The organism is Mesorhizobium sp. ESP7-2 (assembly GCF_020164715.1).
In the GTDB taxonomy this organism is placed as follows: domain Bacteria; phylum Pseudomonadota; class Alphaproteobacteria; order Rhizobiales; family Rhizobiaceae; genus Mesorhizobium.
The window spans coordinates 57,672-115,342 of sequence record NZ_JAIUGQ010000009.1 but is presented as its reverse complement, the minus strand read 5'-3'; the positions used below and the strand labels follow the sequence as shown (position 1 = coordinate 115,342).

Annotated in this window: 49 protein-coding genes (2 of these 49 cut by a window edge); 33 read left to right on the top strand and 16 right to left on the bottom strand. The window is 63.3% G+C overall.

All coding sequences use genetic code 11. The annotated features are described in order from the left end of the window. The 8 genes from LB543_RS11590 to LB543_RS11555 all read left to right on the top strand — a co-directional run. Positions 1-1,195: the 3' portion of an efflux RND transporter permease subunit gene (locus tag LB543_RS11590; RefSeq protein WP_224590065.1), read on the top strand. Its footprint begins 1,982 nt before the window's first position; the window shows 1,195 of its 3,177 coding nt (coding positions 1,983-3,177); its start codon lies beyond the left edge, outside the window; it ends in the stop codon at positions 1,193-1,195. Positions 1,196-1,210: 15 nt separating this feature from the next. Continuing rightward, complete coding sequence (locus LB543_RS11585) at positions 1,211-2,362, top strand: efflux RND transporter periplasmic adaptor subunit (RefSeq protein ID WP_140811734.1); 1,152 nt, start codon at positions 1,211-1,213, stop codon at positions 2,360-2,362. 197 nt (positions 2,363-2,559) lie between these two features. After that, entirely contained in the window at positions 2,560-3,249 is a 690-nt protein-coding gene (locus tag LB543_RS11580; protein ID WP_224614185.1) for a GntR family transcriptional regulator, read from the top strand. Between the two features lie 26 nt (positions 3,250-3,275). Beyond that, positions 3,276-4,382, top strand: coding sequence for a mandelate racemase/muconate lactonizing enzyme family protein (locus LB543_RS11575; RefSeq protein ID WP_224614184.1), 1,107 nt, complete (start codon positions 3,276-3,278; stop codon positions 4,380-4,382). Between the two features lie 269 nt (positions 4,383-4,651). Continuing rightward, positions 4,652-5,416, top strand: coding sequence for an SDR family oxidoreductase (locus LB543_RS11570; RefSeq protein ID WP_224614183.1), 765 nt, complete (start codon positions 4,652-4,654; stop codon positions 5,414-5,416). Positions 5,417-5,882: 466 nt separating this feature from the next. Next, on the top strand, positions 5,883-6,857 hold the full coding sequence (locus LB543_RS11565; protein ID WP_224589681.1) for an ABC transporter substrate-binding protein: 975 nt from the start codon (positions 5,883-5,885) through the stop codon (positions 6,855-6,857). Between the two features lie 76 nt (positions 6,858-6,933). Then, a complete protein-coding gene (locus tag LB543_RS11560; protein ID WP_140757629.1) occupies positions 6,934-8,007 on the top strand; it encodes a glycine betaine/L-proline ABC transporter ATP-binding protein in 1,074 nt (357 codons plus the stop codon). After that, positions 8,004-9,983: an ABC transporter permease gene (locus LB543_RS11555; protein ID WP_224614182.1), complete on the top strand. Its 1,980-nt coding sequence runs from the start codon at positions 8,004-8,006 to the stop codon at positions 9,981-9,983. Before LB543_RS11560 ends, LB543_RS11555 begins: the two co-directional genes overlap by 4 nt. Positions 9,984-10,002: 19 nt before the next feature. Here LB543_RS11555 and LB543_RS11550 read toward each other — a convergent pair whose 3' ends face one another. Then, positions 10,003-11,361 carry an NAD(P)-binding domain-containing protein gene (locus LB543_RS11550; protein ID WP_224614181.1) on the bottom strand — a complete coding sequence of 453 codons (1,359 nt, stop codon included), beginning with the start codon at positions 11,359-11,361 and terminating at the stop codon, positions 10,003-10,005. 260 nt (positions 11,362-11,621) lie between these two features. On the opposite strand from LB543_RS11550, the gene LB543_RS11545 reads away from it, so the two are divergent. Beyond that, entirely contained in the window at positions 11,622-12,338 is a 717-nt protein-coding gene (locus LB543_RS11545; RefSeq protein WP_140507935.1) for a helix-turn-helix domain-containing protein, read from the top strand. 163 nt (positions 12,339-12,501) lie between these two features. Here LB543_RS11545 and LB543_RS11540 read toward each other — a convergent pair whose 3' ends face one another. Genes LB543_RS11540 through LB543_RS11525 form a run of 4 tightly spaced genes read right to left on the bottom strand, consistent with a single transcriptional unit; the run spans position 12,502 to position 16,285 of the window. Further along, positions 12,502-13,542, bottom strand: coding sequence for a heme-dependent oxidative N-demethylase family protein (locus tag LB543_RS11540; RefSeq protein ID WP_224614180.1), 1,041 nt, complete (start codon positions 13,540-13,542; stop codon positions 12,502-12,504). A 9-nt stretch (positions 13,543-13,551) separates the two neighbouring features. After that, on the bottom strand, positions 13,552-14,517 hold the full coding sequence (locus LB543_RS11535) for a PDR/VanB family oxidoreductase (RefSeq protein ID WP_224614179.1): 966 nt from the start codon (positions 14,515-14,517) through the stop codon (positions 13,552-13,554). Next, positions 14,514-15,110 carry a dimethylamine monooxygenase subunit DmmA family protein gene (locus LB543_RS11530; RefSeq protein WP_140811743.1) on the bottom strand — a complete coding sequence of 199 codons (597 nt, stop codon included), beginning with the start codon at positions 15,108-15,110 and terminating at the stop codon, positions 14,514-14,516. The genes LB543_RS11535 and LB543_RS11530 overlap by 4 nt, the downstream gene beginning before the upstream one ends. A gap of 41 nt (positions 15,111-15,151) precedes the next feature. Next, the gene (locus LB543_RS11525) at positions 15,152-16,285 is read right to left on the bottom strand and encodes an aminomethyltransferase family protein (protein WP_224614178.1); all 1,134 of its coding nucleotides are present in this window, start codon (positions 16,283-16,285) and stop codon (positions 15,152-15,154) included. 286 nt (positions 16,286-16,571) lie between these two features. Here LB543_RS11525 and LB543_RS11520 point away from each other — a divergent pair, with 286 nt between their 5' ends. The 16 genes from LB543_RS11520 to LB543_RS11445 all read left to right on the top strand — a co-directional run bounded on the left by LB543_RS11520 (position 16,572) and on the right by LB543_RS11445 (position 34,154). Beyond that, positions 16,572-16,859 (top strand): hypothetical protein, encoded by a 288-nt coding sequence (locus tag LB543_RS11520; RefSeq protein ID WP_224614177.1) that lies wholly within the window; start codon positions 16,572-16,574, stop codon positions 16,857-16,859. Between the two features lie 11 nt (positions 16,860-16,870). Continuing rightward, a complete protein-coding gene (locus LB543_RS11515; protein ID WP_023771056.1) occupies positions 16,871-17,248 on the top strand; it encodes a hypothetical protein in 378 nt (125 codons plus the stop codon). A gap of 32 nt (positions 17,249-17,280) precedes the next feature. After that, the gene (locus tag LB543_RS11510; protein ID WP_027142261.1) at positions 17,281-17,442 is read left to right on the top strand and encodes a hypothetical protein; all 162 of its coding nucleotides are present in this window, start codon (positions 17,281-17,283) and stop codon (positions 17,440-17,442) included. Positions 17,443-17,456: 14 nt separating this feature from the next. After that, the gene (locus tag LB543_RS11505; RefSeq protein WP_140507951.1) at positions 17,457-18,863 is read left to right on the top strand and encodes an APC family permease; all 1,407 of its coding nucleotides are present in this window, start codon (positions 17,457-17,459) and stop codon (positions 18,861-18,863) included. 45 nt (positions 18,864-18,908) lie between these two features. Then, positions 18,909-19,598 (top strand): hypothetical protein, encoded by a 690-nt coding sequence (locus LB543_RS11500; protein ID WP_224614176.1) that lies wholly within the window; start codon positions 18,909-18,911, stop codon positions 19,596-19,598. Beyond that, a complete protein-coding gene (locus LB543_RS11495; protein WP_140813094.1) occupies positions 19,595-19,924 on the top strand; it encodes a hypothetical protein in 330 nt (109 codons plus the stop codon). The genes LB543_RS11500 and LB543_RS11495 overlap by 4 nt, the downstream gene beginning before the upstream one ends. Before the next feature lie 84 nt (positions 19,925-20,008). Next, the gene (locus tag LB543_RS11490) at positions 20,009-20,905 is read left to right on the top strand and encodes a class II glutamine amidotransferase (protein WP_140813093.1); all 897 of its coding nucleotides are present in this window, start codon (positions 20,009-20,011) and stop codon (positions 20,903-20,905) included. Positions 20,906-20,909: 4 nt separating this feature from the next. Beyond that, complete coding sequence (locus tag LB543_RS11485) at positions 20,910-21,632, top strand: GXGXG domain-containing protein (protein ID WP_140813092.1); 723 nt, start codon at positions 20,910-20,912, stop codon at positions 21,630-21,632. A 6-nt stretch (positions 21,633-21,638) separates the two neighbouring features. After that, positions 21,639-22,967: an FMN-binding glutamate synthase family protein gene (locus LB543_RS11480; protein ID WP_140757640.1), complete on the top strand. Its 1,329-nt coding sequence runs from the start codon at positions 21,639-21,641 to the stop codon at positions 22,965-22,967. A gap of 31 nt (positions 22,968-22,998) precedes the next feature. Then, on the top strand, positions 22,999-24,306 hold the full coding sequence (glnT, locus tag LB543_RS11475; RefSeq protein ID WP_140813091.1) for a type III glutamate--ammonia ligase: 1,308 nt from the start codon (positions 22,999-23,001) through the stop codon (positions 24,304-24,306). Between the two features lie 38 nt (positions 24,307-24,344). Beyond that, the gene (locus LB543_RS11470) at positions 24,345-25,598 is read left to right on the top strand and encodes a sarcosine oxidase subunit beta family protein (RefSeq protein ID WP_140813090.1); all 1,254 of its coding nucleotides are present in this window, start codon (positions 24,345-24,347) and stop codon (positions 25,596-25,598) included. Between the two features lie 14 nt (positions 25,599-25,612). Then, positions 25,613-25,888 (top strand): sarcosine oxidase subunit delta, encoded by a 276-nt coding sequence (locus tag LB543_RS11465; protein ID WP_140813089.1) that lies wholly within the window; start codon positions 25,613-25,615, stop codon positions 25,886-25,888. Positions 25,889-26,114: 226 nt separating this feature from the next. Then, positions 26,115-29,096: a sarcosine oxidase subunit alpha gene (locus LB543_RS11460; protein WP_224614175.1), complete on the top strand. Its 2,982-nt coding sequence runs from the start codon at positions 26,115-26,117 to the stop codon at positions 29,094-29,096. After that, positions 29,089-29,715 carry a sarcosine oxidase subunit gamma gene (locus LB543_RS11455; RefSeq protein ID WP_224614174.1) on the top strand — a complete coding sequence of 209 codons (627 nt, stop codon included), beginning with the start codon at positions 29,089-29,091 and terminating at the stop codon, positions 29,713-29,715. The genes LB543_RS11460 and LB543_RS11455 overlap by 8 nt, the downstream gene beginning before the upstream one ends. 106 nt (positions 29,716-29,821) lie before the next feature. Next, positions 29,822-32,191: a DUF1989 domain-containing protein gene (locus tag LB543_RS11450; RefSeq protein WP_224614173.1), complete on the top strand. Its 2,370-nt coding sequence runs from the start codon at positions 29,822-29,824 to the stop codon at positions 32,189-32,191. A gap of 253 nt (positions 32,192-32,444) precedes the next feature. Further along, complete coding sequence (locus LB543_RS11445; protein ID WP_224614172.1) at positions 32,445-34,154, top strand: APC family permease; 1,710 nt, start codon at positions 32,445-32,447, stop codon at positions 34,152-34,154. Positions 34,155-34,232: 78 nt separating this feature from the next. Here the strand turns inward: LB543_RS11445 and LB543_RS11440 are convergent, their stop codons facing one another. From LB543_RS11440 to LB543_RS11425, 4 genes are all read right to left on the bottom strand, one after another. Then, a complete protein-coding gene (locus LB543_RS11440; protein ID WP_224614171.1) occupies positions 34,233-37,379 on the bottom strand; it encodes an efflux RND transporter permease subunit in 3,147 nt (1,048 codons plus the stop codon). Between the two features lie 258 nt (positions 37,380-37,637). Continuing rightward, positions 37,638-38,780 (bottom strand): efflux RND transporter periplasmic adaptor subunit, encoded by a 1,143-nt coding sequence (locus LB543_RS11435; RefSeq protein WP_140757649.1) that lies wholly within the window; start codon positions 38,778-38,780, stop codon positions 37,638-37,640. Between the two features lie 54 nt (positions 38,781-38,834). Then, positions 38,835-39,440: a TetR family transcriptional regulator gene (locus LB543_RS11430; protein WP_140757650.1), complete on the bottom strand. Its 606-nt coding sequence runs from the start codon at positions 39,438-39,440 to the stop codon at positions 38,835-38,837. Between the two features lie 189 nt (positions 39,441-39,629). After that, positions 39,630-41,270 carry an acyl-CoA synthetase gene (locus tag LB543_RS11425; protein ID WP_224614170.1) on the bottom strand — a complete coding sequence of 547 codons (1,641 nt, stop codon included), beginning with the start codon at positions 41,268-41,270 and terminating at the stop codon, positions 39,630-39,632. Positions 41,271-41,472: 202 nt separating this feature from the next. On the opposite strand from LB543_RS11425, the gene LB543_RS11420 reads away from it, so the two are divergent. The 4 genes from LB543_RS11420 to LB543_RS11405 all read left to right on the top strand — a co-directional run bounded on the left by LB543_RS11420 (position 41,473) and on the right by LB543_RS11405 (position 45,198). After that, the gene (locus LB543_RS11420) at positions 41,473-42,438 is read left to right on the top strand and encodes a sugar-binding transcriptional regulator (RefSeq protein ID WP_224614169.1); all 966 of its coding nucleotides are present in this window, start codon (positions 41,473-41,475) and stop codon (positions 42,436-42,438) included. A gap of 86 nt (positions 42,439-42,524) precedes the next feature. Next, positions 42,525-44,579: a bifunctional aldolase/short-chain dehydrogenase gene (locus tag LB543_RS11415; RefSeq protein WP_224614168.1), complete on the top strand. Its 2,055-nt coding sequence runs from the start codon at positions 42,525-42,527 to the stop codon at positions 44,577-44,579. Between the two features lie 86 nt (positions 44,580-44,665). Beyond that, positions 44,666-44,923 (top strand): type II toxin-antitoxin system RelB/DinJ family antitoxin, encoded by a 258-nt coding sequence (locus LB543_RS11410; RefSeq protein ID WP_140757654.1) that lies wholly within the window; start codon positions 44,666-44,668, stop codon positions 44,921-44,923. A 2-nt stretch (positions 44,924-44,925) separates the two neighbouring features. After that, entirely contained in the window at positions 44,926-45,198 is a 273-nt protein-coding gene (locus LB543_RS11405; protein ID WP_224614167.1) for a type II toxin-antitoxin system YafQ family toxin, read from the top strand. Positions 45,199-45,290: 92 nt separating this feature from the next. Here LB543_RS11405 and LB543_RS11400 read toward each other — a convergent pair whose 3' ends face one another. The 3 genes from LB543_RS11400 to LB543_RS11390 form a co-directional block, all read right to left on the bottom strand. Next, positions 45,291-46,343 (bottom strand): substrate-binding domain-containing protein, encoded by a 1,053-nt coding sequence (locus tag LB543_RS11400; RefSeq protein ID WP_140757655.1) that lies wholly within the window; start codon positions 46,341-46,343, stop codon positions 45,291-45,293. Between the two features lie 49 nt (positions 46,344-46,392). Further along, a complete protein-coding gene (locus LB543_RS11395) occupies positions 46,393-47,388 on the bottom strand; it encodes an ABC transporter permease (RefSeq protein ID WP_224614166.1) in 996 nt (331 codons plus the stop codon). Between the two features lie 81 nt (positions 47,389-47,469). After that, on the bottom strand, positions 47,470-48,981 hold the full coding sequence (locus LB543_RS11390; protein WP_224614165.1) for a sugar ABC transporter ATP-binding protein: 1,512 nt from the start codon (positions 48,979-48,981) through the stop codon (positions 47,470-47,472). Between the two features lie 137 nt (positions 48,982-49,118). Here LB543_RS11390 and mtnK point away from each other — a divergent pair, with 137 nt between their 5' ends. Then, entirely contained in the window at positions 49,119-50,393 is a 1,275-nt protein-coding gene (gene mtnK / locus LB543_RS11385; protein ID WP_224614164.1) for an S-methyl-5-thioribose kinase, read from the top strand. Then, positions 50,390-51,484, top strand: coding sequence for an S-methyl-5-thioribose-1-phosphate isomerase (gene mtnA / locus LB543_RS11380; protein ID WP_224614163.1), 1,095 nt, complete (start codon positions 50,390-50,392; stop codon positions 51,482-51,484). The genes mtnK and mtnA overlap by 4 nt, the downstream gene beginning before the upstream one ends. Positions 51,485-51,495: 11 nt before the next feature. Here the strand turns inward: mtnA and LB543_RS11375 are convergent, their stop codons facing one another. From LB543_RS11375 to nanR, 4 genes are all read right to left on the bottom strand, one after another. Beyond that, on the bottom strand, positions 51,496-52,293 hold the full coding sequence (locus LB543_RS11375) for a sugar phosphate isomerase/epimerase family protein (protein ID WP_224614162.1): 798 nt from the start codon (positions 52,291-52,293) through the stop codon (positions 51,496-51,498). A gap of 54 nt (positions 52,294-52,347) precedes the next feature. Then, positions 52,348-53,193, bottom strand: a complete 846-nt coding sequence (locus LB543_RS11370; protein WP_224614161.1) for a phosphogluconate dehydrogenase C-terminal domain-containing protein — start codon at positions 53,191-53,193, stop codon at positions 52,348-52,350. A gap of 44 nt (positions 53,194-53,237) precedes the next feature. After that, positions 53,238-54,503: a ribulose-bisphosphate carboxylase large subunit family protein gene (locus LB543_RS11365; RefSeq protein ID WP_224614160.1), complete on the bottom strand. Its 1,266-nt coding sequence runs from the start codon at positions 54,501-54,503 to the stop codon at positions 53,238-53,240. Positions 54,504-54,607: 104 nt separating this feature from the next. Next, on the bottom strand, positions 54,608-55,321 hold the full coding sequence (nanR, locus tag LB543_RS11360) for a transcriptional regulator NanR (RefSeq protein WP_140757662.1): 714 nt from the start codon (positions 55,319-55,321) through the stop codon (positions 54,608-54,610). Positions 55,322-55,674: 353 nt separating this feature from the next. Between nanR and LB543_RS11355 the strand changes: the two genes are divergently transcribed. Together LB543_RS11355 and LB543_RS11350 are read left to right on the top strand one after the other, a co-directional pair. Further along, positions 55,675-56,697, top strand: coding sequence for an ABC transporter substrate-binding protein (locus tag LB543_RS11355; RefSeq protein WP_224614159.1), 1,023 nt, complete (start codon positions 55,675-55,677; stop codon positions 56,695-56,697). Between the two features lie 73 nt (positions 56,698-56,770). Further along, positions 56,771-57,671, top strand: partial view of an ATP-binding cassette domain-containing protein gene (locus LB543_RS11350; RefSeq protein ID WP_224614158.1) — the 5' end (the start) only. Its footprint extends 1,574 nt past the window's final position; the window shows 901 of its 2,475 coding nt (coding positions 1-901); the start codon lies at positions 56,771-56,773; the stop codon falls past the right edge of the window.

Below are 57,671 nucleotides of genomic sequence, written 5' to 3'. Positions count from 1 at the left end.
CGATCCGCCCTCCATCCCTGGCATCGGCACCACGGGCGGCTTCGAATTCGTCGTCGAGGACCTCACCGGCCGCGGCAGCACGGCCCTCAACGATGCCACGCAAGCGGTGATCGCCGAGGCGCGCAAGCAGCCGGAAATCAATCCGCAGCAGCTGTTCTCGCCTTTCTCGACCTCGACGCCGCAGTTCAACTACGATCTCGACCGCGCCAAGGCGAAGCTGCTCGGCCTCAACCTGCCCGACGTCTTCAACACGCTGCAGATCTATCTCGGCTCGCTCTACGTGAACGACTTCAACCTGTTCGGCCGCACCTTCCGGGTGACCATCCAGGCCGACAAGGATTCACGTGCGGGTGCGGCTGATATTTCACGGCTTTATGTGCGCAATGCTTCCGGTGGCATGGTGCCGCTCAGCACGCTGGGCAAGCTGGTGCCGTTCGTCGGCCCGGAAACCGTGCCGCATTACAACAACAACGCCTCGGCCACCATCAATGGCGGCGCTGCTCCCGGTTATTCGTCGGGCCAGGCAGTCGCCGCCATGGAACGGGCCGCGGCGACAGCACTGCCCAGGGATTTCGGCTTCGAATGGACCGGCATCACCTTCCAGGAGCTCAAGGCAGGATCGATCGCGTCGGTGGTCTTTGCGCTGGCCATCGTCTTCGTCTTCCTGATCCTGGCAGCGCAGTACGAGAGCTGGGCGATGCCGTTCATGGTGCTGCTGGCGGTGCCGCTCGCCCTGTTCGGCGCGTTCGCCGCACTTTGGGCGCGCGGCATGCAGATCGACGTCTATTCGCAGATCGGCTTCGTCATGCTGATCGGCCTGGCGGCCAAGAACGCGATCCTGATCGTCGAGTTCGCAAGACGGCGGCGCGAGGAAGGCCTCAGCATCATCGAGGCGTCGATGGAGGCCGCGCGGCTGAGACTACGGCCGATCCTGATGACCGCGTTTGCCTTCATCCTCGGCGTGGTGCCACTGATGATCGCCACCGGCGCGGGTGCCGCAAGCCGTCAATCGATCGGCACCACCGTGTTCGGCGGCATGGTCGCGGCGACCATCCTGTCGCTGGTGTTCGTGCCGGTCTTCTACGCGGTCATCGAGCAGCTGCGCGAACGGCGCGGCGGCGACGAGCCCGCCTCTCAACACACTGAACCAACGGCCAAACCCGCCTTCCCTCCCCTGGCGGAAGCGGCTGAATAAGATTGGAGACTCACTATGCGTAAATGGAAAATCGCGTTGGGAACGGCAGTCGCGCTGGGTGCGATCTCGGTGGCCAGCGTCCACCTGCTGGACATGGGCAATCTCAGCCTGAATGCCGGCACGGCCGGGGCGGCGCCCGCTCCAGCGGCGTTCGTCATGCCGGTGCCGGTGGCGAGCGTGGTCAAGAAGACGATCCCGATCTATCTCGACTATGCCGCGCGGACCGAGCCGATCCGCAGCATCACGCTGCAGGCGCGCGTCCCCGGCTACCTGCAGGAACAGACGGCGCAAGACGGCGCCGATGTGCGGCAGGGCGACCTGCTCTACAAGATTTCGCCTGATGATTTTCGGGCCGCGCTCGACCAGGCGAAGGCACAGGTTCAACGCGATACGGCGACCCTCGATTATGCGCGTTCCAATCTCGGCCGCGGCACCGAGCTCGCCAAGAGCGGTTACCTGGACAAGGACAGCTTCGACCAGCGCACCAGCACCTTGCGCGAGGCGCAGGCGTCGCTGGCGCTCAACCAGGCTGCCGTGCGCACTGCCGAGCTCAATCTGAGCTATGCTGAAATCCACGCGCCGTTCGCCGGACGCCTGGGCCGCAACCAGGCTTCCGTGGGAACGCTGGTCAGCGTTGCCGGCACCGTGCTCAACACGCTGGTGCAGCTCGATCCGATCTACGTCACCTTCAATCCGAGCGAGACGGATCTGGCGCAGATCGAGGAAGCGCGCGCTGCCGGCCCGATCGAGGTCGAGGTCCTGCTTCCGGGCGAGACCGAAGCCCACCAGAAGGGCGAGCTCACCTTTATCGACAACACGATCGATCACTCGACCGGCACGATTACCGCACGCGCCACCATCGGCAACGCCAAGTTCACACTCTTGCCTGGCCAGTATGTTCGCGTGCGGCTGCACGTCAAACAACAGCCCGATGCGCTGATGGTACCGCAGGTCGCACTGGGATCAAGCCAGCTCGGCAAATATCTCTACGTTGTCGGCAAGGGCAATACGGTCGACCAGCGTCTGGTTTCGCTGGGGCCGACCAGCGGCGACATGGTCGCCATCCTCAGCGGCGTCGCCGAAGGCGACCAGGTGATCACAGGCAATCTGCAGAAGATCGGCCCCGGAATGCCGATTTCGCCTCTCCCACAGAAACCGGCTACCTGACTCCCCCGCAGGCCCGGTTTCCGCGCGGCGCCCTCGACCTTTTCTCAGGCCGAGGGCGCCGTTTTCACGAGCAAGCCGACCGGAGCGGCGACGTCTGCGCGGCCGGCCGTCGGAAACTGAGAAATCAGACCACGACCTCTTGTTAGATTGTCGACAATCTGATTGTCTTGCCATCTGTTCTCGCTGGAGTGGGCCGGATGGTGAAGACGGAGTTCGGTCCGATTGCCGACACGACACGCCGTGCCGAAATCGTGGCACTGCTGCGGCGCGCGATCCTGACCGGTCAGCTTGAGCCCGGCCAGAAGCTCAACGAGCTCAGGATTTCCGAACAGATGCGGGTCAGCCGCGCGCCGCTGCGCGAAGCGATGCGCGAGTTGGCGCAGGAAGGCATCCTGACGAGCGTCCCCTATGCTGGCACCTTCGTCATCAATGTCACCGCCAAGGACATCGACGACGCCTATTCGCTCAACAAGGTGCTGGACGAGTTCGCCATCGAGCGGATGTGGAAGCAGCGCGACCAGCGTTTCTTCGACGAACTCGACCGGCGCCACGAGGCGGTGAAGCAGGCGACGCGCGACCGCGACACCACAAGGCAGATCGAAACCGCGCTGCAACTGCATGGTCTGATCCATGAATGGGCCGACAATTCGGTGCTCCTGGAAACCTGGCAAAGGCTGACGAGCCGGCTGCAGATGTATTTCGCCCTGCATCAGCGCGCCCGCAACGAGCCGGTGCCTGCAGAGGACCTGCACGAGACCTATGTGGCGCTGCTCAAGGGCTCGGACATTCGCGCCGCCCAGCGCCATGCGCGCGAGCATATCGACCTCGATTTCGAAGAGCTTCTCGCCTATGCGCGCAGCCTTGAAAAGCGCGCGTCGAAGAACTGACACCCTTGCGGACAACGGACAGCAAAGTGAAGATCGAAACCATCAAAGCCTATCGCGTCGTGCAGCCCTTCGTGGACGGCCCCTACCGCATGTCCAAGGGGCGGGTCGCCGACTGCTTCGACGCGGTGATCGTCGCCATCACCTCGGACAGCGGCGTGACCGGCTGGGGCGAGATGGCGCCGCTCGGCAATTTCTACTCGGCCGCGTTCCCGGCCGGCACAAGGGCCGGCGTGCCGGAGATCGCACCGCATCTCATCGGCCAGGACCCGTGTGGGCTGGCCAGCATCGGCCGGCTGATGGACACCGTGTTCAAGGGCCACCCCTACATCAAGTCCGCGCTGGACATGGCGTGCTGGGATCTCGCCGCCCGCGCGGCCGGCGTGCCGCTGGTGACGCTGCTCGGCGGCAAGGAAAGCGACACGGCCGAACTCTATAAGGTCGTCACCCATGGCACGGTCGATCAAATGGCCGCACTTGCCGGGCGCATCGTCAAGGACGGCTTTCACCGGCTGCAGGTCAAGGTCGGCGGCAATGTCCATGACGATATCGAACGCGTCACCGCGGTCGCCGCCTCGGTGCCGAAAGGCACTGTCATTTTCTGCGACGCCAATGCCGGCTGGACGCCGTACCAGGCGCGCCGGTTCGCCGATGCGACGCGGGCGATCGACTATACGTTCGAGCAGCCCTGCACGACGATCGACGAGAACATGTCGGTGCGCCGCATGCTCGACAAGCCGATGGTGCTCGACGAATCCGTCACCTCGCTCGAGGCGATGCTGGAAATCCACCGCAGGGGCGCGGCCGACGGGCTGACGCTGAAGATCTCGCGGCTGGGCGGCGTGACGCAGACGCGGCTGATCCGCGACGTCGCCGTCGATCTCGGCTTCATGATCACGGTGGAAGACACCGGCGGCGCCGAGATCGACACATCAGCCATGGCGCATCTGTCGCTGTCGACGCCAGAGGAGCGCCGGCTGCACGCCATCGCCTTCCATGAATGGGTCACGGTGCGCACCGCGTCGAATGCGCCGCCGGTCACCGGCAGCCGCATGGGCATTCCAGACGGCCCGGGCCTCGGCATCGATGTGGATCCAGGCATGCTGGGCAAGCCCTTCTTCGAGATCGGCCGCTGACGATCCGCAGCACCAAGGCAACGCCGCCGACGCCGGCGGCCGCCGCCATCATCAATGATGTTCTCGCCCAACGGCTGGTCGGCCGCGACGCCTTCGACATTGCCGGCGCCGAACATATGTGCCTGCCCTTCTGGACCGGCGTGCAGTCGATCAATGACCGCACCCGCTCAAGGCCTGGTCCGGTGACCGGCGCCCAAAGGCTTGCGACTTCTGAGATTGATCAAAGTACGGCAACGCGCATAACCTCTCTCAACAAGGGAGGGCTATCAATGGATCTTTTCAAACTGGAGGGCGATGTCGCGCTGGTCACCGGTGCCGGCAGCGGCATTGGCCAGGCAATCGCGATCGGGCTGGCCGAGGCAGGCGCCGATGTCGCCTGTTTCGGCCATAAGTCGAAGGGCGGGCTGGACGAAACCGCTCACAGGATCACGGCGCTCGGCCGCCGGGCGCTGGTGCTGACCGGCACCGTGACCTCGGACAGCGATCTCGCGGCGGCCATCGATCGCATAGAAGCCGAACTCGGTGCGTTGACGGTCGCCGTCAACAATGCCGGCATTGCCGGCTCCGAACCAGCCGAGACACTGCCGCTGGAAAAGTGGCGGAAAGTGCACGAGGTCAATGTCGCGGGCGTATTCCTGTCCTGCCAGGCCGAAGCGCGCAAGATGCTGGCGCGGGGCAAGGGCTCGATCATCAACATCGCCTCGATGTCGGGCACCATCGTCAATCGCGGGTTGACGCAGGCGCACTACAATTCCTCGAAGGCCGCCGTAATCCATATGTCGAAGAGCCTCGCCATGGAGTGGGCCGATCGCGGCCTGCGCGTCAATGTCGTCAGCCCGGGCTACACGCTGACGCCGATGAACAAGCGCCCCGAGGTGGCCGAAGAGGTTAAGATCTTCAAACGCGACACGCCTATGGGACGCATGGCGGCGCCCGAGGAAATGATCGGGCCGACAGTGTTCCTGGCCAGCCGCGCGTCGAGCTTCGTCACCGGCCTCGACCTGATCGTCGATGGCGGCTACGTCTGCTGGTAAACAGGGCATGCCAGCCATGTCCCGCCTGCGTCGGCCGGCTTCGCCTGCAGTCTGAAATTCCGCCGCGAACATAGCGTTAGTCGTTGCGCGGCATGAACGTTGGTATATATAATTTCATCCTATGAAACGGCGCTGGCGAGATGGGGCTTGCTGGGGCTATAGCCGAGAGCAATTCCGCCGGAATGCTTGGGATCATGGGACCTTGATGGCTCGCAGCTTGCAGGGCGCCGCAGGACTGGCAATTGATCCGCGGATGATCGCCATCGCGGCGATCGATCGGCCATGAGACTGCCCGCCTCGGCAGCGTCCGTCATCACCGAAATCGAGCATCATCACGCCTGCGCCGTCCTTGGCCGCGACATGGCGACAACGGCCTTGCGCAACAGCCAGCCTTTCCAACACAATCAAGAAAAGACGCAAGAAGGGAACGACCGATAACCGTCACAGCTTGAAGGAGAACCAAGCAATGCCACTTCGCAGTGTGATTTCGAAATTCTCAATGGGAGCTTTTGCATTTGCCGCGGCAAGTGTCCTGACGCCAACAGCGCAGGCAGCGGCACCGGAATCCAACGACCCGATCAAAATCGCGCTGTTCGACTGGACCAGCGTCAACCTCAACGCCAAGATTCTCGGCGGCATCCTGGAAAAGCTCGGCTACACCGTCGAATACCCGACCGCCGATTATCTCTCCAGCCTGACCACCGGCCTCACCAATGGCGACCTCGATGTCGGCCTGGAGTACTGGGACACCACGGCCGGCGAAGCCATGAAGGCCTCCGATGCCACCGGCCAGACCGAACGGCTCGGCAAGCTCGGCCCGAAGGCAAAGGAAGAGTGGTGGTTTCCCGAATATATGAAGGAAAAGTGCCCGACTTTGCCAGATTGGCATGCACTGCTCGACGCCACCTGCGCGGCATCGTTCTCGACCGCCGAGACGGCGCCGAAGGGGCGCTATCTCGGCGGCCCGGTGACCTGGGAAGGTTTTGACGACGAACGCGTCGCGGCGCTGAAACTGCCCTTCACGGTCATCCATGCCGGCACCGATGCCGCGATGTTCGCCGAACTCGATTCCGCCTATCAGCGCAAGGCGCCGATCATGCTGTGGATTTATTCGCCGCATTGGGCGCCCGCAAAATACAAGGGCGAATGGGTGCAATTCCCGGAATATACTCCCGAATGCTACAACGACCCGAAATGGGGCGTGAACCCGGACGCCAAATACGACTGCGGCAAGCCGCATGGCGAGATCTGGAAATACTCCTGGAACGGCATGAAGGACAAATGGCCGGTCGCCTACAAGGTGGCCAAGGCCTACACGGTCGATACCGATGAGTTGAACAAGATGAGCGGCGAGATCGACCTCGACGGCAAGACGCCGGAAGACGTCGCCGCCGCCTGGATCGCCGCCCACGAGGCCGACTGGAAAGCCTGGGCGCAGTGATCGCTCCGACTGGAAAAGGGAGACCTGGCTGGTACCAGCTAGGTCTCAATTCCTAGTGTTCCAGAAGGACGACTGAATGACGGAAGCTATTGAACAGGCATCAAACGCGACGGGAAAGGATCCCCGCCCGATAAAACTTGCCTGCCATAATGTCTGGAAACTGTTTGGGGCGAACGCCGCCAACTTCATCCGCGAGCGCAACGGCAAGGCCAGCACGACCGACATAGCCGCGGCGGGGCTAGTCGGCGCGGTGCGCGCCGTCGATCTGGAGATCCGGCAGGGCGAGATTTTCATCATCATGGGTCTGTCGGGGTCCGGCAAGTCGACGCTGGTGCGCTGCATGTCGCGGCTGGTCGAACCGACACATGGCAAGGTCGAGTTCGAAGGCAAGGATCTGCTCAAGATTTCCGATGCCGCGCTGATAGAACTCAGGCGCCACCGCATGGGCATGGTGTTCCAGAACTTTGCCCTGCTGCCGCATCTCAACGTGCTCGACAACATCGCCTTCCCGCTCAGCATCCAGGGACAGGATCGTTCGACACGCGAGGCGCGCGCCCGCGAAGTCATCGAACTCGTCGGCCTGCGCGGGCGCGAGCATTTCTATCCGCGCGAATTGTCCGGCGGCCAGCAGCAGCGTGTCGGTATCGCCCGCAGCCTGGCGACGAAACCCGAGATCTGGTTTCTCGACGAGCCGTTCTCGGCGCTGGACCCATTGATCCGCCGCGAAATGCAGGACGAGCTGATGCGGCTGCAGACCATGCTGCACAAGACCATCGTCTTCATCACCCATGATTTCGACGAGGCTATCAGGCTCGCCGACCGCATCGCCATCATGAAGGACGGGGAAGTCATCCAGATCGGCACGCCGGAGGAACTCGTGGTTAATCCGGCGACCGACTATGTCGCCGAGTTCACCCGCGACGTCGACCGCGCCAAGGTGATTTCGGCGCGCAGCCTGATGCGTGCCTGCGACGGCGCCGAGCATGGCGGCACGGTGGCGCCGGAGGCCAAGATAGCGAGTTTCTCGGCCAGCATCGTCGCCGCAGGCAAGCCTTTCGCGGTGATCAACGGCACCGGCAAGCCGATCGGCGAAGTGACGCCGCAAGCGGTGATCGATCTGCTGGCCGGCATCGAACGAGCCGGCGCATGACGGTAACGGCAAGCGCCAGCCAGGCAAAGCCGCCGATTCAGCGGTGGCTGGTGATCTGGGCGCTCGCGCTTGCCGCCGTGCTGGTGGTGTTCCTGCTGCAGGACAGACTACCTTGGGCCGTCAACTATCCGGTCGAGGCGGTCGTTCCCGTCGCCGACTGGGTCAGCGCGCTGATGGGCTGGATCAAGTCGAACCTGTCCTGGCTGACCCGCTCGGTAACCGCGGTGCTCGGCGTGCCGCTCGACTTCGCGCTCGATCTCTTGGCCAAGAATTTCAAGTTCGGCCATGGCGCCGACGCTTCCGTGTTGCCGCGCTTGTCCTGGGTTGGCGTCTGCGCTGCGGCGTTCCTTGCCGGCTACGCGACCGGTGGCAGAAAACTCGGCATGCTGGTTGGCGGCTGCTTTCTCTACATCGCGCTGTTCGGCCAATGGACCAGCGCCATGCTGACCCTGGCGCTGATCTCGATCGCCGTGCCGTTCTGCATCGTCACCGGGCTATTCCTCGGTATCTGGGCGTGGCGCAAGCCGTGGGCGGAGCGGTTCATCGTCTCCCCTGCCCTCGACCTGATGCAGACGATCCCGACCTTCGCCTATCTCATCCCGATGCTGCTGCTGTTCGGCAACAGCCCGGTCTCGGCGATGATCGCCACCGCCATCTTCGCCACGCCGCCGATGGTGCGGGCAACGATGCTCGGCCTGTCGCGGGTGCCGTCCGAGATCGACGACTTCAGCGAAATGGCCGGCTGCACGGCGCGGCAGAAATTGTGGCGCGTGCTGTTGCCGTCGGCGCGGCCGACGCTGATGGTCGGCGTCAACCAGGTTATCATGCTGGCGCTGAACATGGTGATCATCGCCTCGATGATCGGCGCTGGCGGGCTCGGCTACGACGTGCTGCTCGCCCTGCGCGCGCTGAAGGTTGGCGAGGCGATGGAGGCCGGTCTTGCCATCGTCGCGCTCGCCATCGCGCTCGACCGTCTGAGCCAGGCCATCGCCCACAAGCAGGCAACAGGCAATGTCCACCGGTCGGCGAGCCCGCGTTTCTGGCGGCGCTACCCCAGTCTGACGCTGGCCATCGCCATCCTTGTCGTCACGACGCTGCTCGGCCTGTTCGTGCCGGCCTTCGCGGCCGTGCCGAAGGCGATCACCTTCACCACCGCGCCACTGTGGAAAGCGGCTGTGAACTGGGTGACGATCAACTTCTTCGACGTCATCGAGGCGTTTCGGGTGGCGTTGATCCTCAATGTGCTCAATCCGGTGCGCGCCTTTTGCGAGGGATTTCCGTGGCTGGGCGCGGTGTTCTTGCTCGGCCTTGCCGGCTACCAGCTGTCAGGTTTGCGGCTGGCCGCACTTGTCGCGGCACTCACCGCCTTCTGTGCCATCACAGGCCTTTGGGAAAAGACCATGGCGACGGTCTATCTCTGCGGTATCTCGGCCTTCATCGCCTGCCTGGTCGGCATTCCGATCGGGCTTGCGGCGGCGCGCAGCGACCGTTTCGAAAAGATCGTCACGCCCATCATCGACACGTTGCAGGTGCTGCCGTCCTTCTGCTTCATCATTCCGGTGGTGATGCTGTTCCGTGTCGGCGACGTCACCGCGATGATCGCCACGGTCGCCTTCGCCGTGGTGCCGGCAATCCGCTACACCAATCACGGCATCCGGCAGGTGCCGCCGGCGCTGATCGAGGCGGCGAAGGTTTCGGGCTGCACGCCGCGTCAGACCTTTTTTCGGGTGCAACTGCCGCTGGCGCTGCCGGAGATCATGCTGGGCGTGAACCAGACCATCCTGATGGCGCTGGCGATGATCATCATCTGCGCCATGGTCGGCACGCGCGATCTCGGCCAGGAAGTGTTCATCGCATTATCGAAGGCCGATTCCGGCCGCGGCATCGTCGCGGGCCTGGCCATCGCTTTCATCGGCATCGTCGCCGACCGGCTGTTCAATGCGTGGACGGCGAAGGCCCGGGCAAGGCTGGGATAGTCAGCAAGATGCGCCGCGGCTACTCCGCCGCGACGCCCTTCACCTCGAGATAACTCTCCATGGAGTCGTCCAGCGCCTGTAGCCAGGGCGTGTGGTGCAGCGGCGCCATGGTGCCGGTCATCAGCGAGCGGTATGCGTGGTCGCGGAAGCTCATGATGTCTTCCGCCTTGTGATGCTCCCACTCCATGAAGGTCTGGTTGACCGCCTCGACGTCGAAGCCGGGATAATCGGTCTGGTCCATCAATTCCTTGGTGTAGTCGCCCTGGAACCAGATCATCTGCTCGGCGTCCTCAAGCGTTTCCTCGCGGGCGCGCCATTTCGCGCCGTGCGCCGCCATCGCCTCGGCCGAGGGCAGCTTGATGCGGCCCATGATAACGTCGCGCGCGAACCAGGCCTGCGCGTCAAACATGTTGAAGGTGTAGAACTGGTCCTGCATGCCGATGTAGGAAAGCTTCGGGTTCTTCTCCCAGACCACGCCCTCGTAGAGCGAGTCCGGCCACATGCGGTTGGCGGTCTTGAGCTTGAGATCGTCGGTGAGGAAGGGGAAGGAATGGAGGTAGCCGGTGCACAGGATGATGGCGTCGACGTCCTTGGTGGTGCCATCCTTGAAATGCGCCGTCTTGCCGACGACCTTCTGCAGCAGCGGCACCTCTTTCCAATTCTCCGGCCATTTGAAGCCCATCGGCTTCGAGCGATAGCTGGAGGTGATCGATTTGGCGCCGTATTTGTAGCATTGCGAACCGATGTCCTCGGCCGAATAGGAGCGGCCGATGATCAGGATGTCCTTGCCCTTGAACTCCATGGCGTCGCGGAAATCATGGCTGTGCAGGATGCGGCCGTTGAACGTCGAGAAGTCCTCGAAATAGGGCACGTTGGGCACGGAGAAGTGCCCTGAGGCGACGACGACATTATCGAACTCTTCCGAATAGGTGACGTCGTTGGTGCGATCATGCGCGGTGACGGTGAATTTCTTCGTCTCGTCGGAGAAGGTGACCATGCGCACCGGGCTGTTGAAGCGCACCCATTTGCGCAGGCCCGACTTCTCGACACGGCCTTTGATGTAATCCCACAGCACGGCGCGCGGCGGATAGGAGCCGATCGGGCGGCCGAAATGCTCCTCGAACGTGTAGTCGGCGAATTCGAGACACTCCTTCGGACCGTTCGACCAGAGATAGCGGTACATCGAGCCGTGCACGGGATCGCCATGCTCATCGAGGCCTGTGCGCCAGGTATAGTTCCACAGGCCACCCCAGTCGGACTGCTTTTCGAAGCAGACGATCTCGGGAATGTCGGCGCCCTTGTCGGCGGCCGACTTGAAGGCCCTGAGCTGTGCCAGACCGGACGGTCCGGCTCCGATGACGGCAACGCGAGTTTTCATTTCCGGGCCTCCATTTTTTTGATTTCCCCAGCGAAACAAATTTCACTGGCAGTGACAGTAATTGGCCGCTTGGTGCTGTCAACAGACATCTGCGGGAACGGCGTTTACGCGCAGCGGATTCCTGGCGAAAAACCCACGGCGGCCGCGATGGCCGCACTGCCGCGTGCGACATAAGATGGCTTGCCGTTGCGGTTGCGCTCCGTATCGGCACCTGACATGTTCACCTTGAGTGAAATAAATCCTGACGATTGGGGGGCAACATGGCAAAGGCAATTTCGGATACCAAGGCTCCCGCGAGCGCAAAGGCAAAACCGTCGCCGAAAGTGTCGGCGGACGGCAGGACCATCCGCGCGCCGCTGACACAAAACCCGCACGCCATTCGCGACACCCGCGAAAAAGTGCTGGAGGTCGCGATCGGCCGCGAGGTGCGGGCCTTCCGCAAGAAGCTCGGCATCACCGTCGCGGATCTCGCGGTCGCCACCGACATTTCGCTGGGCATGCTGTCGAAGATCGAGAACGGCATCACCTCGCCGTCGCTCACCACCTTGCAGGCACTGTCGCGAGCACTGGGCGTTCCCGTCACCGCCTTCTTTCGCCGCTTCGAGGAGGAGCGAAGTGCTGTCTTCGTCAAGGCCGGCCAAGGCCTCGATGTCGAGCGCCGCGGCACGCGCGCCGGCCACCAGTACAATCTGCTTGGCCATATCGGTTCGAACACCAGTGGCGTCGTCGTCGAACCCTATCTGATCACGCTGACCGAAGATTCGGATGTGTTCCCGACCTTCCAGCACGAGGGCATGGAGTTCCTCTACATGCTCGAGGGCGAGGTCGTTTACCGGCACGGAAGCAATCTCTACCCGATGAAGCCCGGCGACAGCCTGTTCTTCGACGCCGACGCGCCGCATGGGCCCGAACAACTGACGAAACTCCCGATGCGCTATTTGTCGATTATTTGCTATCCGCAGAACAGTGCGGGTTAGGCGGGCCGCCGCAGCCCCCCTCACCCGGATTGCCAACCGAATTGCGAAGATCAATTCGGGGCAATCCGACCTCTCCCCAAGGGGAGAGGAGTGCGCCGGCGCCAAGTCTCTTCTCCCCTCGGGGAGAAGGTGGCCCGAAGGGCCGGATGAGGGGGCCTTGCTTTCAATCCGGCCCAAATCCCGCTGATGTCGGGCTGCCGTCATCCAGCTTCGACAGCCATTCCACCAGCGTCGGCCGGTAACGCGTGAGCCCCTTATAATTGGCGAGTTCCTCGGGCAGATCGCGGATAACGCGGTGCAGGCGGCGCGCCCATTTCGGCTGCGTCACCAGCTCGTCCATCTTGATCAGGTAACAGCGGATCGGGAAGACGATGCCGTTCGAGCGCGGCAGCCGCCAGAAGCTCTGCAATTCGACCCGCAGATGCACCTTGTCGCCGACGTTCTCGGGCGTCACCGTCGCCCGGTCCGGTCCCCACTTGTGATAATTTTCGGGGCTGGTGTCGAGGCGCGGATTGATGGTCATCGTCCAGTTCAGCCGCCGCGCCGGTTTGCCCTGCTGGATATTGGTGAGGAATTTCAGCGCCCTGACGAAAATCCCCTTCTCGTGCGCCAGCGGCACCGGCGCGTGCCACTCGAAGAAATTCATGCCGATGTCGAAATCGAGCGACCAGTCGGCCTGGGTGGTGACCATGCCGGCATCCATCCACAGATTGCCGTCGCGCTGGTCGAGGATGCAGAAATCGCCCTGGCTCTGGCGGGTGATGTATTCCATCGGCCCGTAAGGCAGCGTCGAGGTGTCGCCGAAGGTGAAGGTGTCGTCGATGCCGAGCGGCCGGTTGATCCAGCGCCAGCGATCGCCGTCCCGCGTCAGCGTGAAATGCTCGGGATAGCCCCGCGCCTGCTGCTCCATCAAAAGTTCCAGCAGGTCCCAGCCGGCGAGCGTCATGTGCGGCAGCGACTGGCAGCGCAGCGGATCCTCGGCCAGCACCATCGCGCGGTCCTGCATCTCGGCGACATAGTGCTCGTCGACGTCGATCAGGTTCTCCAGCACCGAGCCTTTCGGGCCGACGACATGCGGCTCTATGTTGACCGCATACATGTAGCTGTCTTCGTGGAACGGAAACGGGAACCGCCTGATGTGCTCAGGGCTGTTCCTGAAGGTGAAGTCGTCGCGGAACGTTTCCTTGCGAAAGGTGATGCCCAAGCTCGCCTCCTATCTTTCCAAGACCAACGATTTGCCCTCGAAGCGCGAGACGCACGGCATGATCTTCCTGCCGGAACGGTGGTCTTCCTCGCTCAGCCAATGGTCGTTGTGGATGAACTTGCCGTCACAAGAGATGACGTTGGTCTCGCACTGGCCGCAGACGCCGCCACGACAGAGATAAGGCGGATCGACGCCGGCCGCCTCGATGGCTTCGAGCAGGCTCTGCTGCTCGCCGACGCGGATGATCTTGCCGCTGACGGCAAGCGTCACGTCGAATGGCAAACCGGGCTGCGGCGCCGCGAAATGCTCGAAATGCACGGTCTCCGGCGGCCAGCCGAGCGCGGCGGCACGGTCGCGCACCCAGTTGATCATGCCGGCGGGGCCGCAGACATAGAGATGCGTGCCGAGCGGCTGCGAGGACAGCAGGCGGTCGAGCTCGATGCGCTCCTCGCGGTCGTCATGATACAGCCGGACGCGACGGCCGTAGCGTTCGCTCAGCACATCGGCATAGGTGCCGAGCGAGGCGGTGCGGCAGGTGTAATGCAGTTCGAAATTGCCGCCATCGCCTGCCAGCTGCGCGGTCTGCGCCATGAAGGGCGTGATACCGATGCCGCCGGCGAGCATCAGATGCTTTTTGGCGCGCAGGTCGAGCGAGAACAGATTGACGGGATAGCTCACCACCATCTCCAGCCCCGGCCGGACCTGATTGTGCATGAACAGCGAGCCGCCACGGCCGACATCGTCGCGGCGCACCGAGATGGTGTATTCGCGCGTGTCGAGCGGCGAGCCCATCAGCGAATAGGGATTGAGCCTTGTGCGCTCGCCATCGCGCATCTCGACCACCACATGGGCGCCGCCGGAAAAGGTCGGCAACAATTCGCCGTCACGCCGGCGAAAATGGAAACGGGTGACCAGTTCGTTGACCGGGACGACATCGCTGACGACGACGTCGAGCTTGGTGGTTCCGGTGCTCATCGGAAGATCTCCTCCATCGGAGGAATTTCACTGCGGTCTTCGGCATTGATGCAGACGCCCTGGAAGGCGGCGAGGCGCCGGGAGTAGTGATCGCGTACCAGGAGAAGCAGGCCACAATGCGAGCAGGTCGCCGGCTGCGTCGTCACATTCTCGGTGATGCCCTTGCAGTGCACGCACTGCATGCGCCGTGCCAGCGAGCCGCGATGCTCGGTCTGCATGGAGGTGTGGTCGATGCCGGCTTCGAGCGCCACCTGCATGGCCTGGCCGATCAGCCCTTCCGTGCCGGCGAGGTAGAGGCGCAGACCCATATGCGCGTTGGCCAGCGTCTGCTTCAGACGCGGCAGCAGACTGGCGAAGGACGGTGCGATGTGCAGTTGCGCCGGCTTCAACGCTTCGAGAGCGGCACCATATTTGCCTTCAGGACCGGCAATGAAGACGATTTCGGCGCCGTCGAAGAACCCGGCCGGAGCCCTGACGGCCATGTCCGTTATCGCGAGCGCGCCTTCCGCATCCGCCAGGAAAAGATGATGCTTGCCCGGCTGCGGAGACAGGGTCCCGTAAATAGGCCGGCTGATGATGGTCTTGGCTGCCATTCTGTCTTTGTGCCTCGAAACCCCTCGCTGTCGACTATGCCTCAGCCTTTCGCCGTGCGCTTGGTCTTCTTGGGATCGTCGAACGGCAAGGGCTGCGCCGTCGCCCTGATCGATCCGCTGTTGTTGCGGATCTCGAGCTTGGTGTCCTTCACCGCGCAGTCGACGTCGAGCCGGGCGATGCCCATCGATTTCTCGACCAGCGGCGAATACATGGCGCAGGTGACCACGCCGACCTTTTTGCCGTCGCGATAGACCGGAGCGCCCTCGTCCGCCGGTTCCTTGCCGTCGAGCAGGACGCCGTAGATCTTGAAGCGCTCCTTGCCTTTCAGGCGATAGTGCTCTTCGGCGCCGCGGAAACCGGTCTTGCCGGGGCTGACGGTGAAGTCGAGGCCGAGTTCCCATAGCGTGTCGCCGGGACCTTCATTCTCGAACGGGTATTTCTGCGAATTGTCATAGGGATAGAACAAGAGGTAGCTCTCGACGCGCAGCATATCGAGGGTGGTAAAGCGGCACGGAATGATGCCGGCGCTCTTGCCCTCGTCGAGGATCCTGTCCCAGATCGTGCCGGCATCCTGGCCGCGGCAGAAGATCTCGTAGCCGCGCTCGCCGGTATAGCCGGTGCGCGAGATGATCACCGGAAAACCGAACAGTTGCGTCTGCATGTGGTGGAAATAGTTGAGGTCGCGAATGCCGGGCACGTGCTTGGCCAGATAGTCGACCGCAGTCGGCCCCTGCAGCGACAAATCGTGCAGATTGTCGTCGAAGCGCAGCGATACGTCCCGGCCCATCGCCGCTCGCTGCAATTCCTCGTGGCCGGTGCCCGAGCCGTGCACGACCATCCAGGAATTCGGTCCAGTGCGGTAGAGGATGCAGTCGTCGGTGAATTTTCCCGCCTCATTCAGCATGCAGGCATAGGCCGACTTGCCGGGATAGATTTTTTCGACGTCACGCGTTGTGGCGAGGTCGATGAGATGCGAGGCGTGCGGCCCTGTGATGTGCACCTTCTTCAGGCCGGAAACATCCATAAGCCCGGCCTTGGTGCGGATGGCGGTATATTCCTCATCGGCATCCTTGTCGTAGGTCCAGGCGGTGCCCATACCGCTCCAGTCTTCGAGTTTCGACCCCAGAGCGCGATGGCGATCCGCCAGGGTTGAAAATCTCCAGGATGCAGTCATCCGCTCGTCCTCCGTTCGAAAGTCCTGATGTTCCCTGCTCCTTTGCCCGAGGCCGGAGCTTGGATGGAATATTGACCGCAAACGCGGGAAGCCTGCAATCCCCTTCAAGCAAATAATTTCATTGTCAGGCAAAATTGTTCACTCGAAACGAGCGGTTAACGCCGCGTAAATTCGTCTTGACAAGTCCGGGATTCGGGCGGAACTTATGAAAAAAATTTCACTCTCTTGAAAGAGAGCGGCGAGCGGTGGATTCGGAACCGGGCGTCGGCAAAGAAGGGGAAAACCGATGTCAGACCTGCATCAGCGCATCGAGGCGCTGTACCGCTCCGACTTGCGCGGATCCGCGCTCCTGATCGTCTGCCTGTGGGCGACGATCCTCTTCGTCCTCTTCATGACATGGCCATTCATTCCGCAGGGCGGCATCAAGGCCGTCGTCGCCATGGCCGCCGCCGCGGTGCTGATCTTCAACACGGCAGCCATCCTGGCGATGGTCAAACACTACAAGGAAGACAAGGAGTTCATCTACGGGCTCGACATCAAGAACGCCGACGCATCCCGCAACCGCAAGTCCTGAGGGGAGAAACAATGTCCCGCTATACGCCGCCGGAGCAGAGCAAGGCCGGGCAAGTCTTCGACATCGCCGTTGTCGTGGTCGCCATCTTCGTGGCGCTATGGCTACCGCTGAAGCTTGGTCTTGCCGGTGCCGCGAAATCCATCGACGCGCTCGATGCCAAGACCTGGGAAGCGCTCGGGCAGAATCCGACCATGGCGTCGATCTGGGAAAAGCTCGGCTATACGCCGGAGACCGCGCACGACGTCATCCAGAACCGGTTCCACTACATCATCGACTGGCCGACGCTGATCATCATGGCGGCCGTGCTGATCGGTTATTTCGTGTTCCTGTTCCGGGCATCCGACCGCGAATATCGCGATGTCATCAACGAAAAGTTCGACGACAAATAAAGTCTGGCGACGAAGAATTTGGGGACACGATCATGTGGGTGGCACTCTCTTACGCATGCTGGGGCATCTCGATCGTGCTCGCGCTGTGGATGCTCTACGACTGGTTCAAGGTCGATACGAACTACTCCGAGGACGTTCTGACCTCGTCGCGTGAAGGCGAGCTCGAAGCTGTTTCCGAAAAACACCGGATCTGAGTGGGGATTGATCGATGACGGTCGCGCTTGAAAACACCACCACCACTACAATTCACGGCGACCGTGTATCGCTGCTTCGGGTGCTTGGCCCGGCCCATGTCTGGGCGCTCGGTGTCGGCATCGTTCTGGTCGGCGAGTTCACCGGCTGGAATTTCTCGGCCGACAAGGGCGGCGCGCTGGCGGCCCTGATCGTGTGCTGGGTCGTCGGGCTGCTCTACACCTCGGTGGCCATGATCGATTCCGAGGTGACGTCGACGGTGGCCGCCGCCGGCGGCCAGTATGCGCAGGCCAAGCACATCGTCGGCCCGCTGATGGCGTTCAACGTCGCGCTGTTCCTGGTCTTTGCCTATACGATGCTGGAAGTATCCGACGCCATCCTGCTCGGCGACACCATCGTCGCCAAGGCGGGAGTCGAAGGGCTGACCCACAATTCCTTCATCGCCGCCACCATCGTGGTCCTGGCCTGGCTCAACTATCGCGGCGTGCTGATGACGCTCAACGTCAACTTCGTCATCACGGCCATCGCCTATGTCTCGATCGTCGTCCTGTTCTTCTCGGTCAGCCCGTGGACGCAAGGCGCGGTGCTGAAGCTCAACGAACTGGTCACTCCAGGCAATGCGCTGCCCTATGGCTGGATCGGTGTCATCGCCGCCTTCCAGTTCGGCATCTGGTATTATCTCGGCATCGAAGGCACCACGCAGGCGGCCGAGGAAGTGCGCTCGCCGGCACGCTCGCTGCCCTACGGCACCATGGCCGGCATGATCACGCTTCTGATCGCCGCCGCCATGACCTGGTATGTCTGCGCCTCGCTGATGCCCTGGGAATATCTCGGCATCACCTATTATCCGCTGTGGGATGCCGGCAAGCTGACCGGAAGCCCGCTGCTCGAGAACCTTCTGTTCATAGCGACGCTGCTCGCCGCGCTTGCCTCCGCCAATGGCTGCATCAACGACGCGGCGCGCGCCTGGTTCTCGCTCGGCCGCGACCGCTATCTGCCGAGCTGGTTTTCGGCGGTGCATCCGAAATATCGCACGCCCTACCGCTCGATCCTGTTCCTGCTGCCGATCGCGCTGGCTTTCGCCTTCATCGCCGATCTCAACCAGGCGATCACCTTCTCGATCCTGTCGGGCGTGCTGCAATACACTTTCATGAGCATCAACATCATGATGTTCAGGAAGAAGTGGCCGCTGGGCTCGATCCGCCGCGGCTACACGCACCCCTTCCATCCGCTGCCGGCAATCGTCCTGTTCTGCCTGTGCGTGGTGACCTTCTTCGCCATCTTCCTCGGCTTCGGCTCGCAGTTGATCGCCATGGTCGCCTTCTATTTCCTGATCTCGCTGTGGTTCCATTTCTACCGCTACAAATTCGTGCGGCGCGGCGACCAGTTCACCATGCCGTGGCCGAAACCGCAGGGCTATTGATGGGAGTAGGCCCGCCCAGGATCTGGACGGGCCTTGCACGATAAAATGTCCGAAGTGACATCAGCACTGCTTGCCGGGGCAATTGTCCTGGCTCTCGTTCTTCATTTCGCGTGGCTGGCACGCCGCAGCCGCGACAGAGCCTCGGCAGCGCTCGCCGCCGATACGGCCAGCATTCGCACTGTCGTCGCGGACGCGGCCAATGTCTCTGACGGCACCGCCGGCGTCATCACCTGGGAAGGTTCCTGGAACGGCCAGCGCGTGCAGGTACGCACCATCATCGACACGCTGGCGACGCGGAAACTGCCGGCGCGCTGGCTTAGTGTTTCGATCACAGAGAAGGTCGCGGTGTCAGCCATTTTCGACATGATGATGCGGCCGGGCTCGCCGACGACGTTCTCGAATTTCGATCATCTGGACCATACGCTGCCGAAAGCTCCGGGATTTCCAGCCGAGGCGGTGCTGCGGACGGACTGCCGAGGCACGCGCTTCCCCCAAGGCATCATCGCCGGTCATCTCGAAGCCTTTGGGGATGGCCGCGCCAAGGAACTGCTGATCACGCCAAACGGAGTGCGCATCGTGTGGCTGCTAGCCGAGGCCGAGCGGGCACGTTACGGTGTCTTCCGGCAAGCCGCGTTCGGTGACACGCGGATCGATGCGACGCTGATCGAGCGGCTGCTCATCTCTCTCTCGAAGCTGCGCGACGCCATCAACCGAAGCGAACGGCAGGCCGCATGAGCACTTCAAACACTTCGCCGGCACCAGTGAGCCCTTATCTCGTCCTGGGCGCCGCAATCGTGCTGCCGGCAAGCGGTCATGTCATTCTTGGCGTACCGGTGCGCGGATTGCAGTTCCTTTTCTTCATGGTGATCCTCGCGTGGGTGACCGCCAAGATTTCGCCGCCGGATGCCAGCTTCGTCGGCCGTCACGCCGGCGGCTTCCTGATCTATGCGCTGTCGATCCTCGACGCCTACAAGATCGCTCGTATCCGTACCGCCAAATGGGCTCATAATGCACGATCGGACGGCGATGATACGCGGAGCGGCATTGAGCCACATACGTAACCAGAGGAAAATTTTTTTCATCCCATTGAATTCGGTGATTTCATTCGGTACATCATCTCTAGTCACAAACGTCGGGAGGCTGACATGTGCGGAATCGTTGGACTTTTCCTGAAGGACAAGGCGTTGGAGCCGAAGCTCGGCGCGATGCTGTCGGAGATGCTGGTATCGCTCAGCGACCGCGGCCCTGACAGCGCCGGCATCGCCATCTATGGCGCGACGTCAGGCAACGAGGCCAAGATCACCATCCAGTCGCCGAAGCCGGAACGCGATTTCCGCGGCCTGGACGCCGAACTCGCCAAGGCTCTCGGAGCGCCAGTCAGCATTGCGGTGAAATCGACCCACGCGGTGGTCAGGACCGCGCCCGACAAGGTCGACGCGGCGCGTGAAGCCCTCCAGTCGCTGAGACCCGACATCCGCATCATGGGCGCCGGCGAAGCGGTGGAGATCTACAAGGAGGTCGGCCTGCCCGAAGCCGTCGTCGATCGCTTCGACGTGCGCAAGATGACCGGTACGCATGGCATCGGCCACACTCGCATGGCGACGGAATCGGCGGTGACGACGATGGGCGCGCATCCCTTCTCGACCGGCGCCGACCAGTGCCTGGTGCACAATGGTTCGCTGTCCAATCACAACAATGTCCGCCGCGAGCTGGTGCGCGAGGGCATGAAATTCGAAACCGAGAACGATACCGAAGTTGCGGCCGCCTACCTTTCCTCGCAAATGGCGCATGGCAAGAACCTCGGCGAGGCGCTGAAAGGCACGCTCTCCGACCTGGACGGTTTCTTCACCTTCGTCGTCGGTACCAAGAATGGTTTTGGCGTGGTGCGCGATCCGATCGCCTGCAAGCCCGCCGTGATGGCCGAGACCGACCAGTATGTCGCCTTCGGCTCGGAATATCGCGCGTTGACCAAACTGCCCGGCATAGACAATGCGAGGGTCTGGGAACCGGAGCCCGCAACCGTCTATTTCTGGGAGCATTGAGTTCATGCCGGCAACCTCCAAGGCAATGCGCGACAGCCATGCGCGCGTCTTCGACCTCGACATCCTGTCGCTGCGCGAACTCAACCAGGCGCTGCACAATCTGGCTCCCGGTTCGAACGAGACGGCGTGGGAAGTGCTCAACCCGAAAGGCAGCCATTCGGTCGCCGTCGGCGTCGACCTGCCCGTCAGCATCGATGTGCGCGGCAGTGTCGGCTATTACTGCGGCGGCATGAATTCGGGCAGCACGATCACCGTGCACGGCTCGGCCGGCCCGGGCGTCGGCGAGAACATGATGTCGGGTTCCATCGTCATCAAGGGCGACGCCAGCCAGTATGCCGGCGCCACCGGCAAGGGCGGGCTGCTGGTCATCGAAGGCAATGCCTCCTCGCGCTGCGGTATCTCGATGAAGGGCATCGACATCGTCGTGCACGGCAATATCGGCCATATGTCGGCCTTCATGGCGCAGTCCGGCAACCTCGTGGTGCTGGGCGATGCCGGCGACGCGCTGGGCGATTCCATCTACGAGGCGCGGCTCTTCGTACGCGGCAAGGTCGACAGCCTGGGCGCCGACTGCATTGCCAAGGAGATGCGGCCCGAGCATCTGGAGTTGCTGCAGGGCCTGCTCGATCGCGCTGGCGTCACCGGCGTCAAGCCGTCGGAGTTCAAGCGCTACGGCTCGGCGCGCACGCTCTACAATTTCAATATCGACAACGCCGACGCGTATTGAGGCAGCATGACCTATCGCAACCCGCCGACGACGCCGCGCAAATCAGCGACTTTCGACGACTACACGCTTTCCGAAATCCGCCGCGCCGCCGCGACCGGCATCTACGATATCAGAGGTGCCGGCGCCAAGCGCAAGCTGCCGCATTTCGATGATCTTCTGTTCCTCGGCGCCTCGATCTCGCGCTATCCGCTGGAAGGCTACCGCGAGCGCTGCGACACGTCAGTCGTGCTGGGGTCGCGCCATGCCAAGAAGCCGATCGAGCTGAAAATTCCGATCACTATCGCCGGCATGAGCTTCGGCTCGCTGTCCGGCCCGGCGAAAGAAGCGCTCGGGCGCGGCGCGACGCTGGCGGGCACCTCGACCACGACCGGCGATGGCGGCATGACCGAGGAAGAACGCGGCCATTCCAAGCAACTGGTCTATCAATACCTGCCGTCGCGCTACGGCATGAACCTGCGAGACCTGCGCCGTGCCGATGCGATCGAAGTGGTCGTCGGCCAGGGCGCCAAGCCCGGCGGTGGCGGCATGCTGCTCGGCCAGAAGATTTCCGACCGCGTCGCCGAGATGCGGACGCTGCCGAAGGGCATCGACCAGCGCTCGGCCTCGCGCCATCCCGACTGGACCGGCCCGGACGATCTCGAGATCAAGATCCTCGAACTGCGCGAGATCACCGACTGGGAAAAGCCGATCTACGTCAAGGTCGGCGGCGCCCGCCCCTATTACGACACGGCGCTTGCGGTGAAAGCCGGCGCCGACGTCGTCGTCGTCGACGGCATGCAGGGCGGCACGGCGGCGACGCAGGAAGTGTTCATCGAAAATGTCGGCCAGCCGACGCTCGCCTGTATCAGGCCAGCCGTGCAGGCGCTGCAGGATCTCGGCATGCATCGCAAGGTTCAGCTCATCGTCTCCGGCGGCATCCGCAACGGCGCCGATGTCGCCAAGGCGCTGGCGCTCGGCGTCGACGCGGTGTCGATCGGCACGGCGGCACTCGTGGCGCTCGGCGACAATGATCCCCGCTGGGAGGCGGAGTACAACGAACTCGGCACCACGTCAGGCGCCTATGACGACTGGCATGAGGGCAAAGACCCTGCCGGCATCACCACGCAGGATCCGGAACTGATGAAGCGGGTCGACCCCGTGGCCGCCGGACGCCGGCTGGCGAACTATTTGAAGGTGATGACGCTGGAGGCGCAGACCATCGCCCGCGCTTGCGGCAAGAACAGCCTGCACAATCTCGAACCCGAGGACCTCGTCGCATTGACGATCGAGGCAGCCGCCATGGCCGGCGTACCGCTGGCCGGCACCAACTGGATACCGGGGAAGAACGGCTTCTAGAACACACCCAAAGACATAGCGAGGAACTATAATGGGGAACGATCTCGCCGCATTCGCCAAAGAGAACGGCGTCAAATATTTCATGATTTCCTATACGGACCTGTTCAGTGGCCAGCGTGCCAAGCTGGTGCCGGCGCAGGCGATATCAGACATGCAGAAGGATGGTGCCGGCTTCGCCGGCTTTGCCACCTGGCTCGATCTGACGCCGGCGCATCCCGACATGCTGGCGGTGCCGGATCCGACCTCGGTCATCCAACTGCCGTGGAAACCGGAAGTCGCCTGGGTCGCCGCCAACTGCATCATGGACGACAAGGAGGTCGGCCAGGCGCCGCGCAACACGCTGAAGCGGCTGATCGCCGAGGCAGCCGCCGACGGCATGCACGTCAAGACCGGCGTCGAGGCCGAGTTCTTCCTGATCTCGCCGGACGGCAAGGCGATCTCCGATGAATACGACACGGCATCGAAGCCTTGCTACGACCAGCAGGCGGTGATGCGCCGCTATGATGTCATCGCCGAGATTTGCGATCATATGCTGGCGCTCGGCTGGGGCGCCTACCAGAACGACCACGAGGACGCGAACGGCCAGTTCGAGATGAACTGGGCCTTCGACGACGCGCTGCCGACCGCCGACAAGCACTCCTTCTTCAAGTTCATGGTCAAGTCGATCGCGGAAAAGCATGGGCTGCGCGCGACTTTCATGCCCAAGCCGTTCCAGGGCCTGACCGGCAATGGCTGCCATGCCCATATCTCTGTGTGGGACGAGACCGGCAAGACCAATGTGTTTGCCGACAACTCGATGGAACTCGGCCTCTCGGCCAAGGGCAAGAACTTCCTCGGCGGCATCATGAAGCACGCTTCGGCGCTTGCCGCGATCACCAATCCGACGGTCAATTCCTACAAGCGCATCAACGCGCCGCGCACCATTTCGGGCGCGACCTGGGCGCCGAACACGGTGACCTGGACCGGCAACAACCGCACCCACATGGTGCGCGTGCCGGGGCCGGGCCGCTTCGAACTGCGCCTGCCCGACGGCGCGGCCAACCCGTATTTGCTGCAGGCCGTCATCATCGCCGCCGGCCTCGACGGCATCCGCTCCAAGGCCGATCCCGGCAAGCGCTACGACATCGACATGTACCAGCTCGGCCATACCGTCACGGATGCGCCGAAACTGCCGCTCAACCTGCTCGACGCGCTGCGCGAGTTCGACCACGACAAATCGCTCAAGGCGGCGCTGGGTGAGGAATTTTCGTCGGCATACCTAAAGCTGAAGCACCAGGAATGGAATTCCTATGCTTCGCACTTCACGCAATGGGAGCGCGACCACACGCTGGACATCTGACCTCCAACGCGTAGGGCGAGCGGCCTTGGAATGATTTTATGAAATACTCGATTTTCTCGCTCGCCCGCGCCGCCCTTTCCGGCCACAAGAACTGGCAACGCACCTGGCGCGACGCCGCCCCGAAGGATCGCTACGACGTGGTGATCATCGGCGGTGGCGGCCATGGGCTCGCCACCGCCTGGTTCCTGGCCAGCGAGTTCGGCATCAAAAATGTCGCGGTGCTGGAAAAGGGCTGGATCGGCTCCGGCAATGCCGGCCGCAACACCACCATCATCCGCTCCAACTACGGCCTGCCCGGCAATACCGGCTTCTACGAATTGTCGATGAAGCTGTGGGAGCGGATGGAGCAGGACCTCAACTACAACGCGATGGTCAGCCAGCGCGGCGTCATCAACCTCTACCACTCCGACGCGCAGCGCGACGCCTATGCGCGGCGCGGCAACACCATGCGCATCAACGGCATCGACGCCGAACTGCTCGACCTGGCCGCGGTCAAGAAGATGATCCCGTTCCTGAACTTCGACAATGCGCGCTTTCCCGTGCAGGGCGGGCTGCTGCAACGGCGCGGCGGCACGGCGCGGCATGACGCGGTGGCCTGGGGCTACGCCCACGCTGCCAGCGAACTCGGCGTCGACATCATCCAGAATTGCGAAGTCACCGGCTTTGTCAGGGACGCCAACGGCAAGGTGACCGACGTCGAGACCTCGCGCGGCAGGATCGGCGCCGGCAAGGTCGGCATGGCGGTGGCCGGCTCTTCGTCGCGCGTCGCTGCGATGGCCGGCCTGCGGCTGCCGATCGAAAGCCATGTGCTGCAGGCCTTCGTCTCGGAGGCGATCAAACCGCTCATTCCCGGGGTCATGACATTCGGCGCCGGCCATTTCTATGTCAGCCAGTCCGACAAGGGCGGGCTGGTCTTCGGCGGAGACATCGACGGTTATAATTCCTACGCCCAGCGCGGCAACATGCCTGTCATGGAAGATGTCTGCGAGGGCGGCATGGCGCTGATGCCGATGATCGGACGCGTGCGCCTGCTGCGCCAGTGGGGCGGCATCATGGACATGTCGATGGACGGCTCGCCGATCATCGACAAGACTCCGGTCGACGGGCTCTACCTCAACGCCGGCTGGTGCTATGGCGGCTTCAAGGCGACACCCGGCTCAGGCTTTGTCTTCGCCCATCTGCTCGCCCGCGATGAATCGCATCAGGAGGCCGCCCGCTTCCGCCTCGACCGGTTCCGGTCTGGCGCTGTCATCGACGAAAAGGGCCAGGGCGCCCAACCGAACCTGCACTGAAGGCGGCTGGAACCATGCGCATCACCTGTCCCTTCTGCGGCGAACGCGAACTCGGCGAATTCACCTACCTCGGCGACGCCAAGCCGGTGCGGCCGGCACCTGGAGCATCGGAAGACGAGGTCTACGATTACGTCTATCTGCGCGACAATATCGCCGGCGTGATGGACGAGAACTGGTATCACGGCAGCGGCTGCCGAGCCTGGCTGAAGGTCACTCGCAACACGCTGACACACGAGATTTCGGCGGTCGAACCGGCCGCTGGTGCTGGGGCGAGGCAGGTTGCGAAATGAATATCTTCTGTCAGGTTGGCGCTGCCCCTCATCCGCCTGCCGGCACCTTCTCCCCGTATAGTGACGGGGAGAAGGGAGCTGGCTGCTACTTCGGCGCCCATTCTGCAGCGTCGATGATCGGCGAAACCACCGACGAAGACGTCCTTCTCCCCGTCACTATACGGGGAGAAGTGCCCGGCAGGGCGATGAGGGGCAGCGCCGACCTTCCGATTGTGAGGCGTGCATCGTGACTTCCTTTCAACCCAATCGCCTCACCTCAGGCGGTCTCGTCGACCGCTCCGCGAAGCTGAATTTCCGTTTCGACGGCAAGAGCTTCTCCGGTTTCAAGGGCGACACGCTTGCCTCGGCACTGGTTGCCAACGGCGTCAAGCTGGTTGGCCGCTCGTTCAAGTACCATCGCCCGCGCGGCATCCTGACCGCGGGGTCCGAAGAGCCCAACGCACTGGTGGAACTGCGCAGCGGTGCACGGCGCGAGCCGAACACCAAGGCGACGACGGCGGAGCTCTATGAAGGGCTCGACGCCGCCAGCCAGAACCGCTGGCCGTCGCTCGGCTTCGACGTGATGTCGGTCAACCAGCTGTTCGCGCCGATCTTCGTCGCCGGTTTCTACTACAAGACCTTCATGTGGCCGGCGAAGTTCTGGGAAGCGATCTATGAGCCGGCAATCCGCCGCGCCGCTGGCCTCGGCCGCGCCGCGGGGATCGCGGATCCCGACCATTACGACAAGGCGTGGGCGCATTGCGACGTGCTGATCGCCGGCTCAGGCCCGACCGGCCTCGCGGCCGCCCTCGCAGCAGGCCGCAGCGGCGCCCGCGTCATCCTGTGCGAAGAGGATTTTGTCGTCGGCGGCCGCCTGCTCGCCGATGGCGGCACGATCGACGGCATGCCGGCGGCCGAGTGGCTTTCACGGACGCTGGCTGAACTCGGCTCCCTGCCCGACGTGCGCATCATGACGCGCACGACGCTGTTCGGCGTCTATGATGGCGGCACCTATGGCGCGATCGAGCGTGTCAACGACCACCTGCCCTCGCCGCCGGAGCACCAGGTGCGCCAACGACTGTGGCGGATCGTGGCCAAGCGCTGCGTCGTCGCGGCAGGCGCGCTCGAACGGCCAATCGTCTTTGCCGGCAACGACACGCCAGGCGTGATGATGGCGTCTGCCATGCGCAGCTATATCACCCGTTACGCCGCGGCACCGGCCAAGCGCATCGCGCTGTTCACCAACAACGAGGATGGCTGGCGCACGGTCGAGGCGGCACTCGGCGCCGGGCTGCAGGTCGCCGCCGTGATCGATGCGCGCGCGGAAATCTCGCCCGAGCACCGCTCGCTTGCCACCAAGGGCGGCTTTCCCATCCTGCATGGCTCCGTCAGCGGCATCGATGGCGGCAAGAATGGCGTGCGCAAGATTTCCGTCTCGCTCACCGGCGGCGCGCGCGCCGAAGTGGAAGCCGACGGGCTTGCCGTTTCCGGCGGCTGGAACCCGGCTGTCGGGCTCACCTCCTATCATCGCGGCCGGCCGAAATGGCGCGATGACATCGCCGCCTTCGTGCCCGACGGCGCGCCTCCGGGAATGGTCGCGGCTGGTGCCGCCAACGGTGCCTTCGGACTTGGCGCCTGCCTGCGCGAAGGATTTGCGGCGGGCGCGGCGGCGGCACGCGATGCCGGACACGGCAATGGTTCAGGTTCCACGCCGGTCGCCGATGACGAGGCCTTTTCGCTCACACCGCTGTGGCATGTCGCCGGCAAGGGCAAAGCTTTCGTCGACCAGCAGCACGACGTCACCGCATCGGATATCGAGCTGGCGAAGCGCGAAGGTTTTGAATCGGTCGAGCACCTGAAGCGCTACACCACGCTCGGCATGGCGACCGACCAGGGCAAGACCTCGAACGTCGCTGGCCTCGCGATCATGGCGGCGGTCACTGGCAAGTCCATTCCAGAGACCGGCACGACAATATACCGGCCGCCCTATGTGCCGGTCGCCATCGGCGCCTTCGCCGGCCATCATCGCGACGAGACTTTTCACGCGACGCGGCTGACGCCGTCGCATCATTGGGCGGCCGAGCAGGGTGCGATCTTCGTCGACACCGGGCTGTGGAAGCGCGCGCAATGGTATCCGCGCACTGGCGAGAAGGACTGGCTGGAATCCGTGACCCGCGAGGTCAAGGCAGTGCGCAGCGGCGTCGGCTTCTGCGATGTCTCGACACTCGGCAAGATCGACGTGCATGGCGCGGACGCCGGCGCCTTCCTCGATCGTGTCTACATCAACACCTTCTCCAACCTTGCTGTGGGAAAAGCGCGCTACGGGCTGATGCTGCGTGAGGACGGCATCGTCTACGATGACGGCACGACGTCACGGCTGGCCGAGGACCACTATTTCCTGACCACCACCACGGCCAAGGCCGGGCTGGTGATGCAGCACCTCGAATTCTGCCGGCAGGTGCTGTTTCCGGAACTCGATGTGCAGCTGACCTCGGTCTCGGACCAGTGGGCGCAATTTTCGATCGCCGGGCCCAAAACCCGCGACCTGTTGAAGGAGATCGTCGATCCATCGGAAGACCTTTCCAACGAAGGGTTCCCCTTCATGGGCGCACGCGAAGTGGCGTTGCGCGGCGGCGTCAGGGCGCGGCTGTTCCGCATCTCCTTCTCCGGCGAAATGGCGTTCGAGATTTCGGTGCCGGCGCGCTACGGCGAGGCGATGGCCCGCAATCTGATGATTGCGGGCAAGCCGTTCGGCGTGACACCTTACGGCACCGAGGCGCTCGGCGTCATGCGCATCGAGAAGGGTCATGTCGCGGGCCCGGAACTCAGCGGCACAACGACCGCCGCCGACCTTGGCCTTGGCAAGATGATGTCGACCAAGAAGGATTTCATCGGCCGCGTCATGGCCGGCCGCGAGGCGCTGGTCGCAGCGGATCGTCAGGTCGTCGTCGGCATCAAGCCGACCGACAAGGTGCGGCGCTTGCGCTCCGGCGCGCACATCATTCCGAAGGGACAAACACCTGGACCCGGTAATGACCAGGGCTATGTCACCTCGGTCTGCTTCTCGCCGACGCTTGATCAGTGGATCGGGCTCGCCCTTGTCGAGCACGGCCGCGAGCGTATCGGCGAGATCGTGCATGCACACGATCCGCTGCGCGGCGAGGATTATGACGTCGAGATTTGCAACCCCGTCTTCTACGATCCAGATGGAGGGCGCCAGCGTGGCTGAGTTTTCCTGGGAAACCCGCAGCCCGCTCGATCGCGCGCTCGTTTCGGGACCGCATGGCGTGCATGGCGGGGTCGGCGTCACCCTGACCGAAATCCGCAATTTTGACCTCGTCCAGGTGATGGCGCGACGCGGCAAGGCGGCCGACATGGCGAGCGCTGCTAAGGCGCATTTCGGCGTTGCGGTTCCGGAAACACCGAAGACGGCTGGAGCAACCGAAGCCACGCTCATCTGGTCGGGACCGGATCAGTTCTTCGTGCTGTCGAAAGGCGGCAGACATCAGGTGGCGTCGCTGTCCCCTGCGTTCGCGGCCTCGGCTTCGCTGTCGGACCAGTCACATGCGCGGCTGTTGATCAGAATTTCCGGCGCCAAGGCACGCGCCCTGCTCGCCAAACTGTCGTCGATAGATCTGTATCCGGCGACGTTCCCGGTCGGAGCCGCGGCAGCCACATCGATGGACCACACCAGCGTCACGCTGTGGCGCGGCAATGATGCGCCGGACGGCCAGGCCGTGTTCAACGTCCTGGTGTTCGCGACCTTCGCCGAAAGCCTGTGGCACACGATGCTGGACTCGGGTGCCGAGTATAGAATCGAGATCGGGCATTCGGAGGACTTGGCGTAGCACCGCGCTTCTACCGCCGCCTTGCCAAACTCCGCTCCGCTGCTATTCTTGGTGCTAAAATAATTTCACGCACAGGCAAACTTGTTTCTCGAACCGCAAGGCTGAGATGAGCCAGTCGCCCTACCCCGCCGTGACAGCCGGACCGCCTAGGCCAAGCCTGATCCTGCGGCCCGGCCAGATCGCACTGCCGGCCGGCATGGAGCGCTATACCGTACAGGGCAACGGCGCGGTGCTGATCGAGGTCGAGGCCGGCGATACGATCACCGTGCGCAACGTCGAGGGTGGCCAGGCCTGCGAGTTGCTGGCCTGGGACAAGTCGGGCGTCACCGACCCTGGCATTCTCGGCGAAAAATCGAACAGCAATGCCGCCGGCATCAAGGCGCTGCTCGCCGAGGGCGACGACGGTCTCGGCACACTGCGCCGCGGACTCGAGCGTCGCCAGGTTCAGCTCGACCAGGCCAAGGCTGTGCGCGTGTTTGGCGGCGCCACACCGGCCGGTGCCGAGCAGGCATTCGCGATAGCGCGCGATGGTGCGATGCTGATTGCCGCGCCCGGCGGCCCGATGCTGGTCGAAGGCCACGACACGGTGACGCCGCTCAGCGTCATCGTGCGGCGCAACACGATCCGTCTGAAAGCAAAATCCCGGCTTGCCGATCCACTGGCCGATCCGGTGCTCGATCTGCGCGTCCATTCGGCGACGGCCGAATCTTATTTCGTCAAGGCGGGCGACTATCTGCAGATCATCGATGTCGACGGGCGCCAGTGCACCGACTTCCAGTGTTTTTCGGCGCGCAAGCTGGACAAGGGGCTCGACCATCCGCTCGACGTCACGACGACGCGCACGCTGATGGGCGCGAGCTATCCGATGCCCGGCCTGCATTCCAAATACTACGACCAAGACATGGAGCCGCTGGTCGAAGTGGTGCAGGACACGTGCGGCCGGCACGACGCCTTCGCGCTCGCCTGTGCGGCGAAATATTACGACGACATCGGCTATCCCGGCCACACCAACTGCTCGGAGAATTTCAACCGCGCGCTTACCGGCAAGGGCGTCAATCCCCGCGCCGGCTGGATGGCGATCAACTTCTTCTTCAACACGGCGATCGACGCGCATGGCGTGATGGTGTCGGACGAGCCATGGTCCCGGGCCGGCGACTATGTTTTGCTCAGGGCGCTGACCGACATCGTCTGCGTCTCCTCCGCCTGTCCTGACGACACGACGCCGGCCAATGGCTGGGAGCTGACCGACATCCATGTGCGGACCTATTCCGGCCAGCACGAATTCTCGCGAGCGATCGCCAGACGCATGACGCCCGATTCGGAACCGAAAATGACCCGCGAGACAGCTTTTCATTCGAGCTTTGCCAAACACACGCGCGACTTCGTCGAGTACAGGGGCTATTGGCTAGCCAACTCCTTCGCCAGGGAAGGCGCCATCGCCGAATACTGGGCTTGCCGGCAGGACGCGGTGATCATGGACCTGTCGCCGCTGCGCAAATTCGAGGTCACCGGTCCGGATGGCGAAGCGCTACTGCAATACACGCTGACGCGTGACGTCAAGAAGCTCGGCGTCGGCCAGGTCGTCTACTCCGCCATGTGCTACGAGCATGGAGGCATGATCGACGACGGCACGCTGCTGCGGCTCGGCAAGGACAATTTCCGCTGGGTCGGCGGCGACGATCTATCCGGCGAATGGCTGCGCGAGACGGCGACGAAGCTCGGCCTCAACGTGTTGGTGCGCTCGTCCACCGACCAGATGCACAACATCGCCGTGCAAGGGCCAAAGAGCCGCGACATCCTCAAACAGGTGATCTGGACCTCGCCGCTGCAGCCATCGATCGAGGAACTCGAATGGTTCCGCTTCGCCGTGGCGCGCATCGGCGGTGGCAACGGCATTCCCATCGTGGTTTCACGCACCGGCTATACCGGCGAACTCGGCTACGAGATCTGGTGCCATCCGCGCGACGCCGAAAAGGTGTTCGACGCCATCTGGGAAGCCGGCCAGCCGCACGGGCTGAAGCCGATGGGCCTGCAGGCGCTCGACATGGTGCGCATCGAGGCCGGGCTGATCTTCGCCGGTTACGAATTTTCCGACCAGACCGACCCGTTCGAGGCCGGCATCGGCTTCACCGTGCCGCTGAAGACCAAGACCGACGATTTCATCGGCCGCGAGGCGCTGATCCGGCGCAAGGACCACCCGCAGACGAAACTGGTCGGCCTCGACATAGACAGCAATGTCGCCGTCGGCCATGGCGATTGCGTCCATATCGGCCGCGCCCAGATCGGCGTGGTCACGTCGGGCATGCGCTCGCCGGTGCTCGGCAAGACCATCGCGCTGGCGCGGCTCGACGTCACCCATGCGGCAGTCGGCACGGAGGTCGAGATCGGCAAGCTCGACGGCCATGCCAAGCGGCTGCCGGCGCGGGTCGTGGCCTTTGCCCACTACGATCCGCAGAAGACCAAGCCGCGCTCCTGACCTGCCCTTTTTGGGTTCGCAAAACGCCCGCCGGCCACGCCGCCGGACACTTTTTCATCCACGCGCGCAAGCGTGATGTGCACGGCTTCACAAATCGCTTGACGTGAAAGCGCGCCGGATCGATCTTCACTCCTAAGAAAAAAATACGACTGAGTGGAAACACTGCGGCCGGAACGATCATTTGCCGGGGAGCAAGCTTCGCGTAGCCGAGGCATCGCTGGCGGGGAGCATCGAAAAAGGGGAACTCATCGACATGAGCACGATAAGTACGGTCCTGGACCAGCCTGCCGAAAGCAAGCTGCTCAGGCATATCGACTGGCGCGGCGCCTTCTGGGTGGCGAGCGGCGTTCCGGCGCTGGTCCTGTTCTCGATCGGCGGCATTGCCGGCACGACGGGAAAGCTGGCCTTCCTGATCTGGACGGTGTCCATGATCATGGGCTTCCTGCAGTCCTTCACCTATGCCGAGATCGCCGGCCTATTTCCGAACAAGTCCGGCGGCGCCTCGATCTACGGCGCCACGGCCTGGCTGCGCTATTCCAAGTTCATCGCGCCGCTGTCGGTGTGGTGCAACTGGTTTGCCTGGTCGCCGGTCCTTTCGCTCGGCTGCTCGATCGCCGCCGCCTACATCCTAAACGCCCTGGCGCCGGTGCCGCTGTTCACCGAAACCTCGCCCGATGTCGTCGCCTACATCGCCGCGCATGCCGGAACGAGTGCCGCCGATGCGATCACTGCGGTGACGGCCGCCGCGACGCCGGCGATCCGTAACTGGACGCTGTGGAGCCACACGCTGGGTCCGGTCTCGTTCACGCTCAACGCCACCTTCTTCATCGGCGCGGTACTGATGTTGATCATCTTCTCGATCCAGCATCGCGGCATCCTGGGCACCGCCAGCGTGCAGAAATATATCGGACTGCTGGTCATCATCCCGATGCTGATCGTCGGGGTGGTGCCGATCTTCACCGGCCAGATCGACTGGTCGAACTTTTCGCCGCTGGTGCCGCTCGCCGCAGCCTACGCACCCGAGCCCGGTTCCTGGAACATCGCCGGCTGGACATTGGCGCTCGGCGGCATGTTCATCGCCGCGTGGTCGACCTATGGTTTCGAAACGGCCGTCTGCTACACGTCGGAATTCAAGAACCCCGGCACCGATACGTTCAAGGCGATCTTCTATTCCGGCCTGCTGTGCATGCTTTTGTTCATCCTGGTGCCCTTCACCTTCCAGGGCGTGCTGGGCCTGAACGGCATGCTGGCAACGCCGATCGTCGACGGCTCCGGCGTGGCCGATGCGCTGGCCGGCATGGTCGGCGGCGGCAGGCTGATCCACAGTCTTCTGGTGATGCTGATGATCCTGGCGCTGGTGCTCTGCATCATGACGGCGATGGCCGGCTCGTCGCGCACGCTCTACCAGGGCTCGGTCGACGGCTGGCTGCCGCGCTATCTCAGCCACGTCAACGAGCACGGCGCGCCGACGCGAGCCATGTGGACCGATCTCTGCTTCAACCTGGTCGTGCTGGCCATCGCATCGGCCGACGCGACGAGCTTCTTCTTCATCCTCGCCGTGTCGAATTGCGGCTACATCATCTTCAACTTCCTCAATCTCAACGCCGGCTGGATCCACCGCATCGACAACGGCCATATCGCACGGCCATGGAAAGCGCCGAGCTGGCTCTTGGGGATCGGGGCGATCTTCGCCTATGTCAACGCCATCTTCATGGGCGCAGGCGCCAAGGTGTGGAACCCGATGGCGCTGTGGGCGGGGCTGATCACGGCCGCGCTGATCATCCCAGTGTTCTGCTTCCGCCACTACATCCAGGACAAGGGCAAATTCCCCGACCACATGCTGGCCGACCTCGGCATGGCGGGAGCCGACCTTTCGATCAAAAAGGCGGGCATGCTGCCCTATCTGACGCTGGTCGCCGGCGTGGCGGTCATGCTCATCGCCAATTGGGTGTTCGTCATCTGATGGTCTGACCGCCAGGCGGGCCAAGCCACTGCATCAAGAAAAACCGGCCGGTCGCAAATCGACGGGCCGGTTTTTTTCTTATTCGGCCGCCAACGCCAGTTGCGGACGTTCGATGCCTTCGATCGCTTCCGGCTCCGGACCCTGTTCGTCGGTCTTCGCCTTCTTGGGCTCGCGGCCGAAGAAGAGCGCATACCCCGCCGGCAGCACCAGGATGGTCAGCACGGTAGCGACCATGATGCCGCCCATCATGGCGTAGGCGAGCGGCCCCCAGAACACGGCACGCGAGATCGGGATCAGCGCCAGCACCGCGGTCATCGCCGTCAGCACGATCGGCCTGAAGCGGCGCACCGCCGAGCCGATGATCGCCTCGGAACGGTCCATGCCCCTGGCAATGTCCTGATCGATCTGGTCGACCAGGATGATCGAGTTGCGCATGATGATGCCGAGCAGCGCGATGACGCCGAGGATGGCGACGAAGCCGAACGGCGCGCCGCTGATCAGCAGAGCGGCGGCGGCACCGATGATGCCGAGCGGACCGGTGGCCAGCACCAGCATCGCCTTGCCGAAGTTCTGCAGCTGGATCATCAAGAGCACGACGATGATGGCCAGCATGATCGGCGCCTTGGCGGCGATCGAAGCCTGGCTTTCGGCCGAATCCTCGGCCCCGCCCTGGATCTCGATCTTGTAACCAGGCGCCAGGCCGTCACGCAGGCCCTGCATGTCCTTGTACATCTTGGTGACGACGTCGTTGGACTGCACGCCGTCGGGCAATGTGGCGCGCACGCTGATCGTCGGCAGGCGGTCGCGGCGCCACTCTATGCCCTGCTCCATCACCGGCACCACCTTGGCCACCTGCGACAGCGGCACGAAGCCGCCGAAATCGGTCGGGATATAGACCGAGTCGACCGACGACAGCAGGCTGCGGCTGGCATCCGGCTCGCGGGCGACGATGGACACCGTCTCCTCGCCATCGCGGAAATCGTCGAGCGGCGCGCCCGACATCGCGGCCTGCAGCATCTGGCGGATGCGCTGCGAGGTGACGCCGAGCGCACGGGCGCGATCCTGGTCGATGACCAGTTTCATCGCCGGAACAGGCTCCAGCCAGTCGTCATGCACCGCGCCGAGCAGCGGATTCTGCCGGAACTTCGCCTTCACCTGGTCGGCGATGCGGCGCACCTCCTGGCGGTCCGGACCCATGACGCGCATCTGCACGGGCCAGCCGGTCGGGGGTCCAAGGAACAGGCGGTCGACCTTGGCGCGGATCGACGGGAAATCCTGCGCCAGAACCGTGCGCAGCTTGACGATCAGCCGCTCGCGCGCCGGCTCGTCATTGGCCATGACAAGCATCTGGGCGAAGTTAGGGTTGCGCAGTTGCTGGTCGAGCGGCAGGAAGAAGCGCGGGGCGCCCTCGCCGATATAGGTGGCGATGAAACGCTTGTCCTTGTCGTCCATCATCTTGGCTTCCAGGGCCTTGGCCTGCGCCTCGACCTCCTTGATGCTGGTGCCTTCCGGCAGCCAGAGGTCGACGAGGATTTCGGGCCGCGACGATTGCGGGAAGAAATTCTGCGGGATGAACTGGAACGCCCACAGACTGGTGCCGAAAGTCACCAGCGTCATCACCAGGACGATGATGCGGTGGCGCACGGCCCAGCCGACCGTGGCGCGCAGCCGACGATAGAAGCTCGTGTCGAAGGCGTCGTGATGGCTGCCGGCATGCTTGCGCTGCTTCAGGATCATATGCCCCAGCCACGGCGTGAAATAGACGGCCACGAACCACGACACGATCAACGCGATGCCGACGACATAGAACAGGGTGCGCACATATTCGCCAGCCGTCGAAGCGGCGAAGCCGACCGGGATGAAGCCGGCGGTGGTGATCAGCGTGCCGGTCAGCATCGGGAAGGCGGTCGAGGAATAGGCGAAGCTCGCCGCCTCGATCTTGACCAGCCCCTCCTCGAGCTTCCGCTCCATCATCTCGACGACGATCATGGCATCGTCGACGAGCAGGCCGAGCGCGATGATCAGCGCGCCCAGCGAAATGCGCTGCAGGTCGATGCCGATCTCGTACATGATGGCGAAGGTGGCGGCGAGCACCAGCGGTATGGCGATGGCGATCACCAGGCCCGAGCGCCAGCCGATCGACAGGAACGAGACGACGAGCACGATCAGCAACGCTTCGCCGAGCGCATGCATGAATTCGCTGACGGCATCCCTGACGACTTCAGGCTGGTCGGAAATCTGGTCGACCGAAACGCCGTAGGGCAGCGCTTCCTCGAAGCGCTTGTAGGTCGCCTCGACATCCTTGCCGACGTCGGTGACCTTAAAACCCTTGGCCATGACGACGCCAAGCTGCACGCTGTCGTGACCATTGAAGCGGTATTTGCGCTGGAAGGGGTCTTCCAGCCCCGAAGTCACGGTGGCGATGTCGCCCAACCGGGTGACCTGGCCGCCGGCGCGCAGGCGCAGTTCGCGGATGTCGGCCGCCTTGGCGACGTCGCCTTCGACCGAAATGCGCACCGAATTGACGCCGGTGTCGACGGAGCCCGCGGGGTCGACGTTGTTCTGGCCCTTGATCGCGTTCTGCAGGTCGGTCAGCGTCAGGCCGCGTTCGGCCAGCGCCTTGGACGAGACATCGATATAGAGTTTTTCCGGCTGGTCGCCGATGATGACCGCCTTCTCGACGCCAGGCGTAGTCAACAGCATGTCACGCGCCTGGATGGCGAACTTCTTCAGCTCCGGATAGGAGAAGCCGTCGCCGCTGATAGAATGCAGCGTGATGAAGGTGTCGCCGAACTCGTCGTTGAAATACGGACCGAGCAGACCCTGCGGCAGGTCGCCCTGGATATCGCTGACCTTCTTGCGCACCTGATAGAAGGCGTCCTTGACTTCTTCGGCATTGGTGTCGCCCTTGATCTGGACAGTGATGATGGCGCTGCCGGCTCGGGTGAAGGAACGCACGAAATCGAGATGCGGCGTCTCCTGCAATTTGCGCTCGATCTTGTTGACGACCTGGTCTTCCATCTCCTGGATCGACGAGCCCGGCCAGATCGCCTGCACGACCATGACGCGGAAGGTGAAGTCGGGATCCTCCTTCTGGCCCATACGCATCAGGCCGAGCGCGCCGGCGATGATGATCAGCCCGAACAGGAAGCGCGCAATCGAGGGATGGCCAATTGCCCAACGAGAGAGATTGAAGGGCCGCTTTTCTTCAGTGGAGGTCGTCATCGGTGCTGGTCCACTTTGCTTGGTTGCCGGCGCCATTGTGCTTCGAGGAAGGTGCTCCGAAGAAGCGCGGCGCGCGAAACGAAATCATCTGCGTTCGGTACTGGTTTCCGGGCGGCGTCACTCTTCGAGCGGAGAGACACTCATCGCGGTGGGACGCGAGGATCGATGCGGGGGTACATCGGTCTTGACGTCTCGACCTTTCGGGCACGCCGCCCGGAAACCTGCGGCCGCGGGAACGCGCGGCCGACCTGTCTGTCGTCAGCGCAACTGGCTGGCTTCCCCGCCCTCGGCCGAGGCGGACTGCTGTGTGATGCCGCCGGCGAGCTTCACCTTCAGGTCCTCGGTCATGAACTGCGTACCGGCGGCGACCACGATATCGCCCGGTTTCAATCCCTCCGCGACACGCACGCCATCGGCGGCGAACTCGGCGACCTTGACCGGACGGGCATGAACGGTGTCGGCGCCACGATCGACGGTCCAGACGATCGATTGGCTGTCTTTCTCGGCGAGCGCACTGAGCGGGATGGACACGAGCTGCTTTTCGTTGGCTGCCGACGCCTCGATATTGGCGGTCATGCCGAGCAGCACGCGCGGGTCGTTGGGCAGGCTGACGCGGACGGCAAAGGTGCGCGACTGCGGGTCGGCGCTGCCAGCGACCTCGCGAACCTTGCCGTCGAGCTTCAGCCCATCGTCTGACCAGAAACCGGCCTTGACGTCCTTGCCCGGCTTGAATTGCGCGATCTCCATTTCCGGAACCGCGATCAGCACTTCCTTTTCGCCATCGACCGCGACGGTAACCACTGGCGTGCCCGACCCGACCACCTGGCCGACATCGGCGTTGACAGCCGTGACGATGCCGTCCCTGTCGGCCTTGAGGTCGGTATAGCCGACCTGGTTCCTGGCCTGGGCAAGGGTCGAGCGGGCGGAGTCGCGTGTGGCGACGGCCTGGTCATAGGTCAGCGTCGCCTGTTCGAGCTGCGATTTCGGCGCGAAGTTCTTGGCGAATAGCTGCTCGGCGCGCTTGCGGGCGAGTTCGACGGTTTCAACCTGCCGTTCGGCGGCATCCAGCGCGGCCTGCGCGCTCTTGACCGACAGGTCGTAGTCTGACGGATCGATGCGGGCGAGAACATCGCCAGGCGCCACGCGCTGGCCGATGTCGACGAGACGCTCGGTGATCTTGCCGTTGACGCGGAAACCCAGCGTGCTCTCGGTGCGGGCGCGCACCGATCCGGAATAGGACAGCGTGCGGGTATCATGTGCCTGGGCGATCTCGACGACCTTGACCGGGCGGATGATGTCCTTCACCTCCGCTTTTTCCTGCGAGCAGCCGGCGAGCCCAAGCGATGCGACGATCAGGCCGGCAACCGGCAGCTTGCGAAGGATGGAACTGGGCAAAAACATCGTGATACTCCCGACTGGAGACGGACTGTCGACACCGGCACCGGCTGGCGGCGGCTATTTCAAGGCTCTGATTGCGTAATCGATGAGGTCGTCGGGCATCGCCCGATTGGTCTTGGCGAGGCACTGCGCCACCATCTGCGGATGGCACAGGATAACGGTGGCGGCACCGAAACAGCGCGACGCGGTCACCGGGTCCTGTTTCCTGAACTCGCCGGCCTCGATGCCCTCGCGGATTACCTCGGCGAAGAGATCGTGGATGCTGTCGACATGCTTGTCGATGACGCCCCAATCGCGCTCAAGGGCGACGATGACCATCTCGTGCACCTTCTGGTCGTCGAGCATCACCTCCATCGTCATCTTGTACTGTGCATGCACGTAGCGCCGCAGCCTCTCCTCGGCGCTGACCGGCAGGTGCATGATCTCGTAGGCCATGTTGTAGCTGGCGCCGAGCATCCGGCCACAGACGGCCTGGTGGATTTCAACCTTGGAGGCAAAGAAACGATAGATGTTGGCCGGCGACATGCCGAGTTCGCGGGCAATGTCTGCGACGTTGGTCTTGCCGTAGCCATAGTGCCGGAACAGGCGCTCGGCGCAATCGAGAATGCGCGTCACATTTTCCTGTCGGGCGACGTCGGCGACGATGTTGGCGGCTTCGGACATAGCTCTCTGTCAAATAACGAGTGACGAATTTCGATTTTCATCACTCGTAAATCGAAAAGAGCACTGTGTCAACGCAGATTCGATGTACGCGTACGATAGGTGACAGATGGTGACATCCAATAGACGTCACAAGGCGCCCTCAGGATGCGGGCCTCTGAAAATATTCTCTCGAAAGGCCGCCGGACGGATTCAGCCGACCTTGGCCATTTCCCGCAGCCGGAATTTCTGGATCTTGCCGGTCGAGGTCTTCGGTATCTCGGCGAAGATCACCGCTTTCGGCACCTTGAAGCGGGCGAGCAGACCGCGGCAGTGCTCGATGATCTCGGCCTCGCTCGCCTCCTTGCCCGGCTTCAGTTCGACATAGGCGACAGGCACCTCGCCCCATTTGTCGTCATGACGTGCGACGACGCCGCAGGAGGCGATGGCGGGATGCTTGTAGAGCGCGTCCTCGACCTCGATCGAGGAAATGTTCTCGCCACCGGAGATGATGATGTCCTTGGAGCGATCCTTGAGCTGGATGTAGCCGTCGGGGTGCATGACACCAAGATCGCCGGAGTGGAACCAGCCGCCGGCGAAAGCCTCGTCCGTCGCCTTGCGGTTCTTCAGATAACCCTTCATGACGATGTTGCCCCGGAACATGACTTCGCCGATGGTCTCACCGTCGGCGGGTGTTTCGGCCATGGTTTCGGGATCCATCACCGTCAGGCCTTCGAGCGCGGCATAGCGCACGCCCTGCCGTGCCTTCTTGCCCGCCCTCGCCCCTTTGTCGAGCGCGTCCCAAGCATTGTGCCATTCGTTGACCACGGCGGGACCATAGGTTTCGGTCAGACCGTAGAGATGGGTGACGGCAAAGCCTGCGTCCGCCATGCCCGACAGCACGGCTTCGGGCGGAGGGGCGGCGGCTGTGTTGAAGGTGACCGTCTGCGCAAACGCGCGCTTGTCTTCCTCCCTGGCGTTGATCAGCACCGACATGACAACCGGCGCCCCGCACAGATGCGTGACGCCGTGGTTCGCGATGGCGTCATAGATCGGCTTCGGCCGTACCCAGCGCAAGCAGACATGCGTGCCGGCCTGGACGGCGAGCGTCCAAGGAAAACACCAGCCATTGCAATGGAACATCGGCAAGGTCCAGAGATAGACCGCGTGCTTGGCCATGCCGGCATGGATGGTGTTGGTGTAGGCCATCAGCGCCGCACCACGGTGATGGTAGACGACGCCCTTGGGATTGCCCGTCGTGCCCGACGTGTAGTTGAGCGAGATGGCGTCCCATTCGTCGTCGGGCATCGACCACGTGAAATCCTCGTCGCCGCCAGCGACAAAATCCTCATAGTCCGACGTGCCGACCCGCTCGCCTTTCGGATAGGGCGCGTCAGCGGCGTAATCGGGATCGTCGTAATCGATGACCAGCGGCTTGACCTTGGCCAGACCGAGCGCCTCCCGCACGACTCCGGAAAACTCGCGATCGACGATGAGCACCTTGGTCTCGGCATGGTCGAGCTGGAAGGCGATGACCGCGGCGTCGAGGCGCGTGTTGAGCGAGTGCAGCACCGCCTTGGTCATCGGCACGCCGAAATGCGCCTCCAGCATCGGCGGCGTGTTCGACAGCATCACCGTCACCGTATCGCACTTGCCGATGCCGTGCTTGGAAAGGGCCGAGGCGAGCTTCAGCGAGCGGCGCCAGAAATCGCGGTAGCTGATGCGCTGGCTGCCATGGATGATGGCAATGTGGTCGGGATAGGTTTTCGCCGCGCGCTCCAGATAGGTGAGCGGCGTCAGTGGCTGGTGGTTGGCGGCGTTCCTGTCGAGATCCTGTTCGTAGGGATTGGCCATCCCGTCCTCCCCAAAGTCTTTTCGAGCTTTCTAGCCCCGGGTTCGTCGTCACGCTATCCCCCTGAAGGGCTGAGAATGCTATACCGCGCCGACTTGCTGGAATGGTGATCTCGATCGAGCCGGCCCGGCAGAAGATTCCTTCCTGCTCATCCAAATTTGACTTTTGTCGAGAGCCGTGACTAATGTCAGCCAAGGAGGCGGCATGGCGATCCGACCGGCAGAACAGCTCATCCACAAGGCGGCCTGGCTTTACTATGCCCATGGGCTTCGCCAGGACGAAGTCGCCCATCAACTCAACATTTCGCGCGCTTCCGTCGCCATGTATCTGCGCAAGGCGCGCGAGACAGGCATCGTCAACATATCGACCTCGACGCAGCTCTTCACCGACGACGTCATGGCGCGCAGGCTGGAAGACGCCCTGAAGCTCGACGCCGTCTGGATCGCGCCGGAAAACGCCTATCTCGCCGACCCCTCGACCGATATCGCGGTGCTGGCGGCAAGCGTCTTCCTGGAACTCGTCAGGAAAGGCGACCGCATTGGGGTCGCCTGGGGCCGCACCGTCTACACGATCGCCGACATCATGTCCTATGCCGACCTGCAGGACGTCACCGTGGTGCAGCTCTGCGGCAATTTGGGAGCCCCCTACTCCTACCGCCCCGACCAGTGCACCATGGAAATCGCGCGGCGGCTCAATGCCAAGGGCCTCAATTTCTACGCGCCTCTGGTGCTGTCGACCGAGGAACTGGCGCAAGGCCTGCGCGCCGAGCCGGTAATCCGCGACCAGCTTGCCGGGATCAGCGACTGCGATCTTGCGCTCTACTCCATCGGCGCGGTCGATGCCGACAGCCATCTGGTGAAGTGCGGCGCGCTGACGGCAGCCGAGATGGCGGCACTGCGCAGGGAAGGTGCCGCCGGTGTCATTGCCGGGCAGATCATCGACGCCGGTGGCGAGTTGCTCGACTGCAGCTACAACCGGCGGGTCATCTCGGCTGGGCTTGCTTCACTGCGCGTCATCGAGAAGCGGCTGATGGTCGTGCAGGAAGACAGTAAGTTCGAGCCGCTGCTCGCGGCCATCGCCGGCGGCCTCTGCACGCATCTGGTGGTCGGCGCACGCATGGCGCAGCGGCTGCTCGATCATGCCGGAACGTCAGCAGAAAAGGCATCCTGAAAACCAACCGTTTGCCGACGCATCGTCATCAAGGCGTCGCGGCATTCCTATTTCACCATCGAAGACAGCAACTGGACGAAGCGAACATGAAGAATCTGTGGAACGACGACGCGGCCGAAAAACTCGTTGCCGACTATGCGAAGAAGGGCGTCGGCCGCGACCTGGCCTTGCGTGTCTACACGACGCGGCTACTGGGCGGCGTGCCACAGTTGGTCCTGCATGGCGGCGGCAACACCTCCTGCAAGATCAAGGCGACCGACCTCGTCGGCGACGAGTGGGACGTGCTGTGCGTCAAGGGCAGCGGCTGGGACATGGCCGTCATCGAGCCGCAGGGCCTGCCCGCTGTCAAGATGGGCGCCCTGCTCAAGGCGCGCAAGCTGGACAGGCTTTCCGACGAGGACATGGTCGCCCTGCAGCGGGCAAACCTGATCGACCCCGCCTCGCCCAACCCTTCGGTCGAGACCCTGCTGCATGCCTTCCTGCCGCACAAATTCGTCGACCACACCCATTCGACCGCCATCCTGGCCATTGTCGACCAGGAAGACAGCAAGCCGCTGGTGGCAAAGGTGTTCGGAACAAAGATGGGCTACGTGCCCTACATCATGCCGGGCTTCGACCTCGCCAAGGCAGCGGCCGATGTCTTCGACGCCGACCCAACGGTAGAAGGCCTGATCCTCGACAAGCATGGCATCTTCACCTTCGGCGACGACGCCAGGCAAGCCTATAACCGGATGATCCACTATGTGAACGTCGCCGAGGACTATGTGGCCAAGCATGCCAAGCCCAAGGCTGCAAAGGCGGCATTGCCGGCAAGGCTCGCGTCACCGGCGGAGATCGCGCCGATGCTGCGCGGCGCCGTCGCGGCGCCACGCGGCGAAGGCCGCTTCGACCGCATGATCAGCGATTTCCGCACCTCGGACGCGATCGTCGATTTCATCAATTCGGCAGAGATCGCCGACTATGCCGGACGTGGCGTGTCGACGCCGGATCTGTCGATCCGCATCAAGACCGGGCCGATGGCCGTGCCTGCGCCCGATGCTGCCAAAATCGGTGACTACAAGGCGGTGATCGAGAGCCATGTCGACCGCTTCGCCAAGGATTATCGCGCCTATTTCGAGACCAATGACGCGCTCGACGACGTCAAGCGCACCATGCTCGACCCGATGCCCCGGCTGACGCTGGTGCCGGGGCTCGGCATGTTCGGCCACGGCCGCACGCTGAAGGATGCCAGGATCGCATCGGACGTCGGCGAGATGTGGATCGAGGCAGTGCGCGGTGCGGAGGCGGTCGGGCGTTTCCACCCATTGTCCAAGGCCGACCTGTTCCCGCTCGAATACTGGTCGCTTGAACAGGCCAAGCTCGCTTCCAACAAGCCGAAGCCGCTGACCGGACAGGTGGTGCTGATCACCGGCGGCGCCGGCGCGATCGGTGCGGCGACGGCAAAACTATTCGCCGACAATGGCGCTCATGCCGTCGTCGTCGATCTCGACGCCGAAAAGGCCGCTGACGCCGCCAGGAAGGCCGGCAACAATTCGATCGGCGTTGGCGCCGACATCACCGACCCGGCTCAGATGCGCGCCGCCTTCGACAAGGCGGTGGCCGTGTTCGGCGGCGTCGACATATTGGTGTCCAATGCGGGTGCTGCCTGGGAAGGCCGCATCGGCGAGCTTGACGATGCGCTGCTGCGCAAGAGCTTCGAGCTCAATTTCTTCGCCCACCAGTCGGCGGCGCAGAACGCCGTGCGCATCATGCTCGAACAGGGCACCGGCGGCGCTCTCCTGTTCAACACCTCCAAGCAGGCGGTCAACCCCGGTCCGAAATTCGGCGCCTATGGCGTGCCGAAAGCGGCGACGCTGTTCCTGTCCAGGCAATACGCGCTCGACTACGGCGCCCATGGCATCCGTTCGAACGCCGTCAACGCCGACCGCATCCGCTCCGGGCTGTTGACCGACGCGATGATAGCCAGCCGCTCGGGCGCGCGCGGCGTATCGGAGAAGGAATACATGTCCGGCAATTTGCTCGGCCAGGAAGTGACGGCGCAGGATGTGGCACAGGCCTTCCTGCATCACGCCCTGGCCGACCGGACCACTGCCGATGTGACCACGGTCGACGGCGGCAACATTGCCGCGGCGCTGCGATAGGCTTGCTGCCTGAACGTTCGCAGCGATCCGCTTGTAAGAGTTGCGAATCGTAGCTACATTGTGGCTCAACATGAAGGAGCCACGATATGGCAACGGATTCAGTGGTCCGCGCTCGCATCGACAGCGCTACGAAGGATCAGGCAACGGAGGCCTTGGCAGCCATGGGCTTGTCGGTCTCCGATGCCATTCGCCTGCTTCTGGTGCGCGTCGCCGCCGACAAGGAATTTCCTTTTCCCGTGAAAGTGCCGAACGCCACCACTCAAAAGGCCATGGCCGAGTTGGAAAAAGGCAAAGGCAAGCGCTTTGCCTCGGCTGATGAGTTGTTCAAGGATTTGGGAATCTAAGCGTGCCAGTGCCCATTCACTCCGGGCAATTTCGCCGGGACGTGAAGCGTATCGAAAAGCGTGGCAAGAACCTGGGCAAGTTGCGCGATCTGTTAGGACTGCTCATCGCCGCACATGAACTGCCAGGGACGTATAAGGATCATCCTCTGAAAGGGGATTGGAAAGGCTTTCGTGACGTGCATATCGAACCAGACTGGCTCCTGATCTACCGCGTTGTCGGCGACGAATTGCAGCTTGCCCGTACCGGTTCGCATTCCGACCTGTTCAACGAGTGAACGTCATCGAAAAAGCCGCCCGCAGCGATTTGCTGCAGGGCGGCTTTCATTTCGTCTCAACTCAGCAACCAGCAAGAGTTTTGTGCCGAAAGCTACTTCGCGTTCGGGTTCGGCATCCAGGCAGGCATGGCGACATCGGCATGGGCGAACTGCGGCAGCTTGGCCGACAGGTCTTCCATGTTCTTGATGTCCTTGTCGATCAGCTCCTTCTGGGTGATCAGCGTCGGCGGCACGATGACGTTGTGGCCGGGATCTTCGCCGGCGAGCAGTTGCGCCAGGGCGCGCACCGAGACCTGGCCGACGACGGCCGGGTTGGTCGCCGCGGTCGCCGCCCACGCACTGTCAGGCTCGCGCATCGCCGCGATGTCGGACGTCGAAATGTCGGCCGAATAGATCTTGATCTTCTTGTTCAGGCTCGCTTCGTCGACGGCGATCTTCACGCCCTTGGCGAATTCGTCATAAGGGGCGAACATCACGTTGATGTCGGGGTGCGCCGACAGCACCGAGCGCGCCTGGTTGGCGACCGAGTTGGCGATCGGATTGTCGAGCGTGCCAAACATGGCGGCTTCCTTGATGCCGGCATATTTCTTCTTCACGTCGACCCAGGTTTCGTTGCGGCGGTCGAGCGGCGCGATGCCAGCGACGTAGACATAGCCGGCGTTCCAGCTTTCGCCATTGTCCTTGACCGCCTGCTCGAGCGCCAGACGCGCCAGGTCCTTGTCCGACTGTTCGATCTGCGGGATCTTGGGGTTTTCGACATTGACGTCGAATGCCACCACCTTGATGCCGGCGTCGACGGCGCGCTGGGCGGCGTCCTTCATCGATTCCGTCAGGCCGTGCTGGATGATGATGCCCTGCACACCGAGCGCGATGGCCTGGTCGACCATGTCGGACTGAAGGGCGGCGTCCTGGCGGCTGTCGAGCACGCGCAGGTCGATGCCGAGCGCCTTCGACTGCGCCTCGACGCCCGACAGGTAGGCCTGGAAGAAGTCGCCGGTCGAGAGATAGCGCACCAGCGCGATCTTGACGCCGGGCTTGTCGAATGGCGCCGGCTTGTCCGCGGCCAACGCCGGGACCTGCATCAGCATGGTTGCGCCGGCCAGCCCGAGCGCCACCTTCCCCAGAAGTCTTCTTGTGATGTTCACCTTGTTTTCCTCCACTTTTGTTGAACCCAAAATCCTATCCGGCCGAATGCTAGCTCCTGCCCCTGCCCGAAAGGGCAAAGGTAAAGACAAGGGCGACGACCAGAACCACGCCCTTGACGAAATCCTGCGTGTAGTAAGGCGCGTTCATCATCGTCAGGCCTTGCAGCAAGATGCCGACGAACAGCGCGCCGACGGCGGTGCCGAAGGCGTTCGGCTTGGCGGCGCCGAGCACCGCGTAGCCGATCAGCGCCGCGGCAACCGCATCGAGCAGCAGATTATTACCCGAGGCGATGTCGCCGCGTCCAAGCCGGGCGGCGAGCAAAATGCCGCCGGTCGAGGCAAAAACTCCTGAAATGACGTAGGCCCAGATCTTGTATGCCTTGACAGGCGCGCCGGCGAGTTCGGCGGCGCGCTCATTGGAGCCAACGGCATACATCATGCGGCCGAAGCGGGTATATTCGAGGAAGAACCAGATCAGCACGGCCAGCACCAGAAGCACGACGACCGACACCGGGATGAGGTTCGGGATGAAGAAGTCGAAGCGGTGGCGGCCAAGCGCCAGGAAGGAATCGGAGAACTTGCCGTTGGCGACCGAGCCGTCGGGCATGGTCATGCCAGTGGCAATCGAGCGGCCTTCTGTCGGGATGCGCTGCAGGCCGACGAGCAGGAACATCATGCCGAGCGTCGCCAGCAGGTCCGGCACGCGCATGTAGACGATCAGCCAGCCATTGATCAGGCCGACAATGGCGCCGATCAGCAGGCAGACGATGACCGCCACGAAAGCGTTCTGCTCCAGCACCACCATGACATAGGCCGCCGCCATCATGGCCGAGGTCGCGACCGAACCGATCGACAGATCGAAGCCGCCGACAACCAAAGTTGCGGTAACGCCGAGCGCCAGCACGCCGGTGATGGCGACCGACTGGAAGATGAAGACGGCGCTTTGCGGCGAGACGAACCCGTCGGCGGCGATCGCGAAATAAGCGACCAATCCGAACAACAGCACTATGAACCCATAGCGGATGGCGTAGTCGCGCAGCGTCATTGCGCGCACCCCGGCGCCGCTGCCGTTTTTACCCAACTCCCACCCATGATCTCTCCATTCCAATTCCATCGTCCGCCACGCTCAGGCGGCGCTGTGCAGCGGCCCGCCCGCGACCTCGGCCAGCAGGCGATCTAGATCGACATCGGCGTTGCGGTGTTCGCCGACGATTGTGTGCTCCGACATCACCAGGATGCGGTCGGCCGTCTCCAGCGCTTCGTCGAGTTCGGTGACGAACAAAAGCGTGGCGCGGCCATTGGCGCTTGCCCTCAGCTTGGCTGCGATATCGCGGCGGGCCGAAATGTCGACGCCCTGGAACGGCTCGTCGAGGATGAATAGCGCGGCATTCTGCGCCATCCAGCGGGCGACCATCACCTTCTGCTGGTTGCCGCCGGACAAGGCCGACATCTCATCCTTCTCCGAGCGGCAGACGATGCCGAGTTGCTCGATCTGCCGGCGTGCGGTGGCGCGTTCGAGGCGGCGTTTGAGGACACTCAGACTGGACATCCGCTTGAGGAAGGGCAGGCTGACATTGCGCTCTATGTTGAAGCCGCCGACAATGCCGCTGGTTGCGCGATCCTTGGCGACGAGGAACACGCCGGCGGCGATCGCGTCGCCCGTCGAGCGCGGCGCGTAAGGCTTGCCGTTCATCGTCATGGTGCCGGCGAGCGGTCGGCGCACACCGAACAGCGTCTCGGCAAGAGCGGTCTTGCCGACACCGACGAGACCGGTGATGGCGACGACTTCGCCATCGCCAAGCGTCAGGGAGATCGGCCGGGCACCCTGCGCGATGCGCAGCTCTTCGACGCTCAGGACCGCCCTGGCCGAACTTCTGGCGACGATCCGGTCGAGATGGATCTTGCGGCCGAGCATGGCGTTGACCGCACCCTCATAGTCGAGCGGCTTGGTGTCGAAGGCGCCGGAGACGACACCGTCGCGCATCGAGACGATGCGGTCCGCGAGCCGCCTGATGTCCGACATGCGGTGCGAGATATAGAGGATCGCCACGCCTTGCTCGCGCAGCCGGTCGACCAGCGCGAACAGCCTGTCGGCTTCGGCGCTGGAGAGCGACGAGGTCGGCTCATCGAGGATCAGCACCTTCGGCTGATGGGCGAGCGCTCGGGCAATCGCCACCATCTGGCGATCGGCGAGCGAAAGGTCGCTGACGCGGGCCTTGAGATCAATGGCCAGCCCCATGCGGTCTGCGACTACCTTGGCCTCACGGCGCACGCGAGCGGGATTGAACAGGGTCGGCGCGCCTTTGCCGCTCAGCCTGTCGAGGGTGAGATTGGTGGCGACATCGAGGTCGGCGACGACGCCGTCATTGATGTTCTGGTGTACGGTGACGACGCCGGCGCGGATCGCTTCCGCCGGCGTGTTCGGCGTAAAATCCTGCCCGGCAAGCGTCATGCTGCCGCCGCCACGCTCGTAGACGCCACTGACGATCTTGACGAGGGTGGATTTACCGGCGCCGTTGGCGCCCATCAGCACGGTCACTTCACCGGCATGGAGGTCCAGCGCGATGCCGCCAAGCACCTCGTTGCGGCCAAAGGATTTCCTCAGTCCCTCTACGCGGAACACGGCATTGCCGACCATGCGTTCCTCCCTGACCATGACGCTATGGTCAATGTCGGCAATTGTCAACACGATTGACAATTGCCAGACAGCTTCCTAGCTTGGCCTCGCCGCCAAGGCTCCCTTATGATCGGAGCACATCGGCGGGAGGGACAAGGATGACTGGGAAATTGCCGTTCGAAGCATTGTCGGTGGAGACCCTCGCAACACGTCTCGGTACGAACGAGGCGCTGTGCGCGAAGATCGGCAAGGATGCTAGCGCCTGGAAGGTCCGCGAGGTCGGGGACGGCAATCTGAACCTGGTGTTCATCGTCGAAGGTGCCAGTGGCGGTGCCATCGTCAAGCAAGCCCTGCCTTATGTCCGCCTCGTCGGCGACAGCTGGCCGCTGCCGCTCAAACGCTCCTTCTTCGAGTATCACGCGCTGACCCGCCAGGAGGCGCGCGCGCCGGGCTCGGTGCCGGCGATCTACTACTTCGACGAAGTCCAGGCGCTGATCATCATGGAGTATCTGGCGCCGCCACACATCATTCTGAGGCGCGCCCTGATCGACGGCCGCCAATTGCCCAACATTGCCAGGGATATCGGCCTGTTCATGGCCCGCACGCTGTTTCGCGGTTCCGATCTGTCGATGGCGACCAAGGATCGCAAGGCGGACCTGGCGTTGTTCGCCGACAATGTCGAACTTTGCGACATCACCGAGAACCTGGTGTTCTCAGACCCCTATTTCGACGCCAAGATGAACCGCCACACCAGTCCGCAGCTCGACGGGCTGGTGGCCGAACTGCGGGCCGACCGTGACCTCAAGGTGGAGGCGCAGCGGCTGAAGCAGATCTTCGCCGCCAATGCCGAGACGCTGCTGCATGGCGACCTGCATTCCGGCTCGATCATGGTCACGGACCAGGAAACGCGGATGATCGATCCGGAGTTCGCCTTCTACGGTCCGATGGCCTTCGATGTCGGCATGCTGCTCGCCAATTTCTGGATGTCGTTCTTCTCGCAACGCGGGCATGAGCAGAAGGGCAAGCGCGACGCCATGCGCGCCTATCTGCTCGATGTCGTCGTCGAGACATGGGCGGTGTTCCGCGCCGAGTTCTCGCATCTGTGGCGCACCGAGCGCGCCGGCATGCTCTATCAAAAAAGCCTGTTCGAGGATCAGGGCGACAGGCTGGGCGCCGAGCAGGCGCTCGATAATGTCCTGCACCAGATCTGGGACGATCTGCTCGGTTTTGCCGGCATCGAGGTGCACAGGCGCATCCTCGGCCTCGCCCACAATGCCGACTTCGAGACCATTGCCGATGAAGATCTGCGCGCCAGTTGTGAGGCGAAGGCGCTGAAATTCGGCCGTCACATCGCCGTCAACCGGCGCCAGATTCACAGCATCGACGAGGTCAACACACTGGCCGCGCTGATCGAACGGGAGAACAGCATTTGAACGTCGGCGACCGCCACTATCGGACCATCTGGCTCGGCGACGACGGCCGCTCGGTGGAGATCATCGACCAGCGCTGGCTGCCGCATGAATTCCGCATCGAGAAGCTCGGCACGGTCGCCGACATCGCCACCGCGATCCGCGACATGTGGGTGCGCGGCGCACCGTTGATCGGAGTCACCGCGGCCTATGGCGTCGCCATGCAGATGGCGCACGATCCGTCCGACGAAGCGCTCGACATTGTGTGGGAAACTCTGCACGAGACACGGCCGACGGCGATCAACCTGCGCTGGGCTCTGGACGAGATGCGGCGTTTCCTGCGACCGCTGCCGGCCGGACAACGCGCAGCGGCCGCCTATCGGCGCGCCAGTGAAATCGCCGACGAGGACGTCGGGCTGAACCGCGCCATCGGCGAGAATGGCCTTGAAATCATCAAGGCGATCGCGGCGCGCAAGCAGCCGGGCGAGCCAGTCAACATCCTCACCCACTGCAATGCCGGCTGGCTGGCGACAGTCGACTACGGCACAGCGACTTCACCGATCTACCTCGCTGTCGAAGCCGGCATTCCCGTCCATGTCTATGTCGATGAAACACGGCCGCGCAACCAGGGCGCCCAGCTGACCGCCTGGGAGATGGCGGGCCACGGCGTGCCGCACACGCTGATCGTCGACAATGCCGGCGGCCATCTGATGCAGCGTGGCGCGATCGACATGGTCATCGTCGGCACCGACCGCACGACAGCCGATGGCGATGTCTGCAACAAGATCGGCACCTATCTGAAGGCGCTCGCCGCCGCCGACAATGACGTGCCGTTCTACGTCGCACTGCCCTCTCCCACCATCGACTGGACGGTGGGCGACGGCCTCGCCGAGATCCCGATCGAGGAGCGCTCGGGCGACGAGGTGTCGCTGGTCTGGGGCAAGACCGACAAGGGCGAGATCGCCCAGGTGCGTGTATCGCCCGAAGCGACGCCGGCAAGGAACCCCGCCTTCGACGTGACGCCGGCTCGGCTGGTGACCGGACTGATCACCGAGCGCGGCATCGCCAAGGCTTCGCGCGAAGGGCTGAAGGCCATGTTCCCCGAACGCGGATAGTCGGGACGCGCTCAGAACTCGACGTCCGGGATCTCCAACGCGTTCACGAAATCCAGCGAGCGCCGCAAGGCGCCGCGAATGGCGGCGATGTCGACGGGCGTGTTGCGTCGCTCAGGATCACGGCGTCCCGGGCGCTCCAATCGCAATGGCAGTTCGATGCTGACCGGCAGCATCGCGGGAAGCATCGCCCAATAGGGTTCATAGCCGACCGAGCCGTCGCCGATGGCGCAGAACGCCCATCCTGCCCCGGTGCTGACGACATCCTTCAGATGAGCATGGCCGACCATGTCGATGGCATCGGCGATATCTTGCGACGGCTGCATGGTCTCGCCGCTGTAGGTGAAAATGTTGCCGGCGTCGTGGTTCAGGCGGATGTGCGGCGATCCGATGGCGCGGATGAAGCTTGCCCCTGATCGCGCGCTGCCGAGCAGATTGCCGCAGCCATGTCCGGGGTTCTCGAGCGCCAGAACGATGTCAGCCTGTTCCAGCCTCGGCAGAACGGCATCGATCGTCGTGCGGATCGCCGCGCTGTCCGTCATCGGGCCGGCATTGGTGATCAGGAAGGATGCGCCAAGGCCGGCGGCAAAGCCGATGCGCCGGGACAACGCCTCGATGGCATCAGGCCCAGACAGGTCGAGATGAGCCGACACGGCATTGATGCCAAGCCCGGCATGTTTCGCCGTCCGGCGCAACCGCGACGCGTTCGCGTCGGCAAACATGCCTTCATCGAAATCGACATAGCCGCGAATGAAGGCCGGCTCGACATGGGCAGCACCCACAGCGGCAATCTCTTCGACGGCCAAGTCCATGGAGTAGCCGTCGAAGAGCGCGGTCGATACCGATATGATCCGCGAAGGCAGGGCTCAGGCCCCCTTGCCGTAGACGATCAATTCGGAGGCTTCCTTCACCTTGGCCGGCGACAGCGCTTCGCGCCAGTCGTCGCGGACCACGACGCCCTTGGCGAACCGCATCAAGCGCAGCGCCGCGTCGGACGGCACTTTCGGCGAGAAGCCGAACCACATGGCGATCTCGACGTTCAAATGGCCGATCAGAAAATCGAGCGCGGCCTGCCTGGGAATACCGTATTTGCGCTCGCACTCCTCGACCGCCTCGACCATCGTGTCGACGAAAGGCATGGCGACCATTTCGGACAGGCCGGGCTCCAGGATCGCCAGTTGTTCGACCGTGACGTGGTGGCTGTCGATGATCGGCGACCACATCGCCCTGCACACTTCCTCGCCAAGCGCGTAGTGCTCTTCGGGACCTTGCATCAGGGCGCAGACGATCGATTGCCTGGCAATGCCGCCATGATAGTCGCGACGCGCGGCCCACTCCGTTTCGTCGCCGAACAAGGGTGGATGGCAGGGGTGGCCGACGAAATAAGTGAGGTCCGGCCGGTCCTTCGGCAGGTCGCCGGCATAGGGTGCGGCCGCATCCAGAACGAGGATCATGGTGCCCTTGGCAAGCATGGGCGAGATCTGCCGCGTCACCTGGCCGATGATGTTGTCCGGCAAGGCCATCACCACGACCTTGGCGCCGGGAATACCTTCCTCCATGGCAACGGCGGCGATGCCTGATTCAGCCAATCGTTTGCGGCCCGCCTCGCCGACCTCCACGGCACGGACACCATAGCCAGCGCCGATCAGCTTTCCGGTTACGCGGAAGCCCATTTTCCCGCCGGCTCCAAGCACCGCTACCGATATCGACATTTGCTCTTCTCCCATTTCATCTTGATGGCGCGGTTGGCGCAGGTTCAGCCGAACGCCCGCAGCGCGGCCTCGAGGTCCGGATGCGTGGCGGCATAGTCGCGCGCGGGAATGCCGACCGCCGCGGCTTCGAAAGCATCATGCAGGCTTCGAACGCCCGCGGCCGGTCCGCCGGGATGCGCCATGATCCCGCCGCCGCAGCAATAGATGAAATCGTTCGAGCCGAGCCTTTCGTAGGTCTCGCCCGCCTGCACCGCTGTCTGTCCGGACGAAAACACCGGCATGACCGTATCGGGGCGGTCAGCCCGTCCGAGCATCGGAGTCAGGCAGGCATGGGCCGAGGCCATCACCGATTCGTCGGGTTCGCAGAATTTGTTGGACAGCCCGTTGACGTGCATGTGGTCGATGCCTGCCAGGCGCCAGAATTTCTGGTAGGCGATATAGCTCATGCCCAGATCAGGGGAACGGCTGAAGAGGCCCCAGCCTGCCCGGTGGCCGTGTAGCGCAACGCCGGAATGACGACGCATCTCGACGACACCCGACAGGCCGACGGAATTCAGGACGAGCATCGCGCAGGTGCCGCTGCGGCGCTCGATCAGATCCAGCTGGCGGCGCATGGCGTCGATGTCGCCGGAAATGTTGGCAGCATACATGACCTTGCGGCCGGTTCTGTCCGCGTGCCTGTCTATCACCGCCATGACCGCCTCGAGCCGCTGTTCAAACGGCGAATGCGGGGGATCTCCCATCAGTTCGTCGTCCTTGATGAAATCGAGACCGGCGGCGATCAGCGTATCGGCAAGACCCGCCGTCTCTTCGGGCGTAAGGCCAACGCTCGGCTTGACGATCGTGCCGATCAGCGGGCGTCCCTCGACTCCGGTCAGGCGACGCGTCCCTTCGACGGCGAAAGCCGGTCCCGGATAGGCATCCGCGAAGGCGTCGGGAAAGGTGACGTCGAGCAGGCGCATGGCCGAGAAATGATGCAGCTCGAACAGATTGCCGAGGACCGTCGACCAGACCGAAGCCAGCACGGTGCCTGTATTCTCGATGTTCCAGGAAAGACCCACCTTGGCCCGGCGCGGTATGGCGGCGGCGGCATTCTTGGGCGAACGCGAAAACGGCAGCGCCTCGCCGTCAACCTCGACAACATCCTCGACGAATTCGACGCGCGCTCCGAACCGGCGCAACAGTTCCGGCGTTTCCCCGGGTATGGCGCGGAACGTCCCGCTCGATTGCTCGCCCGCCATCGCGGCCGCTGCAATCTCCGGCGGGTAGCGGGTTTCGATCAGGTAGGTGGCGCGGAGGCGACCGGTCAATGCAGGTTTCCCGGCTGGAATGAACTTTCATGGCGGCGAGCGATACCACTAAAAAGACATCATGTCATCACATGAGTTTTCTGATCAAAAAATTTTGGCCGCCGTCAGCCCCCACCGCCATCGGCCAGTTTCGAATAGAGTTCATTGGCACGACCGATATGGTCGGCCATGGCGGCGCTCGCGCCTTCCGCATCGCCGCTGGCGATTGCCTTGTATATCCGTTCGTGCTCCTCGACCGTCAGGCGCTCGGCGCCTTTCACGGCCACGAGATCGCGCTTGAAGCGGGACAGCCATTCGAGCATGCCCTTGGCCACGGCAGCAATCATCGAATTGCCGCTCATCTCCGCTATGACGGCGTGGAATTCCATGTCGGCAATGACAAATCGTGCCTGGTCGCCCTTTGCGTCGCGCAAGTGGCGCAAGGTCTCGGCAAGCCGTTCCAGGCTCTTGGCGGTGGCCCGCCGCGTGGCTATCCGGACCAGCCCGGTTTCCAGCAAGAGCCTGACTTCCTTGAGTTCTTCGAGACCACGAGAGTTCGTCGCCAGCATCATGACCATTGCCGCGGAGACCTGGTCGACGATCACTTCGGGCGTCGGATTGATGACACGCGCACGTTCGCCGTGCGAGATCCTGATGAGCCCCATCTGCTGCAGCGTCAGCATCGCTTCCCTGATCGACGGCCGCCCGACGCCGATCATCGTCATCAGCTCCTTTTCCGACGGCAATTGGGAACCGGGCGGGAATTCGGACGTCGAGATCGCCGCCATCAGGCGGTCGAGCACCTCGACATACAACTTCTTCTTCTGGACCGGCTCCATCCGCATCTCCCCTGATCGTTCCCAGGCATAATCGATCCCGAGTCGCACCGACAGGCAAGGTCCCGGCATTTATTTGACATTACATATATGATGACATAACGTCCAGCCATAGCCAACGTCAGCGCGGCACATGACGGCAAACATGGTTGCCGCAACGGACCGGCCCAACTGGCCAAGGGTGACACAGAAGAACCCGGCAGGCCGTGGTTCCGTCGACGCAATCAAATGAGTTCCGACCGGCTTGCCTATTTGGTATGCTGGTATAACATGTAGCTGGTATGGTGTCTTTCGGAAGAGACACGAAATGACGGATGAGCCGATCAGGTCGGCCGGGTTTTTTGGGAGGAGAAATCATGAAGTTTTCAATTGTGGCGGCGCTTGCCGGCGCCGCGTTCGCCAGTGTTTCGGTCTTGCCGGCGATGGCGTCGCCGGACGCACCGGTAATCGCGCTCGCCAACGCCTATTACGGCAACACCTGGCGGCATCAGATGGTGGAGGCTTTCGAGGCCTCGGCCAAGGAAGCCAAGGCTGCCGGTCAGATCGCCGACTATATCGTCATGAACGGTGACGGCTCGGTGGCGCAACAGAACAGCCAGATCGCCGAACTCATCCTCAAGAAGGTCGACGTGCTCGCCGTCGACGCCGCTTCGGAAACCGCGGTCAACGGCATCATCGAAAAGGCCTGCAAGGCCGGCATCATCGTCGTTTCCTTCGATTCGGTTGCTTCGGCGCCCTGCAATTACCAGCTCAACTTCGACTTCAAGGGCTACAAGGCGGCCCAGGCCGAAGCCGTCTTCAAGATGATCGGCGGCAAGGGCAACGTCATCCAGGTGCGCGGCGTGAAGGGCTCGGCGCCCGACAACGACATGTTCAACGCGCAGCAGTCGGTGCTGGCGAAATATCCCGACATCAAGGTTGTCGCCACCGTCTATGGCCAGGCGACCGCCTCGGTCGCGCAAGCGGCGATCGCCAACGTCCTGCCCTCGCTGCCGCATGTCGACGCCGTGCTCGGCCAGGGCGGCAGCGACGATGTCGGCATTGCCCAGGCCTTCGTCCAATATGGCGGCGATTATGCCGGCAAGATGCCGATCATCGAAGGCGGCGGCGGCACCGACTTCGTCAAATGGTGGGCCGACGAGAATGCCAAGAACGGCTACCAGACGGTCTCGATGAACACCACACCGGGCATTGGCGGCGCCGCACTCTGGCTCGGCCTTTCGCTGCTCAAGGGCGGCAAGGCACCGAAGCTGATGATCATGCCGGTAGCGACCGTCGATGCCAACAATCTCAAGGAGTATGCGAAGCTGCCGGGCGGCCAGATCATCAGCCCCAGCTATTCGCTCGACTGGGTCAAGCAGAACCTGCTCAGCAAGTAAGGCTGCCATTGCCAGGGACCGGACGCAGCCAAACGCCGCGCCCGGTCCTTGTCCGTAAAGAAACGGAGGACGAATGTCCCATCTCGCCGTAGCCGATCCGGAAGGCGCAGCCGCTACGATGCCCGACATCAGGCCCAACGTCGTCTCGCTGTCGCAGATCACCAAGAGTTTCGGCCCGACGTTGGCGAATGCGCAGATCGACCTCGCCGTCTCGGCCGGCGAAATCATCGGCCTGGTCGGCGGCAACGGCGCCGGCAAGTCGACGCTGATGCGTATCCTGTGTGGGGCGACGTCGCCGACCCTCGGCTCGATTTCGTTCGCCGGACAGGGCGTGAGCTTCGCCGACTACGACACGGCGGAGGCGCAAAGGCGCGGCATCCGCATGGTGCATCAGGAACTGTCGCTGTGCGCCAATCTTTCCGTCGCCGAGAATTTCTTCCTGGAGACGCCCGGCGAAGCGACCAACCGGCCGGGCTGGCGCGCACTCTACCGGACCCGCGCCCGCGCGGCGCTGGACGCCGTCTTTCCCGCCAACGGCATCGATGTGAATGCCGAAGTCGGCCACCTTTCCATCGCCGAGCGGCAGATGGTCGAGATCGCGCGCGCCGCCGCAACGCCCGACGTCAGGTTGATCGTGCTCGACGAGCCGACCTCCTCGCTCGACCTCGACCGCTCCAGGCAGTTGCGGTCGTTCATCCGCGAGCGAGCCAGATACGGCCTCGCCTTCATCTTCATCAGCCACAAGCTGCAGGAAATCATCGACATCGCCACGCAGGTGATGGTGCTGCGCAACGGACGTACCGCCTGGCGCGGAGATGTCGCCGACACTTCGATCGGCCAACTTGTGCAACTCATGGGCGGCGACGCCAATTCAATCCACCAGCACAGCGCCGCCGCCGCCAGCAGCGGCGAGGCGCTGGTCAAATTGTCCGGCTCCCTGACCGCCGGCCTCGGCCGCGACATCGCGATCGGCC

Coding starts and splice junctions, on each gene's coding strand:
- LB543_RS11585 (WP_140811734.1), top strand. CDS start 1,211: ATGCGTAAATGGAAAATCGCGTTGGGAACGGCAGTCGCGCTGGGTGCG.
- LB543_RS11580 (WP_224614185.1), top strand. CDS start 2,560: ATGGTGAAGACGGAGTTCGGTCCGATTGCCGACACGACACGCCGTGCC.
- LB543_RS11570 (WP_224614183.1), top strand. CDS start 4,652: ATGGATCTTTTCAAACTGGAGGGCGATGTCGCGCTGGTCACCGGTGCC.
- LB543_RS11565 (WP_224589681.1), top strand. CDS start 5,883: ATGCCACTTCGCAGTGTGATTTCGAAATTCTCAATGGGAGCTTTTGCA.
- LB543_RS11560 (WP_140757629.1), top strand. CDS start 6,934: ATGACGGAAGCTATTGAACAGGCATCAAACGCGACGGGAAAGGATCCC.
- LB543_RS11555 (WP_224614182.1), top strand. CDS start 8,004: ATGACGGTAACGGCAAGCGCCAGCCAGGCAAAGCCGCCGATTCAGCGG.
- LB543_RS11550 (WP_224614181.1), bottom strand. CDS start 11,361: ATGAAAACTCGCGTTGCCGTCATCGGAGCCGGACCGTCCGGTCTGGCA.
- LB543_RS11545 (WP_140507935.1), top strand. CDS start 11,622: ATGGCAAAGGCAATTTCGGATACCAAGGCTCCCGCGAGCGCAAAGGCA.
- LB543_RS11535 (WP_224614179.1), bottom strand. CDS start 14,517: ATGAGCACCGGAACCACCAAGCTCGACGTCGTCGTCAGCGATGTCGTC.
- LB543_RS11530 (WP_140811743.1), bottom strand. CDS start 15,110: ATGGCAGCCAAGACCATCATCAGCCGGCCTATTTACGGGACCCTGTCT.
- LB543_RS11525 (WP_224614178.1), bottom strand. CDS start 16,285: ATGACTGCATCCTGGAGATTTTCAACCCTGGCGGATCGCCATCGCGCT.
- LB543_RS11520 (WP_224614177.1), top strand. CDS start 16,572: ATGTCAGACCTGCATCAGCGCATCGAGGCGCTGTACCGCTCCGACTTG.
- LB543_RS11515 (WP_023771056.1), top strand. CDS start 16,871: ATGTCCCGCTATACGCCGCCGGAGCAGAGCAAGGCCGGGCAAGTCTTC.
- LB543_RS11510 (WP_027142261.1), top strand. CDS start 17,281: ATGTGGGTGGCACTCTCTTACGCATGCTGGGGCATCTCGATCGTGCTC.
- LB543_RS11505 (WP_140507951.1), top strand. CDS start 17,457: ATGACGGTCGCGCTTGAAAACACCACCACCACTACAATTCACGGCGAC.
- LB543_RS11500 (WP_224614176.1), top strand. CDS start 18,909: ATGTCCGAAGTGACATCAGCACTGCTTGCCGGGGCAATTGTCCTGGCT.
- LB543_RS11495 (WP_140813094.1), top strand. CDS start 19,595: ATGAGCACTTCAAACACTTCGCCGGCACCAGTGAGCCCTTATCTCGTC.
- LB543_RS11490 (WP_140813093.1), top strand. CDS start 20,009: ATGTGCGGAATCGTTGGACTTTTCCTGAAGGACAAGGCGTTGGAGCCG.
- LB543_RS11485 (WP_140813092.1), top strand. CDS start 20,910: ATGCCGGCAACCTCCAAGGCAATGCGCGACAGCCATGCGCGCGTCTTC.
- LB543_RS11480 (WP_140757640.1), top strand. CDS start 21,639: ATGACCTATCGCAACCCGCCGACGACGCCGCGCAAATCAGCGACTTTC.
- glnT (WP_140813091.1), top strand. CDS start 22,999: ATGGGGAACGATCTCGCCGCATTCGCCAAAGAGAACGGCGTCAAATAT.
- LB543_RS11470 (WP_140813090.1), top strand. CDS start 24,345: ATGAAATACTCGATTTTCTCGCTCGCCCGCGCCGCCCTTTCCGGCCAC.
- LB543_RS11465 (WP_140813089.1), top strand. CDS start 25,613: ATGCGCATCACCTGTCCCTTCTGCGGCGAACGCGAACTCGGCGAATTC.
- LB543_RS11450 (WP_224614173.1), top strand. CDS start 29,822: ATGAGCCAGTCGCCCTACCCCGCCGTGACAGCCGGACCGCCTAGGCCA.
- LB543_RS11445 (WP_224614172.1), top strand. CDS start 32,445: ATGAGCACGATAAGTACGGTCCTGGACCAGCCTGCCGAAAGCAAGCTG.
- LB543_RS11440 (WP_224614171.1), bottom strand. CDS start 37,379: ATGACGACCTCCACTGAAGAAAAGCGGCCCTTCAATCTCTCTCGTTGG.
- LB543_RS11435 (WP_140757649.1), bottom strand. CDS start 38,780: ATGTTTTTGCCCAGTTCCATCCTTCGCAAGCTGCCGGTTGCCGGCCTG.
- LB543_RS11430 (WP_140757650.1), bottom strand. CDS start 39,440: ATGTCCGAAGCCGCCAACATCGTCGCCGACGTCGCCCGACAGGAAAAT.
- LB543_RS11425 (WP_224614170.1), bottom strand. CDS start 41,270: ATGGCCAATCCCTACGAACAGGATCTCGACAGGAACGCCGCCAACCAC.
- LB543_RS11420 (WP_224614169.1), top strand. CDS start 41,473: ATGGCGATCCGACCGGCAGAACAGCTCATCCACAAGGCGGCCTGGCTT.
- LB543_RS11415 (WP_224614168.1), top strand. CDS start 42,525: ATGAAGAATCTGTGGAACGACGACGCGGCCGAAAAACTCGTTGCCGAC.
- LB543_RS11410 (WP_140757654.1), top strand. CDS start 44,666: ATGGCAACGGATTCAGTGGTCCGCGCTCGCATCGACAGCGCTACGAAG.
- LB543_RS11395 (WP_224614166.1), bottom strand. CDS start 47,388: ATGACGCTGCGCGACTACGCCATCCGCTATGGGTTCATAGTGCTGTTG.
- LB543_RS11390 (WP_224614165.1), bottom strand. CDS start 48,981: ATGGTCGGCAATGCCGTGTTCCGCGTAGAGGGACTGAGGAAATCCTTT.
- mtnK (WP_224614164.1), top strand. CDS start 49,119: ATGACTGGGAAATTGCCGTTCGAAGCATTGTCGGTGGAGACCCTCGCA.
- LB543_RS11375 (WP_224614162.1), bottom strand. CDS start 52,293: ATGGACTTGGCCGTCGAAGAGATTGCCGCTGTGGGTGCTGCCCATGTC.
- LB543_RS11370 (WP_224614161.1), bottom strand. CDS start 53,193: ATGTCGATATCGGTAGCGGTGCTTGGAGCCGGCGGGAAAATGGGCTTC.
- nanR (WP_140757662.1), bottom strand. CDS start 55,321: ATGGAGCCGGTCCAGAAGAAGAAGTTGTATGTCGAGGTGCTCGACCGC.
- LB543_RS11355 (WP_224614159.1), top strand. CDS start 55,675: ATGAAGTTTTCAATTGTGGCGGCGCTTGCCGGCGCCGCGTTCGCCAGT.